56 protein-coding genes and 3 pseudogenes (2 of these 59 cut by a window edge) are annotated in these 54,935 nt (G+C 64.9%); 41 read left to right on the top strand and 18 right to left on the bottom strand.

Translation table 11 applies throughout. From position 1 onward, the window contains the following. The 9 genes from RX327_RS28345 to RX327_RS28305 all read left to right on the top strand — a co-directional run. A protein-coding gene (locus RX327_RS28345) for a tripartite tricarboxylate transporter permease (protein ID WP_317247770.1) crosses the window boundary here: on the top strand, window positions 1–1,072 show its 3' portion. 443 nt of this gene lie to the left of the window's left edge; the window shows 1,072 of its 1,515 coding nt (coding positions 444–1,515); the start codon falls outside the window, past its left edge; its stop codon occupies window positions 1,070–1,072. Between the two features lie 134 nt (window positions 1,073–1,206). Then, window positions 1,207–2,187, top strand: coding sequence for a tripartite tricarboxylate transporter substrate binding protein BugD (locus RX327_RS28340; RefSeq protein ID WP_317247769.1), 981 nt, complete (start codon window positions 1,207–1,209; stop codon window positions 2,185–2,187). A gap of 174 nt (window positions 2,188–2,361) precedes the next feature. Continuing rightward, window positions 2,362–3,156: a thymidylate synthase gene (locus tag RX327_RS28335; protein ID WP_317247768.1), complete on the top strand. Its 795-nt coding sequence runs from the start codon at window positions 2,362–2,364 to the stop codon at window positions 3,154–3,156. Between the two features lie 20 nt (window positions 3,157–3,176). Further along, window positions 3,177–3,662 carry a GNAT family N-acetyltransferase gene (locus RX327_RS28330; RefSeq protein WP_317247767.1) on the top strand — a complete coding sequence of 162 codons (486 nt, stop codon included), beginning with the start codon at window positions 3,177–3,179 and terminating at the stop codon, window positions 3,660–3,662. Beyond that, window positions 3,662–4,192, top strand: a complete 531-nt coding sequence (locus tag RX327_RS28325) for a dihydrofolate reductase (RefSeq protein WP_317247766.1) — start codon at window positions 3,662–3,664, stop codon at window positions 4,190–4,192. Before RX327_RS28330 ends, RX327_RS28325 begins: the two co-directional genes overlap by 1 nt. Window positions 4,193–4,320: 128 nt before the next feature. Then, entirely contained in the window at window positions 4,321–5,460 is a 1,140-nt protein-coding gene (gene hflK, locus RX327_RS28320) for an FtsH protease activity modulator HflK (RefSeq protein WP_317247765.1), read from the top strand. After that, complete coding sequence (locus RX327_RS28315) at window positions 5,457–6,356, top strand: protease modulator HflC (RefSeq protein WP_317247764.1); 900 nt, start codon at window positions 5,457–5,459, stop codon at window positions 6,354–6,356. Before hflK ends, RX327_RS28315 begins: the two co-directional genes overlap by 4 nt. A 94-nt stretch (window positions 6,357–6,450) precedes the next feature. Continuing rightward, window positions 6,451–6,651 (top strand): DUF2065 domain-containing protein, encoded by a 201-nt coding sequence (locus RX327_RS28310; protein WP_028332483.1) that lies wholly within the window; start codon window positions 6,451–6,453, stop codon window positions 6,649–6,651. A gap of 268 nt (window positions 6,652–6,919) precedes the next feature. Further along, window positions 6,920–8,422, top strand: coding sequence for a Do family serine endopeptidase (locus RX327_RS28305; protein ID WP_317247763.1), 1,503 nt, complete (start codon window positions 6,920–6,922; stop codon window positions 8,420–8,422). A gap of 119 nt (window positions 8,423–8,541) precedes the next feature. On the opposite strand, the gene serB is transcribed toward RX327_RS28305, so the two are convergent. After that, window positions 8,542–9,444 (bottom strand): phosphoserine phosphatase SerB, encoded by a 903-nt coding sequence (serB, locus tag RX327_RS28300; protein WP_317247762.1) that lies wholly within the window; start codon window positions 9,442–9,444, stop codon window positions 8,542–8,544. Between serB and miaA the strand changes: the two genes are divergently transcribed. The 8 genes from miaA to ilvC all read left to right on the top strand — a co-directional run bounded on the left by miaA (window position 9,443) and on the right by ilvC (window position 17,550). Then, window positions 9,443–10,372: a tRNA (adenosine(37)-N6)-dimethylallyltransferase MiaA gene (miaA, locus tag RX327_RS28295; protein WP_317251341.1), complete on the top strand. Its 930-nt coding sequence runs from the start codon at window positions 9,443–9,445 to the stop codon at window positions 10,370–10,372. The two genes, serB and miaA, sit on opposite strands and share 2 nt — an antisense overlap. A 439-nt stretch (window positions 10,373–10,811) precedes the next feature. After that, window positions 10,812–12,587, top strand: coding sequence for an acetolactate synthase 3 large subunit (locus RX327_RS28290; protein ID WP_317247761.1), 1,776 nt, complete (start codon window positions 10,812–10,814; stop codon window positions 12,585–12,587). Between the two features lie 16 nt (window positions 12,588–12,603). Continuing rightward, on the top strand, window positions 12,604–13,590 hold the full coding sequence (locus RX327_RS28285; protein ID WP_050385498.1) for a threonine dehydratase: 987 nt from the start codon (window positions 12,604–12,606) through the stop codon (window positions 13,588–13,590). 21 nt (window positions 13,591–13,611) lie between these two features. Continuing rightward, entirely contained in the window at window positions 13,612–14,154 is a 543-nt protein-coding gene (ilvN, locus tag RX327_RS28280; protein ID WP_028177127.1) for an acetolactate synthase small subunit, read from the top strand. A 3-nt stretch (window positions 14,155–14,157) separates the two neighbouring features. Continuing rightward, window positions 14,158–14,853: a class I SAM-dependent methyltransferase gene (locus RX327_RS28275; RefSeq protein ID WP_317247760.1), complete on the top strand. Its 696-nt coding sequence runs from the start codon at window positions 14,158–14,160 to the stop codon at window positions 14,851–14,853. A 35-nt stretch (window positions 14,854–14,888) separates the two neighbouring features. Continuing rightward, complete coding sequence (locus RX327_RS28270; RefSeq protein WP_317247759.1) at window positions 14,889–15,764, top strand: EamA family transporter; 876 nt, start codon at window positions 14,889–14,891, stop codon at window positions 15,762–15,764. Between the two features lie 7 nt (window positions 15,765–15,771). Beyond that, window positions 15,772–16,380: a LysE family translocator gene (locus RX327_RS28265; protein WP_050385435.1), complete on the top strand. Its 609-nt coding sequence runs from the start codon at window positions 15,772–15,774 to the stop codon at window positions 16,378–16,380. A gap of 150 nt (window positions 16,381–16,530) precedes the next feature. Beyond that, window positions 16,531–17,550 (top strand): ketol-acid reductoisomerase, encoded by a 1,020-nt coding sequence (gene ilvC, locus RX327_RS28260; RefSeq protein WP_028137983.1) that lies wholly within the window; start codon window positions 16,531–16,533, stop codon window positions 17,548–17,550. A 101-nt stretch (window positions 17,551–17,651) separates the two neighbouring features. Here the strand turns inward: ilvC and RX327_RS28255 are convergent, their stop codons facing one another. Next, window positions 17,652–18,758 carry a DUF2336 domain-containing protein gene (locus tag RX327_RS28255; protein WP_283087957.1) on the bottom strand — a complete coding sequence of 369 codons (1,107 nt, stop codon included), beginning with the start codon at window positions 18,756–18,758 and terminating at the stop codon, window positions 17,652–17,654. A gap of 193 nt (window positions 18,759–18,951) precedes the next feature. Continuing rightward, the gene (locus RX327_RS28250; protein ID WP_317247758.1) at window positions 18,952–19,971 is read right to left on the bottom strand and encodes an adenylate/guanylate cyclase domain-containing protein; all 1,020 of its coding nucleotides are present in this window, start codon (window positions 19,969–19,971) and stop codon (window positions 18,952–18,954) included. A 172-nt stretch (window positions 19,972–20,143) separates the two neighbouring features. On the opposite strand from RX327_RS28250, the gene RX327_RS28245 reads away from it, so the two are divergent. Together RX327_RS28245 and RX327_RS28240 are read left to right on the top strand one after the other, a co-directional pair. Beyond that, window positions 20,144–20,509 carry a lysozyme inhibitor LprI family protein gene (locus tag RX327_RS28245; protein WP_244482229.1) on the top strand — a complete coding sequence of 122 codons (366 nt, stop codon included), beginning with the start codon at window positions 20,144–20,146 and terminating at the stop codon, window positions 20,507–20,509. Window positions 20,510–20,537: 28 nt separating this feature from the next. Beyond that, window positions 20,538–20,771 (top strand): hypothetical protein, encoded by a 234-nt coding sequence (locus RX327_RS28240; protein ID WP_028332471.1) that lies wholly within the window; start codon window positions 20,538–20,540, stop codon window positions 20,769–20,771. 12 nt (window positions 20,772–20,783) lie between these two features. Here the strand turns inward: RX327_RS28240 and RX327_RS28235 are convergent, their stop codons facing one another. Next, entirely contained in the window at window positions 20,784–21,404 is a 621-nt protein-coding gene (locus RX327_RS28235; protein ID WP_050385438.1) for a hypothetical protein, read from the bottom strand. Window positions 21,405–21,511: 107 nt separating this feature from the next. On the opposite strand from RX327_RS28235, the gene RX327_RS28230 reads away from it, so the two are divergent. The 5 genes and pseudogenes from RX327_RS28230 to RX327_RS28210 all read left to right on the top strand — a co-directional run bounded on the left by RX327_RS28230 (window position 21,512) and on the right by RX327_RS28210 (window position 27,513). Continuing rightward, window positions 21,512–22,219: a TetR/AcrR family transcriptional regulator gene (locus RX327_RS28230; protein ID WP_050385439.1), complete on the top strand. Its 708-nt coding sequence runs from the start codon at window positions 21,512–21,514 to the stop codon at window positions 22,217–22,219. Window positions 22,220–22,390: 171 nt separating this feature from the next. Further along, a pseudogene (locus tag RX327_RS28225) lies at window positions 22,391–24,105 on the top strand (sulfatase-like hydrolase/transferase). Window positions 24,106–24,399: 294 nt separating this feature from the next. Next, complete coding sequence (locus RX327_RS28220; protein WP_050385441.1) at window positions 24,400–25,578, top strand: NEW3 domain-containing protein; 1,179 nt, start codon at window positions 24,400–24,402, stop codon at window positions 25,576–25,578. Beyond that, the gene (locus RX327_RS28215) at window positions 25,575–26,561 is read left to right on the top strand and encodes an ABC transporter ATP-binding protein (protein WP_050385442.1); all 987 of its coding nucleotides are present in this window, start codon (window positions 25,575–25,577) and stop codon (window positions 26,559–26,561) included. Before RX327_RS28220 ends, RX327_RS28215 begins: the two co-directional genes overlap by 4 nt. After that, window positions 26,551–27,513 (top strand): ABC transporter permease, encoded by a 963-nt coding sequence (locus RX327_RS28210; protein WP_050385443.1) that lies wholly within the window; start codon window positions 26,551–26,553, stop codon window positions 27,511–27,513. The genes RX327_RS28215 and RX327_RS28210 overlap by 11 nt, the downstream gene beginning before the upstream one ends. Before the next feature lie 18 nt (window positions 27,514–27,531). Here the strand turns inward: RX327_RS28210 and RX327_RS28205 are convergent, their stop codons facing one another. The 3 genes from RX327_RS28205 to RX327_RS28195 form a co-directional block, all read right to left on the bottom strand. Further along, a complete protein-coding gene (locus RX327_RS28205) occupies window positions 27,532–29,091 on the bottom strand; it encodes a glycine betaine ABC transporter substrate-binding protein (RefSeq protein WP_317247757.1) in 1,560 nt (519 codons plus the stop codon). Further along, entirely contained in the window at window positions 29,088–29,876 is a 789-nt protein-coding gene (locus RX327_RS28200) for an ATP-binding cassette domain-containing protein (RefSeq protein ID WP_317247756.1), read from the bottom strand. The genes RX327_RS28205 and RX327_RS28200 overlap by 4 nt, the downstream gene beginning before the upstream one ends. A 147-nt stretch (window positions 29,877–30,023) precedes the next feature. Next, window positions 30,024–30,239, bottom strand: a complete 216-nt coding sequence (locus RX327_RS28195; RefSeq protein WP_016844293.1) for a hypothetical protein — start codon at window positions 30,237–30,239, stop codon at window positions 30,024–30,026. Between the two features lie 230 nt (window positions 30,240–30,469). On the opposite strand from RX327_RS28195, the pseudogene RX327_RS28190 reads away from it, so the two are divergent. The 4 genes and pseudogenes from RX327_RS28190 (at window position 30,470) to RX327_RS28175 (ending at window position 32,831) form a co-directional block, all read left to right on the top strand. Next, window positions 30,470–31,308, top strand: a pseudogene (locus tag RX327_RS28190) (metal-dependent phosphohydrolase). 112 nt (window positions 31,309–31,420) lie between these two features. After that, a complete protein-coding gene (locus tag RX327_RS28185) occupies window positions 31,421–32,131 on the top strand; it encodes a hypothetical protein (protein WP_244482231.1) in 711 nt (236 codons plus the stop codon). Window positions 32,132–32,170: 39 nt separating this feature from the next. Beyond that, window positions 32,171–32,443 carry a DUF3551 domain-containing protein gene (locus RX327_RS28180; RefSeq protein WP_050385446.1) on the top strand — a complete coding sequence of 91 codons (273 nt, stop codon included), beginning with the start codon at window positions 32,171–32,173 and terminating at the stop codon, window positions 32,441–32,443. 115 nt (window positions 32,444–32,558) lie between these two features. Further along, window positions 32,559–32,831, top strand: a complete 273-nt coding sequence (locus tag RX327_RS28175; RefSeq protein WP_016844297.1) for a DUF3551 domain-containing protein — start codon at window positions 32,559–32,561, stop codon at window positions 32,829–32,831. A 24-nt stretch (window positions 32,832–32,855) separates the two neighbouring features. On the opposite strand, the gene RX327_RS28170 is transcribed toward RX327_RS28175, so the two are convergent. Genes RX327_RS28170 through RX327_RS28140 form a run of 7 tightly spaced genes read right to left on the bottom strand, consistent with a single transcriptional unit; the run spans window position 32,856 to window position 38,792 of the window. Beyond that, a complete protein-coding gene (locus RX327_RS28170) occupies window positions 32,856–34,055 on the bottom strand; it encodes an FAD-dependent monooxygenase (protein WP_317247755.1) in 1,200 nt (399 codons plus the stop codon). Window positions 34,056–34,065: 10 nt separating this feature from the next. Beyond that, the gene (locus RX327_RS28165) at window positions 34,066–34,461 is read right to left on the bottom strand and encodes a hypothetical protein (RefSeq protein ID WP_050385448.1); all 396 of its coding nucleotides are present in this window, start codon (window positions 34,459–34,461) and stop codon (window positions 34,066–34,068) included. A 23-nt stretch (window positions 34,462–34,484) separates the two neighbouring features. Further along, window positions 34,485–34,679 (bottom strand): hypothetical protein, encoded by a 195-nt coding sequence (locus tag RX327_RS28160; RefSeq protein WP_317247754.1) that lies wholly within the window; start codon window positions 34,677–34,679, stop codon window positions 34,485–34,487. Window positions 34,680–34,722: 43 nt separating this feature from the next. Continuing rightward, window positions 34,723–35,316, bottom strand: a complete 594-nt coding sequence (locus tag RX327_RS28155) for a 3-phenylpropionate/cinnamic acid dioxygenase subunit beta (RefSeq protein ID WP_317247753.1) — start codon at window positions 35,314–35,316, stop codon at window positions 34,723–34,725. Window positions 35,317–35,347: 31 nt separating this feature from the next. Then, window positions 35,348–36,154: an SDR family NAD(P)-dependent oxidoreductase gene (locus RX327_RS28150; protein WP_050385449.1), complete on the bottom strand. Its 807-nt coding sequence runs from the start codon at window positions 36,152–36,154 to the stop codon at window positions 35,348–35,350. Then, window positions 36,151–37,500: an aromatic ring-hydroxylating oxygenase subunit alpha gene (locus RX327_RS28145; protein WP_050385450.1), complete on the bottom strand. Its 1,350-nt coding sequence runs from the start codon at window positions 37,498–37,500 to the stop codon at window positions 36,151–36,153. The genes RX327_RS28150 and RX327_RS28145 overlap by 4 nt, the downstream gene beginning before the upstream one ends. 56 nt (window positions 37,501–37,556) lie before the next feature. After that, entirely contained in the window at window positions 37,557–38,792 is a 1,236-nt protein-coding gene (locus tag RX327_RS28140; RefSeq protein WP_410712090.1) for an ABC transporter substrate-binding protein, read from the bottom strand. 130 nt (window positions 38,793–38,922) lie between these two features. Here RX327_RS28140 and RX327_RS28135 point away from each other — a divergent pair, with 130 nt between their 5' ends. Beyond that, the gene (locus RX327_RS28135) at window positions 38,923–39,720 is read left to right on the top strand and encodes an IclR family transcriptional regulator (RefSeq protein WP_050385451.1); all 798 of its coding nucleotides are present in this window, start codon (window positions 38,923–38,925) and stop codon (window positions 39,718–39,720) included. Here the strand turns inward: RX327_RS28135 and RX327_RS28130 are convergent. Then, the gene (locus RX327_RS28130; protein ID WP_050385502.1) at window positions 39,696–40,619 is read right to left on the bottom strand and encodes a ketopantoate reductase family protein; all 924 of its coding nucleotides are present in this window, start codon (window positions 40,617–40,619) and stop codon (window positions 39,696–39,698) included. The two genes, RX327_RS28135 and RX327_RS28130, sit on opposite strands and share 25 nt — an antisense overlap. A gap of 198 nt (window positions 40,620–40,817) precedes the next feature. Here RX327_RS28130 and RX327_RS28125 point away from each other — a divergent pair, with 198 nt between their 5' ends. Both RX327_RS28125 and RX327_RS28120 read left to right on the top strand, forming a co-directional pair. Then, complete coding sequence (locus RX327_RS28125) at window positions 40,818–41,633, top strand: ABC transporter ATP-binding protein (RefSeq protein WP_317247751.1); 816 nt, start codon at window positions 40,818–40,820, stop codon at window positions 41,631–41,633. Further along, window positions 41,633–42,418 carry an ABC transporter permease gene (locus RX327_RS28120; protein ID WP_317247750.1) on the top strand — a complete coding sequence of 262 codons (786 nt, stop codon included), beginning with the start codon at window positions 41,633–41,635 and terminating at the stop codon, window positions 42,416–42,418. The genes RX327_RS28125 and RX327_RS28120 overlap by 1 nt, the downstream gene beginning before the upstream one ends. On the opposite strand, the gene RX327_RS28115 is transcribed toward RX327_RS28120, so the two are convergent. Continuing rightward, the gene (locus RX327_RS28115) at window positions 42,415–43,257 is read right to left on the bottom strand and encodes a helix-turn-helix transcriptional regulator (RefSeq protein WP_050385454.1); all 843 of its coding nucleotides are present in this window, start codon (window positions 43,255–43,257) and stop codon (window positions 42,415–42,417) included. The two genes, RX327_RS28120 and RX327_RS28115, sit on opposite strands and share 4 nt — an antisense overlap. Window positions 43,258–43,349: 92 nt before the next feature. Between RX327_RS28115 and RX327_RS28110 the strand changes: the two genes are divergently transcribed. Beyond that, window positions 43,350–44,234 (top strand): SDR family oxidoreductase, encoded by an 885-nt coding sequence (locus RX327_RS28110; RefSeq protein ID WP_050385455.1) that lies wholly within the window; start codon window positions 43,350–43,352, stop codon window positions 44,232–44,234. A 70-nt stretch (window positions 44,235–44,304) separates the two neighbouring features. On the opposite strand, the gene RX327_RS28105 is transcribed toward RX327_RS28110, so the two are convergent. Next, window positions 44,305–45,630, bottom strand: coding sequence for a 4Fe-4S binding protein (locus RX327_RS28105; protein WP_050385456.1), 1,326 nt, complete (start codon window positions 45,628–45,630; stop codon window positions 44,305–44,307). A 217-nt stretch (window positions 45,631–45,847) separates the two neighbouring features. Beyond that, a complete protein-coding gene (locus tag RX327_RS28100; protein WP_028332446.1) occupies window positions 45,848–46,297 on the bottom strand; it encodes a cupin domain-containing protein in 450 nt (149 codons plus the stop codon). Window positions 46,298–46,480: 183 nt separating this feature from the next. On the opposite strand from RX327_RS28100, the pseudogene RX327_RS28095 reads away from it, so the two are divergent. From RX327_RS28095 to RX327_RS28055, 9 genes and pseudogenes are all read left to right on the top strand, one after another. Further along, a pseudogene (locus RX327_RS28095) lies at window positions 46,481–47,507 on the top strand (ABC transporter substrate-binding protein). Window positions 47,508–47,519: 12 nt separating this feature from the next. Further along, window positions 47,520–48,221, top strand: coding sequence for an NUDIX hydrolase (locus tag RX327_RS28090; protein ID WP_317247749.1), 702 nt, complete (start codon window positions 47,520–47,522; stop codon window positions 48,219–48,221). 44 nt (window positions 48,222–48,265) lie between these two features. After that, a complete protein-coding gene (locus RX327_RS28085) occupies window positions 48,266–49,000 on the top strand; it encodes a substrate-binding domain-containing protein (RefSeq protein WP_244482236.1) in 735 nt (244 codons plus the stop codon). 176 nt (window positions 49,001–49,176) lie between these two features. After that, the gene (locus RX327_RS28080) at window positions 49,177–50,487 is read left to right on the top strand and encodes an ABC transporter substrate-binding protein (RefSeq protein WP_317247748.1); all 1,311 of its coding nucleotides are present in this window, start codon (window positions 49,177–49,179) and stop codon (window positions 50,485–50,487) included. A 22-nt stretch (window positions 50,488–50,509) separates the two neighbouring features. Then, on the top strand, window positions 50,510–51,283 hold the full coding sequence (locus tag RX327_RS28075; protein WP_317247747.1) for an ABC transporter ATP-binding protein: 774 nt from the start codon (window positions 50,510–50,512) through the stop codon (window positions 51,281–51,283). A 4-nt stretch (window positions 51,284–51,287) separates the two neighbouring features. Beyond that, window positions 51,288–51,992, top strand: a complete 705-nt coding sequence (locus RX327_RS28070) for an ABC transporter ATP-binding protein (protein WP_317247746.1) — start codon at window positions 51,288–51,290, stop codon at window positions 51,990–51,992. 220 nt (window positions 51,993–52,212) lie between these two features. Further along, window positions 52,213–53,094, top strand: a complete 882-nt coding sequence (locus RX327_RS28065) for a branched-chain amino acid ABC transporter permease (RefSeq protein WP_317247745.1) — start codon at window positions 52,213–52,215, stop codon at window positions 53,092–53,094. Then, window positions 53,091–54,101, top strand: coding sequence for a branched-chain amino acid ABC transporter permease (locus tag RX327_RS28060; RefSeq protein WP_317247744.1), 1,011 nt, complete (start codon window positions 53,091–53,093; stop codon window positions 54,099–54,101). Before RX327_RS28065 ends, RX327_RS28060 begins: the two co-directional genes overlap by 4 nt. Continuing rightward, window positions 54,067–54,935: the 5' portion of a polyphosphate kinase 2 family protein gene (locus tag RX327_RS28055; RefSeq protein WP_317247743.1), read on the top strand. The gene runs 76 nt beyond the window's last position; 869 of the gene's 945 nt are visible here — the first part of the coding sequence; it begins with the start codon at window positions 54,067–54,069; its stop codon lies off the right edge, out of view. Before RX327_RS28060 ends, RX327_RS28055 begins: the two co-directional genes overlap by 35 nt.

Genomic DNA, 54,935 nt, shown 5'->3' with positions numbered 1-54,935 from the left:
CTCGCTGATGGTGCTCGGCCTGATCTTTGCGGTGGTTCTGGCCAAGGGCTCGGTGCTGAAGGCGATCGCCATGATCGTGTTCGGCCTGCTGCTGTCGATGGTCGGCTCCGACATCGAGACCGGCGCCTCTCGCATGGCCTTCAACATTCCCGAGCTCGCCGACGGTCTCGGCTTTGCGACCGTGGCGATGGGCGTGTTCGGCTTTGCCGAGATCATCCGCAACCTCGACCATGGCGCCGGGATGAACCGCGACCTCGTGCAGCAGAAGATCACCGGCCTGATGCCGACCAAAAAGGATCTGCTCGACTCGGCGCCGCCGATCCTGCGCGGCACCGTGCTCGGCTCGATCCTCGGCATTCTGCCCGGCGGCGGCGCGGTGATCGCATCCTTCGCGGCCTATACGCTCGAGAAGAAGCTCGCCAAGAACCCGTCGCGGTTCGGCCGCGGCGCGATCGAGGGCGTGGCGGGGCCGGAAAGCGCCAACAACGCCGCGGCGCAGACCTCGTTCATCCCGCTGCTCACCCTTGGCATCCCGCCGAACGCGGTGATGGCGCTGATGGTGGGCGCGATGACCATTCACGGCATCGTGCCGGGTCCGCAGGTGATGCAGAAGCAGCCGGACCTCGTCTGGGGCATGATCGCCTCGATGTGGATCGGCAATCTGATGCTGATCATCATCAACCTGCCGCTGGTCGGAATCTGGGTGCGCCTCTTGCGCGTGCCGTACCGGCTGATGTTCCCCTCGATCGTGATCTTCTGCGCGATCGGCATCTATTCGGTGAACAATGCACCGGTCGACGTCATCCTGGCCGGTATCTTCGGTCTCGTCGGCTACTGGCTGATCAAGCACGATTTCGAGCCGGCGCCGTTGCTGCTCGGCATGGTGCTGGGACCGCTGATGGAAGAGAATCTTCGCCGCGCGCTGCTGATCTCGCGCGGCGACTGGAGCGTGTTCGTCACGCGTCCGTTGTCGGCGGTGTTGCTGGCGGTTGCGGCGGGTCTCCTGGTGCTGGCCGTGCTGCCGACCTTGCGTGCCAAGCGCGACGAAGTGTTCGTGGAGTCCGAGGGCTGAGCGAGCTGCCGGCCCCGCGTCGCCGCGCCGCAGGCGGAAGTCGAATCGACACTCGATGTCGTCCCGTGAAATGAAAATGCCGGCCGATTTGGCCGGCATTTTTATTGGTCAAACGTTCCCGGGAGGAAATTGAGATGATGTCCATTCGCTCGCTTGCGGGCGCATGCCTTTCGGCATTTGTCGCGCTCGGCGCATTCGCCGTACCGGCGTCTGCGCAAAATTACCCGACGCGCAGCATCACCATGATCGTGCCGTTCGCGGCCGGCGGGCCGACCGATGTCGTCGCGCGCATCGTCACCTCGCACATGGCGCAGACGCTGGGACAAAGCATCATCATCGAGAACGTCGTCGGTGCCGGCGGCACCACCGCGACCACGCGCGCCGCGCGCGCGGCCAATGACGGCTATACGCTGATCACCGGTCATATGGGCACGCATGCCGCATCTGTGCCGCTCTATCCGAAGCTGGCCTACCATCCCGAGAAGGACTTTGAGCCGATCGCGCTGCTCGCGGGCACGCCGATCCTGATCCTTGCGCGCAAGGACTTTCCGCCGAAGGACCTCAATGAGTTCGTCACCTATGTAAAGGCGAACGCCGAGAAGGTGAACGCCGCGCATGCCGGCGTCGGCTCGGTCTCGCATGTCTCCTGCGAATTGCTGCACTCGATCCTCGACATCAAGCCGGTCGGCGTGCCCTTCAACGGCACGGGACCTGCGATGAACGCGCTGGTGGCGGGCCAGGTCGATTACATGTGCGACCAGATCGTCAACGCCGTGCCGCAGATCAACGCCGGCACCATCAAGGCCTATGCAATCGCAACGCCGGAGCGCAATCCGTCGCTGCCGAACGTGCCGACGACGGCAGAAGCGGGCCTGCCGAAGTTCCAGGCCCAGGCCTGGAACGCGATATTCGCGCCCAAGGGAACCTCGCCCGCGATCGTCGCCAGCCTGAACGCTGCGGCCGTCAAGGCGCTCGATGACGCGACCGTGCGCAAGCGCCTGCTCGAGCTCGGCAGCGTCATCCCGGGCCCCGCCGAACGGACGCCGGAATCGCTGGCCGCCCTCGTCAAGAACGAGATCGCGAAGTGGACCCCGGTGCTCAAGCCGGCAACTTAATCCAGTACAATCAAGTGGATAGGATAGGGGCGGGACGCGAGTTCCGCCCCTTGTCGTTTGGCGCGGAGTGCTCATTTTTCAGGGTATAATCGGTACGTTCAGCCGAATCAGCGTGCCGACCGGCGGCCTTGGCCGCTACATTGGTCGTTCTCTCGAAAGCCCGAAACAGACGCCATGCACCAGTATCAGGACCTGCTCGAGCGGATTCTTTCAGACGGCGCCGAGAAGACCGACCGGACCGGTACCGGCACGCTTTCCGTGTTCGGCCACCAGATGCGGTTCAATCTGTCCGCCGGCTTCCCGATGCTGACCACCAAGCGGCTGCCGCTGAAGGCGATCGTGCACGAGCTGTTGTGGTTCCTGAAGGGCGACACCAACATCAAATATCTGCGCGACAACGGCGTCACCATCTGGGACGAATGGGCGGACGCCAATGGTGATCTCGGCCCGGTGTACGGCCATCAATGGCGCTCCTGGCCCACGGCCGACGGGCACAGCATCGACCAGATCGCTGGCGTGGTCGAGATGATCAAGCGCACTCCCGATTCCCGCCGGCTGATCGTCACCGCCTGGAATCCGGCCGACGTCGAGAAGATGGCGCTGCCGCCCTGCCACCTGCTGTTCCAGTTCTATGTCGCGAACGGCAGACTGTCGTGCCAGCTCTATCAGCGCTCGGCCGACGTCTTCCTCGGCGTGCCTTTCAACATCGCCTCCTATGCGCTACTCACCATGATGGTGGCGCAGGTTACGGGGCTGAAGCCCGGCGACTTCGTGCACTCGCTCGGCGACGCGCACCTCTACTCGAACCATCTCGAGCAGGCGCGCCTGCAGTTGACGCGGCCGACGCGACCGCTGCCGACGATGGCGATCAATCCGGACGTGAAGGATATCTTCGCGTTCCGCTACGAGGACTTCAAACTCGAAGGTTACGACCCGCATCCGCACATCAAGGCCGAGGTCGCGGTATGAGTTGCGGTCCGAGGGATTGAATGTCGCTGACGATTCGCCGCGCGCGGCCCGATGAGGCCGGACTGGTGTTCTCGCTGGTCCGCGAACTCGCCGAATACGAAAAGCTTCTGCATGAGGTTCACGCCAGCGAGGCCGACATCGCTGACGCGCTGTTCGGCGCCAATCCGCGGCTTTATTGCGACATCGCGGAATGGAACGGCGAGCCTGCCGGCTTCGCGGTCTGGTTCGTCAACTTCTCGACCTTTGCCGGCCGTCACGGCATCTATCTCGAAGACCTCTTCGTGCGTCCGGCGCTGCGCGGCAAGGGCATCGGCAAGGCGCTTTTGATGCATCTGGCGAAGCAATGCCTCGCCAATGGCTGGTCGCGCCTGCAATGGGCGGTGCTCGACTGGAACGCGCCGTCGATCGCGTTCTACAAGTCGCTGGGCGCCGTCATGATGGACGACTGGACGCTGTGCCGCGTCACCGGCGAGGCGCTGTCGGCTCTCGCGGAAGGGGCGCGCTGATGGAGATCGTGCTCGTCGTTGCGGTCGCCGAGAACGGCGTGATCGGGAGCGACAACGCCATTCCGTGGCGGCTGAAATCCGACCAGCAGCGTTTCAAGGCGATTACGCTGAACAAGCCCGTCGTCATGGGTCGCAAGACCTTCGAATCCCTGCGCCGGCCGCTGCCGGGCCGCACCAACATCGTGATCACGCGCGATGCGAACTACCGCGCGCGCGGCGCCATCGTCACGACGTCGTTTGAAAACGCCCGCGCCATTGCGCTTGGCGACGCGCTGCGGCGTTTCGCCACTGAGATTGCCGTCATCGGTGGCGCGGAAATCTACGCGCAATGGATGGGCACCGCCGATCGCCTTGAGATCACCGAGGTCCATGCCCGGCCGGACGGCGACACGCGGTTCGACAAAATCGATGCGCAGCAGTGGGACGAGGTGGCGCGCGTGCGAAATCCGGCAGGTCCCGACGACAGCGCCGACTTCTCCTATGTGACATATCGTCGGCGGGCGGCCGGGGTTAACCAATGTTTGCATTGACAATTATGCCCCGGCGCATAGCTCGTCCGGCCAGGAAGCTTGCGTTGTAAGGGCCCTAGCGGTCCCCTATAACCGGGCCGGACATTCGAGGCCGGGCGTCCCGTCCGGACTTGCCGAGGAGATGTTTGATGCCGTGGAAGAATCAGGGCGGTGGCCCATGGGGCTCGGGTCCAAAGGGACCATGGGGCTCAGGCCCGCAACCGGTCGGGCCGAGGCCGCCGGATCTGGAAGACCTTCTGCGGCGCGGCCAGGACCGCCTCCAGCAGTGGCTGCCCGGCGGGCATTTCAGCGGCATGGGCGTCGCGCTGGTGCTGGTCGCCGCGCTGGCGATCTGGTTCGCGACGGGCTTCTTCCGCGTGCAGTCCGAAGAGCTCGGCGTCGTGCTGCGCTTCGGCAAGCATGTCCGCACCGTGCAGCCGGGCCTGAACTATCATCTGCCTTATCCGATCGAGACCGTGCTGCTGCCGAAGGCGCTGCGCGTCAACACCACCTCCATCGGCATGACGCTGATCGAAGATCCGGCGCGGCGCGGCCGTTCCATTCGCGACGTGCCTGAAGAGAGCCTGATGCTGACCGGCGACGAGAACATCGTCGACGTCGACTTTACCGTGCTCTGGCGCATCAAGCCGGACGGCGTCGGCGACTTCCTCTTCAACATCCAGAATCCCGAAGGTACCGTGAAGGCGGTCGCCGAGAGCGCGATGCGCGAGGTGATCGGCCGCTCGCAGATCCAGCCGATCCTGACCGGCGCGCGGAACGTCACCGAGCAGAACGTGCACGAACTGATCCAGAGGACTCTGGACAGCTACGGCGCGGGTATCCAGATCAGCCAGGTGCAGATGCAGAAGGTGGATCCGCCGGCGCAGGTGATCGATGCCTTCCGCGACGTCCAGGCAGCGCGCGCCAATCTCGAGCAGCTGCAGAACGAAGCGCAGACTTACGCCAACCAAGTGATCCCGCAGGCGCGCGGCCGTGCCGCGCAGATCCTGCAGGCTGCCGAGGGCTACAAGGAGCAGGCGGTCGCCGAGGCCAAGGGCCAGAGCGCGCGCTTCCTGAAGGTCTACGACGAGTACAAGAAGGCGCCCGACGTGACGCGCGAACGGATCTATCTGGAAACCATGGAAAAAGTGCTCGGCGGCTCCGAGAAGCTGGTTTACGACGGCGGCCCGGGCCAGAACATCGTGCCCTACCTTCCGCTCGGCGAACTGACGCCGCGGCGGCCGGCGGCACCGGCCACGACCGGCCAGCAGCAGGGAGCCACCCGATGAGGTCTCCCGTCACCGGCATTGTATCCCTGATCATCCTCTTCATTGTGCTCGCCGTCGGCTACAGCTCGCTGTTTACGGTGCAGCAGACCGAGCAGACGATCGTGCTCCAGTTCGGCAGGCCCGTCGACGTCGTCACCGCGCCCGGCCTGCATTTCAAGGCGCCGTGGAATTCGGTGATCAAGATCGACAAGCGGATCCTCGACCTGGAGAATCCGTCGCAGGAAGCGATCGCGTCCGACCAGAAACGGCTCGTGGTCGACGCCTTCGCGCGCTACCGCATCAAGGATGCGTTGCGCTTCTATCAGAGCATCGGCTCGATCCAGGCTGCCAACGTCCAGCTCACCACGCTCCTGAACGCGGCGCTGCGCCGCGTGCTCGGCGAGGTCACCTTCATCAACGTGGTGCGCGACGACCGCGAGAAGCTGATGCAGCGCATTCGCGACCAGCTCGATCGCGAGGCCGACGGCTACGGCATCGAGGTCGTCGACGTCCGGATCCGCCGTGCCGACCTGCCGGAGCAGAACAGCCAGGCGGTCTACCAGCGCATGAAGACCGAGCGCGAGCGCGAGGCCGCCGAGTTCCGCGCACAGGGCGGTCAGAAGGCGCAGGAGATCAAGTCAAAGGCCGACCGCGAGGCCACCGTGATCGTCGCCGAGGCCAACTCGGCCGCGGACCAGACCCGCGGTGCGGGTGACGCCGAGCGCAACCGCCTGTTCGCCGAGGCTTACGGCAAGGACCCCGACTTCTTCGCCTTCTATCGGTCGATGACGGCCTATGAGAACGGGCTCCGTTCGAACGACACCCGCTTCCTGCTGCGACCGGATTCGGATTTCTTCCGATTCTTCGGCGGTGCAAACGGCAAGTTGCCCGAGGCGGCCGCCGCGCCGAAACAGTAGCGTCACGACTTGAACACCAGGACTTGGCGGCGATGCGGATGACGCTTCGCCGCCGACCAAAAACAACAAGTATCGAGCGGGAGGCTGCCATCCGATGAAGTCCATAGCGTTCGGCGACTTCCTCATCGGGTTGGGAATCCTGTTCGTGCTCGAAGGCATCCTGTTCGCGGCAAGCCCCGCCTGGATGCGCCGGGCGATGAAGAGCGCGCTGGCGACACCCGACAACATCCTGCGCATCGTCGGTATCGGCTCGGCGGTCGCCGGGCTTGTCCTGATCTGGGTGGTGCGGAGATAGTCGCCGTTCCGGAGCATGCGAAGCATGACCGCCAATGCGCGATCGCGCATCGGGGAACCTCGAGATTTCTCAAAGGCGCGCAATTGCGACCCCGGGGTTCAGCCCGTCGGGCTGCCGCGGGAATGACAAGCAAGACTGAACATAATCGTGAGCCTCTCGCAGCCGGTTTTTCGCCGAAATGCCCGGCTGAGATGCTTGCGCCGTGTGCCCGTTCGGGCGCACTCTGTAACTAGCTCATTTGGACCCGTTTGCCTGGAGAAACTCCGACATGACCGCTGCCAGACCAGCCCTGAGCCGTCGCTTCCGCATGATGGGAGCCGCGATCTCGATCGGTGCTGCAAGCATGCTGAGCTCCGTGCCGGCATTCGCACGCGGTCCGGATGGCATCGCCGACGTCGCCGAGAAGGTGATCGACGCGGTCGTCAACATCTCGACTTCCCAGACGGTCGAGGCCAAGGGCGGCGGCGGCAGCAACACCATGCCGCAACTGCCGCCCGGCTCGCCGTTCGAAGAGTTCTTCGACGACTTCTTCAAGAACCGCCGGGGTCCCGGTGGCGGCAGCAAGGGCGGCGACAACCCGCCGCGCAAGACCAACTCGCTCGGTTCCGGCTTCATCATCGACGCATCAGGCGTCGTCGTCACCAACAACCACGTCATTGCGGACGCCGACGAGATCCACGTCATCCTCAACGACGGCACCAAGATCAAGGCCGAGCTGGTCGGCGTCGACAAGAAGACCGATCTCGCCGTGCTCAAGATCAAGCCGCCGAAGCCGCTGGTCGCGGTCAAGTTCGGCGACTCCGACAAGCTGCGCCTGGGCGACTGGGTGGTCGCGATCGGCAACCCCTTCAGCCTGGGAGGCACGGTGACCGCCGGCATCGTCTCGGCCAAGAACCGCGACATCTCATCAGGACCATACGACAGCTACATCCAGACCGACGCCTCCATCAATCGCGGCAATTCCGGCGGTCCGCTGTTCAACCTCGACGGCGACGTCATCGGCGTCAACACGCTGATCATCTCCCCATCCGGCGGCTCGATCGGCATCGGCTTCGCCGTGCCGTCGAAGACGGTGGTGGGCGTCGTCGATCAGCTCCGCCAGTTCGGCGAGCTGCGCCGCGGCTGGCTTGGGGTGCGCATCCAAAGCGTCACTGACGAGATCGCCGAGAGTCTCAACATCAAGCCGGCGCGCGGTGCGCTGGTCGCCGGCGTCGACGACAAGGGCCCGGCCAAGCCCGCCGGCATCGAGCCCGGCGACGTCGTCGTCAAGTTCGACGGCAAGGACGTCAAGGATCCGAAGGACCTGTCCCGCGTCGTCGCCGACACGGCGGTCGGCAAGGAGGTCGACGTCGTCATCATCCGCAAGGGGCAGGAAGAGACCAAGAAGGTCACGCTCGGCCGGCTCGAGGACAACGAGAAGGTTCAGCAGGTCAACGCCAGGTCGAAGGACGACACCGCCGAGAAGCCGGTGACGCAGAAGGCGCTTGGCCTCGATCTCGCGACGCTGAGCAAGGATCTGCGCACGCGCTACAAGATCAAGGACAGCGTCAAGGGTGTGGTCGTCACCAATGTCGACGCCAATTCGGACGCGGCCGAGAAGCGCCTGTCCGCCGGCGACGTCATCGTCGAGGTGGCGCAGGAGGCCGTTTCCAGCGGTGCCGACATCCAGAAACGGGTCGATCAGCTCAAGAAGGACGGCAAGAAATCGGTGCTGCTGCTGGTCTCCAACGGCGACGGCGAGCTGCGTTTCGTGGCGCTGAGCGTGCAGTAACTTCATCCGTCATTCCGGGGCGATGCGAAGCATCGAACCCCGGGGGCGCAGTTGCGCCCTGGGAACCTCGAGATTCCGGGTTCGGTCCTCCGGACCGCTCCGGAATGACTTCCCGTCACCTATCCGACGAACTCCTCCCGCCGATATCCCTGCGCATAGAGCAGCGCGGTGAGATCGCCGTGATCGATCCGCGCGGCTGCGGCCGCCGCCACCGCGGGCTTGGCGTGATATGCCACGCCGAGCCCCGCGGCCTGGATCATCGCAAGATCATTGGCGCCGTCGCCGACCACGACGGAGTCGATGTCGTCGAGATCGAAGGACTCGGTGAGCTCGATCAAGGTGGCGAGCTTGGTGGCGCGGCCGAGGATCGGCTCGACCACCTCACCGGTCAGCTTGCCGTCCGCGACCTGCAGCTGGTTGGCGCGGTTCTCCTGAAAGCCGACCTTCGCCGCAACCACCTTGGTGAACAGCGTGAATCCGCCGGAGACGAGGCAGGTATAGGCGCCGTTCGCGCGCATGGTCGCGACCAGTGTTCTGCCGCCCGGCGTCAGCGTGATGCGCCTGGCCAGCACCTCGTCGACCACGCTTGCGGGCAGGTCCTTGAGCAGCGCGACGCGCTCGCGCAGCGCCGGCTCGAACTCGATCTCGCCGCGCATCGCGCGCTCGGTGATGGCGGCGACATGCGCCTTCACCCCGACGAAATCGGCGAGCTCGTCGATGCATTCCTGGCCGATCATGGTGGAATCCATGTCGGCGAGAAAAAGCTTCTTGCGCCGGGCGCCGACTGGCTGCACGACGATGTCGATGGGCAGGTCGCCGCGGGCCTGGCGAAGGCGTTCCTCGATCGCCTTGATACCGTCCCTGCTGCTATCCTCGCTTTCGAACGGAATGTCGGCAGCGACTTCGTTGAATAGCCACTGCGCCGGGCCGGGTGAGGGCAGCACGGCGCGGGCGCCATCGACGATGGTCGAGTCGAGCGCGGGATTGTCGGGGTTGCAGATCAGCGTGGCAACGAGGGACATGCAGGCGCATTCGGGATTGTTGAACAAGGCCGTGCTTATCGCAGGCCCGACCGCCAGCGGCAAGTCGGCGCTGGCGCTCGAGCTTGCGCTCGCCGCCGGCGGCGTCGTCATCAATGCCGATTCCATGCAGGTCTACCGCGACCTCCGCATCATCACGGCGCGGCCGACGGCAGGCGAAGAGGCGCTGGTTCCGCACCGGCTCTATGGCCATGTCGACGCCGGCGTGAATTTCTCCGCTGGCGCTTGGGTGGCCGATGCGGCGAAGGGACTTAGTGAGGCGCGTGAGCAGGGACGGCTGCCGATCTTCATCGGCGGCTCGGGCCTCTATTTCAAGGCGTTGACGCGCGGCTTGTCGGCGGTGCCGCCGATCCCGGCTGATGTGCGCGATGGTGTGCGCGCACGGCTCGAGCAGCACGGCGTCGAGGCACTGCATGCCGAGCTTGCAGCGCGCGACCCGGTGTCGGCCGAGCGGCTGAAGCCGCGCGACCGCACCCGCATCGCGCGCGCGCTCGAGGTGGTCGAGGCCACCGGCCGCCCGCTGCCGGACTGGCATCGCGAGGGCCTGCCGCCACTGCTGCCGCCGGGCGATTTTCATGCGCTGTTTCTCGCGCCGGCGCGCGAGACGCTCTATGCACGGATCGACGCCCGGTTCGGTGTCATGCTCGATACCGGCGCGCTCGACGAGGTCGCGGCGCTGGCGGCGCGTGGCCTCGATCCGCTGCTGCCGGCGATGAAGGCCCATGGCGTGCCGGCCTTGATCCGGCATCTGAGGGGAGAGATCCGCCGCGAGCAGGCGGCTGAGATCGGCCGGGCCGACACCCGCCATTATGCGAAGCGCCAGTTCACCTGGTTTCGCCATCAGCTCCCGGAATTCGAATGGGTGGCGCCGGACGCGGCGAAGGCGTGGCTACAGGAGCGGATCCCGTAGCCCGGATGGAGCGCAGCGAAATCCGGGGCCTTTCCCCGGGGGGCATCGGCCCCGGATTTCGCTTCGCTCCATCCGGGCTACGGCTTACCGGCCGCACGCCCGTCTGCCATGCGCGTTTCGTCACGCAAAAACGCTCGCCGAACGAGCGGAACCCCGGTAGAGTACGGAAATCGCGAAAATGCTTGCCTTGCCTTGACATCCGGGCTTTGGCCGCTATGTTTCGCGCAACCTTTGGGAAGCCGATCGCCTGCCATGCGTAACATTATTACCAAACTCCTTATCGCCGTCGTACCCAGGCACACCGCCGGGGATGGCTAGCTGCCATCCACAAGACAGGCGGTGTGCATGGGCCCTCTTCGGGGCCTTTTTTATTTCCCGAACCCGAACTGACGAGAACTGACAAAAGCCGCGCAAAAACAAGCGCATCCGGAGCAAGCCAATGAGCGACAAGAGCCACGATCCGAACCAGATGACCGGCGCCGCGATGATCGTCCGCGCGCTCATCGATCACGGCGTGACCGACATTTTCGGCTATCCCGGCGGCGCGGTGCTTCCGATCTATGACGAGATCTTCCAGCAGAGCGAGGTCCAGCACATCCTGGTCCGACACGAGCAGGGCGCGGGCCATGCCGCCGAGGGCTATGCGCGTTCGACCGGCAAGCCGGGCGTTGCGCTGGTGACCTCCGGTCCCGGCGCCACCAACATGGTGACGCCGCTCACCGACGCGCTGATGGACTCGATCCCGCTGGTCTGCATCTCCGGCCAGGTGCCGACGCATCTGATCGGCAACGACGCGTTCCAGGAATGCGACACTGTCGGCATCACGCGCCCCTGCACCAAGCACAATTGGCTGGTGCGCGACGTCAACGATCTCGCCAAGGTGCTGCACGAAGCCTTCTATGTCGCGACCTCCGGCCGGCCCGGCCCGGTGCTGGTCGACGTGCCCAAGGACGTGCAGTTCGCGACCGGCACCTATCATCCGCCGCGCAAGTCCGACGTGCACCGCTCCTATGCGCCGCGCGTGAAGGGCGATGCGACGCAGATCCGCAAGGCCGTGGCGCTGCTGGCCAATGCCAAGCGCCCCGTGATCTACAGCGGCGGCGGCGTGATCAATTCGGGTCCCGAGGCCTCGAGACTGCTGCGCCAGCTGGTCGAGGTCACCGGCTTCCCGATCACCTCCACGCTGATGGGTTTGGGGGCGTACCCGGCCTCGGGCAAGAACTGGCTCGGCATGCTCGGCATGCACGGCACCTACGAGGCCAACATGACCATGCATGATTGCGACGTCATGCTGTGCGTCGGCGCGCGCTTCGACGACCGCATCACCGGCCGCGTCGATGCGTTCTCCCCGGGCTCGAAAAAGATCCACATCGACATCGACCCGTCCTCGATCAACAAGAACATCCGCGTCGACGTGCCGATCATCGGCGATTGCGGCAACATCCTCGGCGACATCCTCCAGGTGTTCAAGGCGGAGGCGAAGAAGCCCGACATCAAGAGCTGGTGGCAGCAGATCGCGCAGTGGCGCGCCCGCAACTCGCTCTATTACAAGAAGAGCAACGACGTCATCCTGCCGCAGCATGCGATCCAGAGCCTGTTCGAGGCCACGCGCGGCAAGGACACCTACATCACGACCGAGGTCGGCCAGCACCAGATGTGGGCGGCGCAGTTCTACGGTTTCGAGGAGCCGCATCGCTGGATGACGTCGGGCGGTCTCGGCACCATGGGCTACGGCCTGCCGGCCGCTGTCGGCGTGCAGGTGGCCCATCCCGACAGTCTCGTCATCGACATCGCAGGCGATGCCTCGGTGCAGATGACGATGCAGGAGATGTCGACGGCGGTGCAGTACGAGCTGCCGATCAAGATCTTCATCCTGAACAACCAGTACATGGGCATGGTGCGGCAGTGGCAGCAGCTGCTGCACGGCAACCGGCTGTCGCATTCCTATTCGGAGGCGCTGCCGGATTTCGTCAAGCTCGCCGAAGCCTATGGCGCCGTCGGCCTCCAGGTGCACAAGCCCGGCGATCTCGACGGCGCCATCCAGGAGATGATCTCGGTCAAGCGCCCCGTGCTGTTCGACTGCCGCGTCGCGGCGCTCGAAAACTGCTTCCCAATGATTCCGTCCGGCAAGGCGCATAACGAGATGCTGCTGCCGGAAGAGGCGACCGATGAGGCCACCGCGAAGGCCTTCTCCGGTGGCAAGGCGCTGGTGTGAGGTGAGGGCGGCTTCCATGTTTGACCTCAACGAGCTCGAGCGCGCGCACCGGATCGTCGGCACCGCAGTGCCGGCGACGCCGGCGCACGCCTGGCCGCTGCTGGCCGAGCGGCTCGGCACCGAGGTCGTGGTCAAGCATGAGAACCACACGCCGACCGGCGCCTTCAAGGTGCGCGGCGGCCTGGTCTATCTCGCGCGGCTGAAGCGCGAGCGCGCCGATGTGCCCGGCATCATTTCGGCGACGCGCGGCAATCACGGCCAGAGCCTGGCGTTCGCGGCAGGGCGTCACGGTGTGCCGGCGACAATCTACGTGCCGCGCGGCAACTCGGTCGAGAAGAACCGCGCCATGCACGCGTTCGGGGCCGAGCTCGTCGAGCACGGCGACGACTTCCAGGCCGCGCGGGAAGAGGCCGAGCGCCGCGCCCAATTCGCCGGCCTGCACATGGTGCCGTCGTTCCACCCGGACCTCGTGCTGGGTGTCGCGACCTACGCGCTCGAGCTGTTCCGTACCGCGCCCGAACTCGACATTCTCTATGTGCCGATCGGGCAGGGCTCCGGCATCTGCGGCTGCATCATGGCGCGCGACCTGCTTGGGCTGAAGACCGAGATCGTCGGCGTACAGTCGACCGAGGCGCCGTCCTACGCGCTGTCGTTTGCGGCCGGAAAGATCGTCACCACCGGGACCAGCAACACCCTTGCCGACGGCATGGCGACGCGGATTCCGGACGCGGATGCGTTCGCACTGATCCAGAAGGGCGCCTCCCGCATCGTGCAGGTCAGCGACGACGAGGTCGGGCAGGCGATCCGCGCCTACTGGACCGACACCCACAATCTCGCCGAGGGCGCGGGCGCTGCGGCGCTCGCGGCCGCGCTGCAGGAAAAGAACAGGCTCGCCGGCAAGCGGGTCGGCCTGATCCTGAGCGGCGGCAATATCGATTTCGATCTGTTCCGGACCTGGATCGGAACGGATGCTGCGCCGGCCGCCGAGCGGGCGGTGGCGTGAACAGAATGTGAGGGGACGACAATGAACCAGCCCGCATCCGCCTATTTCATCGAGGACCGCCACGATCCCAACGAGACGCACACGCTTGCGGTGCTCGTGCAGAACGAGCCGGGCGTGCTCGCGCGCGTCATCGGCCTGTTCTCGGGTCGCGGCTACAACATCGAGAGCCTCACGGTCTCGGAGACCGAGGCCCAGAAGCATCTGTCGCGAATCACCATCGTCACGACGGGTACGCCGATGGTGATCGAGCAGATCAAGCACCAGCTCGATCGCATGATCCCGGTCTACCGCGTCGTCGACATGACCCTGACCAGGCGTTCGATCGAGCGCGAGCTGGCAATGGTCAAGGTGCGCGGGCAGGGCGAGCACCGGGTCGAGGCGCTCAGGCTGGCGGATGCATTCCGCGCCCGCGTGATCGACGCCACCACCGAGAGCTTTGTGTTCGAGATCACAGGCAATACGGACAAGATCAACCAGTTCATCGACCTGATGCGCCCGCTCGGCCTTGTCGAGGTGTCGCGCACCGGCGTCGCCGCGATCGGCCGCGGACCTGAAGGGATGTGAGCCATGTTGGCGCGCGACTGGTACTACACGCAACGGCGGCAGGTCGGTCTCGATACCGCGGTGGCCTCGATCTATGACGTCAGCGAGGACAGCGATGTCCGTGCCCGCCAGGCGCTGACCATGCTCGGCGTCAAGCCGGGCTGGCGTATCGCCGATATCGGCTGCGGCAACGGCGTGCTCGCCACCGAAGCCGCGCTGATGGGCGCAGAGGTCGACGCCATCGACATCTCGCCGGCGATGCTGGCGCTCGCCGAGATCTACGCCCGCGACCGCAAGGCGAAGATCCGGACCCAGCCGGCCGGCCTGCTGTCGTTCGCCTACCAGCCGAACTCCTATGACCTGATCGTCAGCGAGTTCACGCTGCACCATCTGCCGGATTTCTGGAAGGCGGTGGCGATGTCGCGGATCTTCAACGCGTTGAAGCCCGGCGCGAACTTCTATCTGCGCGACATGGTGTTCGTCGGCATGCCCGACGGTGTCGATCGCGATGTCGAAGGTTGGGCCGACTTTCAGATCAAGAACCACGATTTCGTGCGGGAGAGCGTGGTGACGCATATGCGCGACGAATATTCCACCTTCGGCTGGGTGATGGAGCGGATGCTGACCGACGTCGGCTTCACGCTGGTCTCGGCCGACTACCATGCACCCATGCACGGCACGTATCTGCTGCGCAAACCGAAGCCCGACGAACAGATCTAGATCCCGACCGAAACGGAAGCAAAAGAAGAACAACAATGAAGCCGGCCGATGTTGGCATCGCCGTCATGGTCGCGGTGATCTGGGGGCTTGCGTTCGTCGCAAGCCGGATCGCGCTCGATGAGTTTTCGCCGGAGCTGATGACGACGCTGCGCTTCGCCATCGCCGCGCTGCCGTGCCTGTTCCTGCGCAAGCCCGGCGTTTCCTGGCCGCTTCTGATCGCGATCAGCGCCACGCTGTTCCTCGGCCAGTTCCTCGCACAGGCCTTTGCGATCGCGCATGGCGTTCCGGTCGGGCTTTCCAGCGTGATCGTGCAGAGCCAGGCGCTGTTCACAATTGCCTTCGCCGCCGTGGCCTTCGGGGAAATCCCGACGCGGACCCAGGCGATCGGCATCGCGATCGCCGCGCTCGGCCTGCTGATGATCTGCGGGACGGTCGGCTACGACTTCAGCGTCGCCGCATTTGCGATCATCATGATCTGCCCGATCAGCTTCGCGATCGGCAATCTTCTGCTGCGGCAGGCGAACGGCGCGCCGATGCTCGATCTGTTCGCCTGGCTGTGCCTATCCGCCGCGGTGCCGCTTGCGGTGCTGACCTTGATCACGAACGGCCCTCAGCCGACCTGGCATGCGCTGACCCATATGTCGCTGACCGGGCTCGTCTGCATGCTCTGCCTCGGCGGCATCTCCACCAGCATCGCCTATTGGCTGTGGGGCCGCCTGTTGCGCGACTATCCCGCCGCGCAAGTGGTGCCGTTCGCGCTGCTCGTGCCGTTCGTCGGCTCGGCCGCCTCCAGCATCGTGTTCGGCGAGCGGTTCGGACCGTTGCGCCTCGCCGGCATGCTGACCGTGATCGGCGGCATCGCCGTGATGGTGCTGGCGAAGCGGCCAAAAGCTCTGCCGAAAGTCGCGTGAGGGCGCCATGTCGAATTCGCTGCTGTTTGCCTTTGTCGTGTTCGCCGTCGTGATGTTCTTCACGCCGGGCCCCAACAACATCATGCTGCTGTCGTCGGGGCTGACCTACGGCTTCCGCCGTACGGTGCCCCATATGGCCGGCATCACGGTCGGCTTCGCCTTCATGGTCGGCGCGGTCGGCGTCGGGCTGGGGACCGTCTTCATCGCCTATCCGGCGCTGCAGACGATTCTGAAATATGGCGGCGTCGCCTACCTGATCTATCTCGCAGCCGTCATCGCCATGGCCGAGCCGCCCTCGGCGGACAAGGACGACAGGGGCGGCCGCGGCCCGATGACATTCTGGGGCGCCGCCATGTTCCAGTGGATCAATGCCAAGGGCTGGGTGATGGTGATCGGCACCATCACGGCCTATGCGGCGATTGCCGCTTTTCCCTGGAACATCGCGATCCAGGTCGGCCTGAGCCTTGTCCTGGGCACGGTGTCCTGCGTCGTCTGGGCGCTGTTCGGGACCGCCTTGCGGCCGATCCTGACCTCGCCCCGGGCGATCCGCGCCTTCAATGTGGTGATGGCCATCCTGCTGCTGGCCTCGCTCTACCCGGTCTTCATGGACGCATGATGCCGCACCGCGCCATGCGAGATGAGGGTTTCCCCTGAGGGGGAAAATGCTCTAGACAACGCCGGAAATTCGCGGGCGCCCGGCGGTTCTGACCTTCCGAAAGCCTGATTCATCGGCCGATTTTGGCCCCCTTCAAACGAGGAAACGACCATGCGTGTTTACTACGATCGCGACGCCGACCTGAACCTGATCAAGGGTAAGAAGGTCGCCATCGTCGGCTATGGCAGCCAGGGCCACGCCCATGCGCTCAACCTGAAGGATTCCGGCGTCAAGGAAGTCGCCATTGCGCTGCGCAAGGGTTCGGCCTCGGCCAAGAAGGCGGAGAACGCCGGCTTCAAGGTGATGGAAGTCGCCGAAGCCGCCAAATGGGCCGACCTCGTCATGATGCTGACGCCGGACGAACTCCAGGGCGACATCTACCGCGAGCACCTGCACGACAACATGAAGAAGGGCGCCGCCCTGGTGTTCGCGCACGGCCTCAACGTCCACTTCAACCTGCTCGATCCGCGCGCCGACCTCGACGTGCTGATGATCGCGCCGAAGGGCCCCGGCCACACCGTGCGCTCGGAGTACCAGCGCGGCGGCGGCGTGCCCTGCCTGATCGCGATCGCCAAGGACGTCTCGGGCAACGCCCATGACCTCGGCCTGTCCTATGCTTCCGCCATCGGCGGTGGCCGCGCCGGCATCATCGAGACCACCTTCAAGGAAGAGTGCGAGACCGACCTGTTCGGCGAGCAGGTCGTGCTCTGCGGCGGCCTGGTCGAGCTGATCAAGGGCGGCTACGAGACCCTGGTCGAAGCCGGCTACGCGCCGGAGATGGCCTATTTCGAATGCTTGCACGAAGTGAAGCTGATCGTCGACCTGATCTATGAAGGCGGCATCGCCAACATGAACTACTCGATCTCCAACACCGCCGAATACGGCGAGTACGTCACCGGCCCGCGCATCATCACCGACGAGACCAAGAAGGAGATGCGCAAGGTTCTGGCCGACATCCAGGGCGGCAAGTTCGCCCGCGACTGGATGCTGGAAAACAAGGTCAACCAGACCTCGTTCAAGGCGACCCGCGCCAAGCTCGCCGAGCATCCGATCGAGGAAGTCGGCGCCAAGCTGCGCGACATGATGCCCTGGATCAAGAAGGGCGCCCTAGTCGACAAGAGCAAGAACTGAGAGATTGCAGGGCGAGAGCGGTTCGCTTGCCCTGCACGCCAAAAGTAAAAAGGGTGGGCGCGTTGCCCACCCTTTTCTTTTTCACAATGGCGCAGCGGCCGCTAGCCGGCCGCCATCGGCTGCTTCTCGATCCTGTTGTGCAGCTGCCAGAACCGCACCGTGCGCTGCGCGGTTTCAAGCGAGAGCCGGCGGTAATCGCGCTGCGCGATCTCGAGCGTCGCATTGTCGAGCGGCAGCGGCAGCGGCCGCTTGCGCAGGATGCTTTCGACCGTCGGCCAGTTGAGCCGCGCCGAGCGGCACGGGATCAGGATCAGGTCGGAGCGAAGGCCGAGCATCAGGCGTTCGATCATCGCGATCGGCATGTCGTTGAGCACGGCGAGCGCGACCGTGACCTCGTCGAGCTTGCCCTCTTCGGCGAACTTGTAGACGGCCGCATCGTCGAGCTCGTTCAGCTGCTTCATCAGCTTGACCAGCTCTTCGGCGATGCCGTAGTTGCGGCGCGGCGCCGCGGCCTCTTCCTGGGCGATGTCGTTCAGCACCTGGCTGATCTCTTCGCGCGCCCTGGGCGACGCGATCGAGAGCAGGCGGGCGCGCACCGTATCCTTGGCGCGCTGCAGCAGGTCGCGCAGCAGCTTGGCCGGAATGTCGATGCGCAGCCCGAGGATCTCGACCAGCTCGTCGTCGCCTTCGGCGCGGGCGACGATGCTGGAATAGCCGTTGTCGGAGAACTGCGCGCCGGCGTTCTTGGCGAGACGCCGGATCACCTTGTCCTCGCCGCGGTCGATGATCACGTCGGTGACGGAAGGCGGCAGGTTTTCCCGCGCGGAGATCGCGAACAGGTGGTCCTGGCCCTTGCTGCTCGCGATCTCGCGCAGCGCCTCGTTCGTGAGGCGGCTGGAGTGGGTCAGCACGTCGCCGGCGACGCTGATGTCGTCGTCCCAGGCGAGGTGCTGAATCACCTCGAACGGCGCATAGTCGAGCGGTGCGAGCCGCTTGCTGAGCTCGGCCCGCGCACGCGTCTCGACGCGCGCGACCAAGAGGCAGAGCACGTCGTCGAACACCTTGACCTGTTCATCGTTGAGGCGGTCGCCGTCGTTCAGGAACAGATCGGTGACCTGCCGCAGCGTCTGCACGCGCTTGGCTGATGTCCCGTCCCGGACCGCATCCTCGAGTTCGGCAATAATCGATTGTGACGCCTGTTGCGCCATCGATGGGCAACCTTGTTTTTGTTGAATGACACCTGTTTGGGCACCATGCGGGGCGCGGTCTTACACCCGCGTTAAGGTGGAACCCGGTGCAAATACGGTGTGCGTCGCATCCTTAACAGGCTGCGACCGGACTCAATTCAATGCGCGCTTTCGGCTCGGCGGAAGCTGATGCCGATACATTTTAAGAGATTGTTCAGGACGATACGCGCCGCGCGACGGAAAAGATGTCGATCGACGCAGCACGTCCGCGCAATTGCGTCGAGCCGAGCGGCTCGACGACTAAATCCCGGTCCGGCGGCAGCAGGCGGAGCAGGTTGCCCGATACCAGCACGGGACGGCCGGCCTCCTTGCAATGCGCCTGCAGCCGCGCCGTGACGTTCACGGTGTCGCCGAAATAGGCGATCTGCCGCCGCGAGTCCCCGCATTCCGCGATGACGACCGGACCGGCATGCATCCCGGCCCGAAACGCGGGCACCACGCCGAACTCCTTGCGATATTGATCGGCGCGCTTGGCGAGGCGATCCTCGATCGCGAACACGCAATCCAGATACTGCCGCGATCGTCCGTCGGCATTGACCGGCCATGTCACAATCACTTCGTCGCCGACATAGGCGTGGACTTCGCCGCCGTGCGACACGATCGGCTCGTCGATGTCGAAGAAGAATCGCGTCAGCAATTCCTGCACGCGCAGCTCGCCCATCGATTCCGCTAGCGTCGTCGAGCCGATCAGGTCGAGGAACAGCAGCACGCGCTCCTCGCGCACCGGCTGCCGATAGCGTCCGAGCACGATGCTGAGCAGCGTATGCCCGCCGATCATCCGGACCAACTCGTAGATCGTCGTGATCGGGATCGACAGCAGCAGGCCGACGCCAATGATCTTCAGGAAGGTTTCGCGCATCCACTTGGCTTCGAGCCCATGCCCGTAAAGCACGACTTCCAGCATGATCGCGGCGGCCGCAACGATGACGGCGAGGATCACAGAGCGGCCGATCAGCTCGACGATGAGTGATTGCCGTCGCAGCCAGCCACCACGTGCGGCCAGATAGAGATGCGTCGCCCAGACGATCACCGTGAGGGCTGCGCCGTCGAGGGCGCTGCGCACATAATTCGAGACGGAGGCCTCGTCGGACTCATCGAAAGCATAGCGAAACAGCCCACCGACGAGCAGGCCGAACACCGCCAAGACGATCACAGGCGTCACGGCGCGCCGCATGGTCCCCTCCATGCATATGAAATATCCTGCGCGGACCGGGAAGGCCAGCCGCGGCGCGGCCGGCGGTGGACGGGATGCATGGCGGCGGCACTCACGTATGCTGCGACGACAGGAACGATCGAACAGGGAAAGTGGCATGACATCGGCTGTCACGACAGGCGCGTGCAGGCTCATGGCCGTTCTGACGGCCGTCTCCATCGCCTTCACCGCGCCGGTTGCCCGCGCCGGCGATCAGAGCGTTGGCGAGCCATCCTGCGACGGCGGCACCTACCAGATGGTCGAATGCCTCAAGGCCAAGACCGCGCAGTGGGACAAGCGGATGAACGTCGCCTACCAGAAGGCGTTGAAGGATGTCGCCGACGACAAGCAGCGCGAACAGCTGCGCACCGCGCAGCGGCTATGGATCCAGTATCGTGATGCCAACTGCCTGTATTACGACCTCGGCGAGGGCACTATCGCCCGGCTCGATGCCGGCGAATGCATGCGCAGCATGACCGAAGCCCGCGCTAAGGAACTGGAAAATCTTGGCCATCAGTGAGCCATCTTCCGGAGTCAGGACCGAGGTCATGACTGATGGAAAAAGCCAGGACGAATTGACCCAGCTTGCCGAGGAGGCGCTGCGCGCCCAACCCGGCTGCGAAACCGCGCGCGTGCCGGCGATCGCCGCGTTGCCCGATGCGCAGATCGGACGCAACTGGGAGATTCCGAACGTCGTGCTCGGCGACAGCCTGATCAGCGACGTCGATCGTGCGGTGCTGTCGGTTCATCGCCAGCTTGGCCGCAAGTTTCACCTGGTGTGAGGCGGCTTGATCTCAGCTCGCCTGTGCCTGACGTGGCGCAGGCCGGCCGGCCATGCTGATCATCCTGAGCGCGAACACCGCAGCGAGCGGCACGAGGAATAGCGCGTAAAGCGGCATCTCGGGAATCCGCTTGCCGAACGAGACCATGAACTGCAGCAGCAGATAGTAGCCGCCGATCAGATGCAGCCTGCGCCAGGCGCGCGGGCCGAGCAGTGCAGCCGTGCGATCGAACGAAGTCGCGGTCAGCGCGATGATGGCGAGATAGCCGATACCGCCGAAGACGTAGGAGACGATCGAGGTCACGGCCGCAAAGCCGGGTGGATCGAGCATCGCGAAGGCTGCGATCGCGACCGCATGGATGGCGTGCGAGGCCGCGAAGGTGACGCCCAAATAACGGCGGTTGCGGCGCTGCCAGTGCGTCCAGGCGTTCGGCCACAGCCGCGCCAGCGCCGCCGTCGAGAAGGCGAGGCAGAAGAACAAAAGCGAGGTCCGCGCCGTGAAACGGATCACCATCCGAACGCCCTCGACCTCGAACTGCCGCATCGCGGCGATCCAGATCGAAAGCCCGATCAGGGTGAGCGTGAGCAGGCCAAACAGCCGCCAGCCCTCGAACCAGTTGCGATGCGTCGCCATATCCCGCCTCCCATTTATGTAATCACCAGTTACATTTCGTGCCCGCGCGCAGTCAATCTGTGTAATCATCGCTTACATTCACAAGCGGGTGATGCTAGAGGATCGCCATGCGCCGCCCCGCCAAAAGCCCGCCCACCCTCCGCCGGCCCGCCAAGCCGCGTCCGGTCGCGACGCGGGCGCAGGCGGCCAGGCCGTACCACCACGGCGACCTCCGCCGGGTCCTGATCGATGCCGCCATGCAACTGGTCGGCGAGGGCGGGCCGGAGGCGGTCAGCGTGCGCGAGGCCGCGCGCCGCGCTGGGGTCTCGCCGGGCGCGCCGTTCCGGCATTTCCCGAGCCGGGACGCCCTGATGAATGCGGTGGCGGAGGAGGCGCAACGCCGCTTTCGCGCCGAGATCGAGGCGGCGATGGCCGAGGCGCCGTCAGGCGATCCGCTCGGCCGCTTCCGCTATCTCGGGATCGCCTATCTGCGCTGGGCGATGAAGAACCCGGCCCATTTCGAGATCATCTCCAGCCGCCGCTTTTTCGACCACGACCGCTCGGCCGCCGTCTCCAGCGACAATGCCGAGTTGATCGGCCTGACCGAGCGCACGCTGGCGGAGGCATTTTCAGACGGCCAACTCGGGACGCGCGATCTCAGGCAGGTCCAGATCGCCGGCCGCGCGCTGGTCTATGGCTTCGCGCGGATGCACATCGACGGCCATTTGCCGCGCTGGGGTGTCGGCGATGCGGAGGTCGAGCAGATGGCTGCCGACATCGTCGATCTGTTCATCGCCGGTATCGCGAGCCACGCCGCGCCGGCCGCCAAGGTTTAACGCACGCGCGCTGCTTGCCGCGGCCAGGCCTGGGCGGGCAAATTCATTGCGCGTTCATGACGATTCAATTACGGTTTTGTGACGCGGCCCAGACACCGGCTGTGCCGCATGCCTCCTGGCCGTTGCCAGTCAAGGCGGTGGCATTGCGCCGGGTTGTACTGCGTCCCGCCCATGGCGCCCGCGCCTCAGCAAAACTCCTCCGTTGCCGCACTGGCCGGCGGTCTTGCCGCGCTTGGCATCTGGCGGTTGATGGCGGTCGCGGCACCGCATTTCGGCGCGCTGATCCTGATGCTGCGCACCGAGACCGATTTCGGCTCGCGGCTTTGCTTCCTGCTCACTTGGGGAATCCTGAACTTCCTGTTCATCGCGCTGCTGCGCCGGCCGGCGCTGTCGGGCGCTCTGTCGCTGACGCTGGTCGTGGTCTTGGTGCTGCTGTCGCGGTTCAAGCACGACGTGGTGCAGATGACCGCGAACTTCGTCGACCTGATGGTGATCGACCGCGACACCGCGGCGTTCCTGCTGACGATCTTCCCGAGCCTGCGCTGGTCGATCATCGGCGCCGGCCTCGTCACGCTGCCCCTGATGTACGCGCTGTGGTGGCTCGATCCGTTCCGCATCCGCCGCCTGCCGGCTGCGGCGGCCTGCCTCGCCTGCACCGCAGCGCTCTCGGGCTATGCCTTCGCCTGGCCGGACGAGGCCTGGCGCGGCTATTACGACGACGGTTACCTCTCGAAGTTCGCGCGCTCCGGCGTGACCGCGGTATCCGATTTCGTCGCCTATGGCTTCATGGAGTCGGATCCGACCGCGAGCGATCGGCTCAACATGCCGCTGGTCGATGCCTGCCATCCCGCCGGCCGCCGGCCGAACATCGTCATGATCCATGATGAATCGAGCTTCGACATCCGCGCGGCGCAGGGCATCAAGGTGCCGCAGGGCTATGGCAGCCACTTCACGTCCTGGGACGGCAAGCAGCGCACGTTCCTCGCCGAGAGCAATGGCGGACCGAGCTGGTTCACCGAATACAACGTGCTCGCGGGGCTTTCCTCGCGCTCGTTCGGACGCTTCGCCTATTTCGTCACACGCATTGCCTCGAGCCGGGTTGAGCGCGGCCTGCCGCTGGCGCTGCGCCGTTGCGGCTACGAGACGCTGTCGCTCTATCCCGCCAACGGCGGCTTCATGGGCGCGCGCAGCTTCCAGATGACGACCGGCATCGAGCGCTTTCTCGATTCGAAAGACCTCGGCATGCGAAGGACGTCGAACCCGACAGCTTCTTCTACGACAAGGCGCTCCAGCTGATGGGCCAGCAGAAGACGTCAGGCACGCCGCTGTTCACCTTCATCTATCTCGGCGCCAATCATTTCCCCTGGGAGACCAAATTCCATCCCGAGTTGCTGCCGTCGTGGAAGCGGCCGGGCAACAAGCCCGCGGTCGACGAATATCTACGCCGGCAGGCGATGAGCGCCAACGACTATGCCGACTTCGTCGCGGCGCTGAAGAAGAAGTTTCCGGCGCAGCCTTTCCTGATCGTGCGCTACGGCGATCACCAGCCGGAATTCGCACCGCAGATCCTCGAGCCCGGGCTCGACGAGGGCGCTCTCGGCAAGAAGCTGGACAATTACGATCCGCGCCTCTACGCGACCTATTATGCGATCGACGCCGTCAATTTCGAGCCGCTGAAGAGCGCGGCGGTGATGGACACGATCGACGGTCCCTATCTGCCGCTGGTGATCCAGGAAGCTGCCGGCATCCCGCTCGACCCGTCCTTCGCCGAGCAGAAGGAGATCATGCTCCGCTGCAACGGCGCATTCTATTCCTGCAAGGACGGCGCAGAAGCGCGCCGCTTCAACCGCCTGTTGATCGACGCGGGGATCATCAAGGGACTTTGAGCATGCTTCGCGGCCTTCGGGCTAAGGCGGAAGCAATCCATTGTCGCCAATCGCAACTGCGCTGCGAGCTCCCTGCGACGACCGCTCCGCACATCACAGAGATCGCATCGTGAACTAGACTAACGTCGGTAGACGAAGGTCGTCACGCGAAACCGCGCGCATTACTCATTTGTAATTACGCCGCCGAGATTTCGTCACGATTGTTGCGATGATCTGTCGCGCCGCTGCCACGGTGTTCATCAGCGCGCAGCGTCAAGTCAGTCAATCCCGCCCTTCTTGCAGGAGTGTTTGCCCATGCGAGCGCTCGATGTTGCGCGCCTTGTCGCCGCCTTCGGACTTGCTATTCCCCTTGCCATTCCCTCAGCCTACGCCGCGGAGCCGCCCCACGACATCAAGGGGCTCTACATGATGACGGACTATCCGGCCGTCACCATCAGGCCCGGCACCACCTCCAACATCTCGCTGCGTCTGCAGAATTACGATCTCGGCCCGCAGCGCTACAAGCTATCGGTCGAGGGCGTGCCGAGCGGCTGGACCGCGACGCTGCTCGGCGGCGGCCAGCCGGTCGCGGCCGCGATGCCGGCGCCCGACTCCAGCGTGCCGCTGCAACTCCGGCTCGACGTGCCCGCCAACGCTTCGCTCGCCGAGCAGACCTTGACGGTGAAGGCCGAAGGGCAGGGCAGCGAGGCGACGTTGCCGATCGTGGTCGCGCTCGCCAAGGAGCTGCCGGCAAAGCTGACGGTGACGTCGAAACTTCCCGAATTGCGCGGCAGCCCAAAATCGAATTTCGAATACACGCTGACCATCAAGAACGACAGCGGCCGCAACCTGGTCGCAAGCTTCGCCGCGGCTGCGCCGCAGAACTTCGAGACCTCGTTTACCGAGGCCTATGGCACACAGGAATTGTCGTCGATCCCGATCGAGGCCGGACAGTCCAAGGACATCAAGCTCAAGGTGCGGCCGCCGAGCGCGATTGATGCCGGGCATTTCCCGGTCAAGGTCACCGTCAACGCCGAGGATGCCTCGGCGCAGACCGAGGTGGCGCTCGATGTCGCGGGCCAGCCGCAGCTTCAGCTCTCCGGCCGCGACGGGCTGCTGAGCGCGCGTGCGGTCGCCGCCGAGCAGAGCACGATTCCGGTCGTCGTCACCAACAGCGGCACCGCGCCGGCCGACAACATCGAGCTCGCCGCGACGGCGCCGAGCGGCTGGAAGGTCACGTTCCAGCCCACCAGGATCGAGCGGCTGGTGCCCGGCAAGGACACTGAGGTTCAGGCGCTGGTGACGCCGAGCGACAAGTCGCTCGCCGGCGACTACCAGCTCGCGATGCGCGCTACCTCGCGCGGCGAGACGGCGTCGAGCCAGTTCCGCGTCACGGTGAGCACTTCTACCGTCTGGGGCATGGCCGGTGCCGGCGTGATTGGCGTCGCGCTGCTGTTGATGCTGGGTGCGGTTGCGAGGTTCGGACGGCGATGAGCGAGCAGCAGAACAACAGTGCTGCAACACGGCCCGAAACCGTCATCGCGGCACGCGATCTCACCAAGCGCTACGGCAAGACCAGCGTCGTCGACGCCATCAATTTCGACATCGCCAAGGGCGAGGTGTTCGGGTTGCTCGGCCCGAACGGCGCCGGAAAGACCACGACCATCCTGATGATGCTCGGGCTCACCGAAATCTCGGCCGGCCGGGTCAGCGTGCTCGGCTTCGACCCGGCGCGGCAGCCGTTGCAGGTCAAGCGGCGGGTCGGCTATCTGCCAGATGCCGTCGGTTTCTACGATCACCTGACCGCGGTGGAGAACCTCGCTTACGTCGCCAAGCTGATAGGCCTCCCGATGGCCGAACGCTCGCGGCGGATCGCGGCGGCGCTCACCCGCGTGCGTCTGCTCGACGTCGCCGACAAGCGCGTCGCAACGTTTTCGCGCGGCATGCGGCAGCGGCTCGGGCTTGCCGAGATCATCGTCAAGCGGGCCGAGATCGCCATCCTCGACGAGCCGACTTCGGGTCTCGACCCGCAGGCGACGATTGAATTCCTCGACCTGATCAGGGAGTTGAAGGCCGAGGGCGTTACCGTGCTGCTGTCGTCGCACATGCTCGACCAGGTGCAGCGGGTCTGCGATCGCGTGGCGCTGTTCCGGGCCGGGAAGATCGCGCTGATGGGTTCGGTGGCCGAGCTCTCGGTTCAGGTGCTGGGCGCGGGCTTCGTCGTCGAGGTCGAAGCCGACGGCGCGGGCATTGCGCGGCGGCTCGCCGCGATCCCGGGCGTCGGCAATGTCGAGACGCTCGCCGATGACCGCTTCCGCATGACCGCCGACCGCGACGTCCGGGCCGATGCCGCGCGCGCGGTAGTCGCGTCCAACGGCGCGCTGCGACGGCTCTCGGTCGACGAGCCGAGCCTCGAGGCGATCTACGCTCGCACCTTCCAGGCCACCCCGTCAGGAGGCGTGCGCGATGCGGCGTGAGGGTTCAGCATTCCAAGGCGTCGGTGCCGTCTTCGTCAAAGAGCTGTCGGACAACATCTCGAGCGTCCGCATGCTGATGCTCCAGCTTCTGATCGTGCTGACCGCGATGGCGGCGCTCTATGAGGCGATCGCCGCGCTCCGCCAGAATACCGCGGAGGATCCATTCCTGCTGTTGCGGCTGTTCACGGTGAGTCAGGTGCCGCTGCCGTCCTTTGTCGCCATCCTCGGCTTCCTGATCCCGCTGATGGCGATCGGGCTCGGCTTCGACCTGATCAACAGCGAGCACAACCGGCGCACGCTGTCGCGGATCCTGGCGCAGCCGATCTATCGCGACGCGCTGCTGCTCGGCAAATATCTCGCCGGGCTCGCGACGATCGCGATCAGCCTCACCGCGCTGTGGCTGCTGGTGATCGGCCTCGGCCTGATCTTCCTCGGCGTGCCGCCGGGCGGCGACGAGATCGCCCGCTCGCTGGCCTTCCTGGTGATTGCGATCTTCTATGCCGGGGTCTGGCTGTCGCTCGCAATGCTGCTCTCGATCGTATTCCGCTCGCCAGCGACCGCGGCACTGGTGGCGCTCGGCCTCTGGTTGTTCCTGACCGTGTTGTGGCCGATGCTGGCGCCGGCGATCGCGCAGGCCATCGTGCCGCCCGATCCACGTTTTGCAGCGCTCGGCCTCGATACGCCGGGCACGGCGATCTGGACCCAGCTGCTGCAGCGGTTCTCGCCCAATGACCTGTTTGGCGAGGCGATGCTGGCGGTGCTGTCGCCGACCACGCGCACGCTCGGCCCGGTGTTCCTCGATCAGATCCGCGGCGCCGTGATGGGTGCCCCGTTGCCGTTCGGCCAGAGCGTGATGATCGCCTGGCCGCAGACGGTCGGCCTGATCGCCTGCACCATCGTGCTGTTCGTCGCCGGCTACGTTCTGTTCCAGCGCCAGGAGGTCAGGGCCTGAGGCGGAGAGCGCGGCGGTTCAGTGCGGCCCAATCTTGTCCCACAGCCAGCGCGCCACCGCGTCGGGCGACGATGATGCGTCGTTGCCCGACGCGCGCAAATTGGCTTCGCGCATAGTGGCGATGTCGATCTTGCCGAGCAGCGGCCTCAGCGCCGCCTTGAGGGCCTCGTCGTCGCGCCGCTTTGGCGACAGCAGGACGATCGCGTCGTAGGGCGGGATGGCGTGCCTGATATCGTCCAGCGCGACGAGATCGTACTTCGCGATCAGACCGTCGCTGGTGTAGCCGGCGATCACGTCGACCTCGCCGCTGGCGGCGGCCGCATACATGAAATCCGGCTGCATCTGGCGTTGGGCGCGGAACGAAAGGCCGTAAGCCTTTTGCAGGGCCGCCCATTCGGGCCGCGAGAAGAATTCGTAGTCGCCGGCAATCGACATCGTCGATGCGTATGCGGCGAGATCGGCGATGGTGCGGATGCCGAGCGCCTCGGCGCGCTTCCTCGGCATCACCAGCGCATAGGCGTTCTCGAAGCCGAGGTCGCCGAGCAGGGTGATGTCTTGCTTTGCCAGCGTCATCTGCAACTCGCCCAACAGCTCGGCGCGGGGCTTGATGTCGGTGTGGTGGAGCTGGTTGGCCCAAAGCGTGCCGGAATAGTCGACATAGAGATCGATGTCGCCGGCCTTGAGCGCGTCGTAGATCACGTTGGAGCCGAGGCCGGCGCGGGTCGTGGCCGGAAGGCCCGCCGCTTGCAGCCGCTGCGCGATCAACGCCGACAGCACATATTGCTCGGTAAACGTCTTGGCGCCGACCACGATGCCCGCATGCGGACGCGCGATCGCGGGCAGCAGAGTCGCCGCGATCAGGGCAGTAATACCGAGCCCGCCGAGTGCCGTCCGGATGCGGCTGCGATTGCGCAGGCCGTTCTCGATCAGCGCCAGCAATTGGTCAACCACAAGCGCGAGCACGGCCGCAGCGAAGCAGCCGAACAGCACGAACACCCAGTTCTGGGTCTGGAGCCCGGCAAAGATGTAATTGCCGAGGCTGGTCTGCCCGATCGGGGTCGACAGCGTCGCGGTGCCGATCACCCAGACTGCGGCGGTGCGGATGCCCGCCATCATCACCGGCAGTGCCAGCGGCAGCTCGACCATGGTGAGCGATTGCCGCGGCGTCATGCCGACGCCCTGGGCGGCTTCCAGCACCGCCGGATCGACCCCCGACAGGCCGGTGATGGTGTTGCGCAGCACCGGCAGCATCGAATAGAGCGCCAGCGCCAGCATCGCCGGCAGGAAGCCGAACGCGGAGAAGGTGAAGCCGAGCCACGCCGCCGTCAACGCGGCGAGCGCCAGCAGCAGCGGATAGAACAACGCGAGCAGCGCGAGACCGGGCACGGTCTGCACGATGCCGGCAAGCCCGAGCAACGTCGTGCGCAGCACCGGCCGGTTACGAGAGATGATCGCAAGCGGCAGGCTGATCAGGAGACCGAGCGCCAGTGCGGCAAGGCTGACCTGCACATGGTTGCCGAGATAGTCGGGCAGATGCGCCAGCGCCTCGCCCCAGCGTGGATCGGCTGATAGAGTCATGCCGTGTCGCCCCGCGGCAGCAAGGCGCCCAGGCGTTCCGCCTGCCGGCGCGGCGTGCGCATCAGTTCACCGACATAGCCATCGGTGCTGGCCGAGAGTTCCGCCGGCGTGCCCTGGGCCAGCAGCCTGCCGCCGCGCATCACCGCGACACGATCGGCGAGCAGAATCGCCTCCGTCATGTCATGGGTGATCATCACTGTGGTCAGCCCCAGCTTGCGATGCAGCGAGCGATAATCGTCACCGAGCGCATCGCGGGTGAGGGGATCGAGCGCGCCGAACGGCTCGTCCATCAGCACGATGCGAGGCCTTGCCGCGAGCGCCCGCGCCACGCCGACGCGCTGGCGCTGGCCGCCGGAGAGTTCGTGCGGCATACGCTCGCGATATTGTGAGCGGTCGAGCCGCACAAGGTCGAGCAATTCATCGACCCGCGCCGAGATCTCCGCCTGCGTCCAGCCGAGCAGATGTGGCGTGATGCCGATGTTGCCGGCGACGGACAGATGCGGAAACAGCCCACCGCTCTGGAAGACATAGCCGATGCGGCGCCGCAGCAGGATCGGGTCGATGCGGCTGACATCCTCACCCTCGACCGCGATCCGGCCTTGGTCGGCTTCGATCAGGCGATTGGCGAGCCTCAGCAGCGTCGTCTTGCCGGAGCCCGAGCCGCCGACAATCGCCAGGAATTCACCCTCGGCTACGTCAAGCGAGACGTCGTCGACCGCCACCACGCGACCACTGTCAAAACTCTTGCCGACATGCGCATAGGCAATCAGCGGCGTTGCGGGCATTCCAGGGCGACCTCATGTCTCACCGTCGTTAACGACAGTGATAGCCCATAAATTGGACTTTGACTCGAGGCGCGGGCGCCTGCGCGGTGGTTTCGCAGGCTGTTCCGGTCGAAGCGGATCAGCCCCGTCCGGGGCTGTGAGCACACATCACACTTCGTTCTTGGGTACGTACTTGCCCATGATGCATTTATAGCTCTGCAGGTGCCATTCGTGATACGGCCCCTTGGCGAGCCAATCGGCGATGCCGATCTGCGCATTCACTGCGCAGGCGCCCATGGTGATGCCGGATTGGTCACTCGTGGTGACGACCTTTTCCATGCAGAGTTGAGCATTGCAGAGGATGGCGACGAGCGTAACGAGCATGACGGCCTTTATCAGTGGGGTTAACCCGGTCTGACCCGAATCATGCAGGGTTCATGCCACTATCAGCAGCTTTGGTGTCGCAGCCGACAAGACTGGGAAAGTACGGCCGGAGCGAATCGTCACGCCCGTCAGCGCGTAGCCGCACGCCCGTAGATACGCTATAGTCGCTGCCCAACTACGGCGTGAGATCGGGGCGAGCGAGGAACGTTGCGCGGTCGGGGGCTGCATCGATGATGACGTTACCTGAGTTGGCGGCAGGTGCTTTGGAGAAGTTTCTCGCCACGCATGTCAGCCGCACCTTCGGCGCTTCGCAGGCGCGCTTCGGCGAACTCCTGCCAGCCGCCGCGCGCATCGCGTTGGAATGCATCGGCAACAGCGACGCGCTCTACCACAATGTCGAGCACACGATGCTGGTCACGCTCGCCGGGCATGACATCATCCGCGGCCGCGCGCTGCACACCCACGTTACCGCCGAGGATTACACCCACACCATCATCGCCTGCCTGACTCACGACATCGGCTATGTGCGCGGTCTTTTGAAGGGCGATGGACCTGATGGTTACGTCATTGATGCCTCCGGCAACAAGGTGGTGCTGCCGCGTGGCTCGTCGGATGCCGGCCTGATGCCGTATCATGTCGACCGCTCGAAGCTGTATGTGCTCGACAGGCTCGAGGCCGTCCTTCCACTTGATCGCGAGCGCGTCGCGCGCAACATCGAGGGCACGCGGTTTCCGGCGCCCGTGAAGGCCAGGAATATGACGAGGAGGCCTCGATCCTGCGTGCGGCCGACTTCATCGGCCAGCTCGGCGATCCCAACTATCTGCGCAAGGCCAACGCGCTGTATTACGAGTTCGAGGAGGTCGGCATCAACCGTCAGCTCGGCTACGATTCGCCTGCCGACATCGTGAATCGCTACCCGCAATTCTATTGGAACATGGTTGCGCCGCACATTCAGGGCGCCATCAACTGCCTGAACATGACGGCAAGCGGCCGCCAGTGGATCGCGAACCTCTATAGCAACGTGTTCCGCGCCGAGCGCGAGGTGACGCTGTCCGGCCCGCAAATCTGACGCCGCGGCCTTTCAGCACGGATTGTGCTGCGTTCCCCAGCCGTTCGCGTGGTGTCCACATTTAGGCCTGCTTCGTCGTTGCACAGTCCGTGGAAATCAGCGACCTTGCGCCATGGACCCCTCCAGCGACCGTGTTTTCGACCGCTTCAGCATGATATCCCGTTTCGCTCAATTGATTGCGGCTGCCGTCCTCTGCTGGCCGGCGCTGGCCGTTGCCGCCGGTCCGGTCTACGACGTCGATCTGTACGCGTTGATGTCCGGCACTTGCCGCAATGTCTCCGTCGCAGGCCGCAGCTACACCTGCAAGGCAGTCGCCTATTTCCACACCCTGCGCGGCCGCTCCGAATTCACCGTGGTGCTCGACGATCCCGCCGACAAGAGCCACATCATCTCGTTCTCCGGCGAGAGCACCGAGCGCACCCAGGACAATCTGTTCGAGCTCGCGGTCGACCGCATGTTGCTGAAGTCCAGCGACCGCCCGCGAGTGGATGGTCTGCCGGTGCCGCTGGTCGAGATGTCGACGGGCTCGTGCCGCCAGGTCGGAAGCTTCATCACGCGGCAGGTGTCCACCATCACCTGCGCCGCAACCGACCAGAACGGCAAGAAATACGAGCTGAGCTTCGAATCGGACGGTTCGCCGATGACGTTGCGCCGGTTGCGGCAATCGACGCTGCCGTCCGAACGGCAGCGGGCGCGCCAGATCGCGCAGCTCGAATGCCGTCTCAAGGCGCGCGCTGCGCAAGTGCTGCCGCGGGACACGACGGCCTTCATGATCCGCTGCCTCGGTGAGGGCGACGGCAAGCCGGCCGACGAGCAACGATAGCCGTGCCCTGCGTTCCGGACGAGGCTTGAGGAGAATTCGATGCGTTTGAAACTCACCATCATCGCAGCCGTCGGAGTTTGCATCGCCGGGCCGGCCGCCGCACAGATGTACGATCCGAACTATCCGGTGTGCCTGGAAGTCTATGGCGGGAGGCTGACGCCCGAGTATATCGATTGCAGCTACACGTCGCTTCCGCAGTGTCAGGCGACGGCCTCGGGGCGCTCCGCGACGTGCTCGGTCAATCCGTTCTACAAAGGTCCGAAAAAGCCGCCAAAGCAACGGGGGCAGCGACAACGCCAGTCCACCAACTAGCGCGCTCAGGCTTCCCGCCTGCCGTCGCTCAAGACTGTATGGCCGTCGTGTCTCCAGTGCGGTTGACTAACCCCGGCAGTTGTGAGGAAACGGTCCGAGCAATAAGGAGAATCCGATGCGCCTGAAACTTTTCGCGATCGCTGCGTTCGCGGTCGCGCTGGCCCGACCTGCCGCCGGACAGGCCTATGATCCGAACTATCCGGTCTGTTTGCATCTCTATAACGGGCCGATGGCCGGAGACCACATCGATTGCAGCTACACCTCGATCCCGCAGTGTCAGGCGACGGCATCGGGTCTCTCTGCGATGTGCATCGTCAATCCCTTCTTCGCTCCTCCGCCACCACCGCCGGAACGTCCGGTGCGCCGCGGACGCCATCCCGTTCAGTGAGGCGGGCCCGCGAAACTCGTCTCGTCAAAGCGGCACACGCAAGGCATCGTAGGTGAACAGCCAGTCATAGCGCTCGCGCACCCGGTCCGGCTGCCATTCGCGCGAGACGTAGGCATCGGCGCCTTCGACGTCGGCGAGCGCGGGATTGTGGAAGCGCCTGGCATTCTCGGCCGACTTCACCACTATCGCGTTCGTCCGCGTCAGCCGCGCGGTCTGGTAGCGCTGCAGCGCTTCCTCGGGCGGGAAGCCTTCAAGACAGCGCGCCAGCACCATGCCGTCCTCGATCGCCATGTTGGCGCCCTGGGCCAGGAACGGCAGCGTCGGATGCGCGGCGTCGCCGATCAGGCAGGCGCGCCCGACGACGAAGCGATCGAGCGGGTCGCGGCCGAGCAGCGCCCATTTGTAGGGAATATCGAGGCTCGCGATGATGGTGTGAATCTCTGGATTCCATCCGGCAAAGGCTCCGCTACAGGCCTCGCGCGTACCGCGTTCGGTCCATGACTCGATTGACCAGCTCTCACCCTCGAAGATGCCGACGAAGTTCAACAGCTCGCCGCGGCGAACCGGATAGGTGATGACGTGGCCGCCCGGGCCGATCCAGTTGGTGCCGACGTCGCGCCTGAGGGGTGGCGGTAGCCGTTCCATCGGCACCAGGCCGCGCCAGGCGGCCACGCCCGAGAAGAACGGCTTGGTGTCGCCGCCGATCTGCCGGCGAATTTCGGAGTGCACGCCGTCGGCACCGACCACGACGTCGCCGCGCCGACGCTCGCCATTGGCAAGGTGCAGCCAGATGCCGTCGCCGTCCTGGTCAAATCCGGTGCAGCGGCTGCCAAGATGCAGCCGCCCCGGCGCCCGAACCTTGAATGCGTCGACCAGCACGCGGTGAAAGTCGCCGCGATGCACCATCCAGTAGGGCGCGCCATAGATCGCGCGCGAGGAGGCGCCGAGGTCGAACAGTTTCCAGGTCCGCCCGGTGCTGAACAGCCTGATCTCCTTGCCCGAGGGCTCGCAGGCGATGGCCTGCATCTCCTCCTCGAGCCCGAGCGCGATGAGGACGCTGGTGCCGTTGGCGCTGAGCTGGACACCGGCGCCGAGCTCGCGCAGCTCGGACGCCTGCTCGAAGATCTCGACTTCGATGCCACGCTGCAGCAGCGACAATCCGGCGACGAGACCGCCGATCCCGGCGCCGGCAATCAGGACCTTTGGCTTGCGGTGTGTACTCACGCGAACATCGCTATCTGTGCGTGATCAGGAAGTCGTCGGTGAATTCGCCGCGCGACAGCTTGACCGGGATCTCGCCGTCACTGCCGATCTCGACGATCTCCGAGCCGGACTTGCTATCCTCAGGGGTTAACAGCTCGATGCGCTCGGCGATCCGCTCCGCCTGCCAATCGGTCAGCTTCCAGGCAAACCGGCCGCCGAGATCGCGCATGCCGAATTCGTCGTCGGCGGGCGCCAGCACCAGCGCGTCGCGCGAGACGGCGCCGGGAATCCGCTCCGCCACGGCAATGGTCTGCGGGTCCTCGGCAAAGCGCCGCAGCAGCATTGCCAGCGCGGCGAGATCGGCGGCTTCGCCGAGGAACAGGAACAGCGGATGAAAATCGCTCGGCATGTATTCAAATCGCAGCATGATCGTCGGTCCGTTGACTGGGACTACTCGCTGAGCACCTTGACGACGTCCTGGGCGTGGCACAGCTCCACCGTGCCAACGTCGGCGGGCCGGGCAGGGCACTCCAGATAGCGTACCTGCAGCCACTGGCCATCGTCCATGTTCTCCACCACTTCGGCGACGACGCCGGCCTCCAGTTTCAGCCGCGTCCCCACCTTGATCGCCATCACGTCAATCATCGCTACCCTTGCTGATCTTGACCTTGCTCAGATCTGGCCCCGCTTAGAAGAACGTGGTGAGATTCTTGGCCAGCAGGATATTCTGTTCAAGCAATATCTCGCGCCGCGCGATCTTCCAGCCATCGTCGGTCAGGCGCAGCGTGTTGTTGCGGCGGCCGACGAAGATGTAGGTCTCATACTCGACGCGGTTCTGGTAGACGAGGAAGCGGCTGGTGACGTCCAGCTCGCGCGCAGCCTCGATATCCGGCCGCGCGCCCTTGATCTGCACATTGCTGACCATATGCGTGATGCGCGACAGCGGCTCCTCGGCATAGTGCACGCCGGTCAGGATCTGCTCGACCCGCTTGGTCAATGTCCATTTGTCTTCGTCGAACCAGCTGATGCCTTCACCGCGTTTGGTGTTCTCGCGCGCGGCCTGCTGGCCGAACTTCACATTGCGGCGGATCGGCATGAAATAGCCGATGTCGTCGGTGAGTAGCTCGAGCCAGTCGCGGAAGCGCCGGTCGTCGAGCAAATCGGCCTCGTGGTAGTAGAAATCCTCGACATCGGCCTTCAGCCGGTAGTAGGTCGCCGCTCGCTCGATCGCAGCGTTCCCGGCGTGTTGTTGTTTGTCCTGATCCTGAACGGTCGTCGTCATCGCTATCTCCTCATCAGGCATCGCAGGGTTGTCAGAGCGCCGGCTTGGGCGGGATCGGTCCGCCCTGCTGGGCGAAGCAGCCGACATCGATCACGGTGCCGGACAGCGTTTCCGCTTCCGGTGACAGCAGGAAGGCGACCACATTGGCGATGTCGTCACCGGCGGCGACGCGGCCCGCGGCGGTGCCCGGCGCGCCCTTGCCGAAACGCGCCGCATCGCCGCCGACACGGCCGAGGCTCATGCCGCTGACGATGCCGCCACCACCAGGGATCACGGTGTTGACGCGGATGCGCTGGTGGAAGAAGTCGTAGGCCATCGCTGCGCTGAGCGCGATAACGCCGCCCTTGCTCGCGCTGTAGACCGCCATGTTCGGCTTGCCCCAGCCGGCGCCGGATCCGATGTTGACGATCGAGCCGCCGCCTTGCGCGATCATGTGCGGGATCGCGGCGCGGCTGGTCAGATACGGTCCCTTCAGATTGACGGCGATGATCCGGTCGAACAGCACCTCGTCGGTGTCGAGCACGGTGCCGAGCGGGCCGATCGCGGCGTTGTTCACGACGCCGTCGATGCGCCCGAACCGCGCCATCGCGTGGGCGACCACCTTGGCAACATCGCCGGCCTGCGACACATCGGCTTCCATCAATTCGGCGGTGAGCCCTTCGCGATCGAGTTCCTCGCGCAGGGCGGGAATGGCGTTCTGCGCGGTACTCGAGACCTGCGGCGCCTCGAGACCGAAGGCCGCCACCGCGTGGCCGCGCCTGGCGAGGCCGAGCGTGATCGCGCGGCCGATCCCGAAGGTGCCCCCGCTGACGAGGACGGTTTTTGCGGGCGCGGTCATTCTGCGGCCTGCCGGCTGCCAGCGGGTGATCCGAGCAGCTCGTGCCAGTCGCCGCCCTGCATGTAGGTGGTCCAGCGGCGATAGAAGCCGCGCGCGATCTGCTCGGTGACTTGCGTGGAGACATCGCCGCCGAGCGGATGATCGGTGACGTAGGCGCCCATCGACTGCTGATAGTTGAAGGGATAGCGCCGCGCCACCGTGCCGGTGCTCGCCGCGGTGGCATAGAGCCAGTTCTCCATGTCGTCCTGTTCGGTCATCCCGGCCGGGCCGGAGTAGCGCATGTAGTAGCGGCGCAGATATTCCTTGGCTTCCTTCGGCGCGTCCTTGTCGACCAGGAAGAAGCGCCAGCCTTCGGTTGAGGTCGGGCTGTGCGGATGCCAGGCGCACAGTCCACGCGGCTGACGGCCATGATAGGAGGTGTTGGGGAAGATCGTGCCGACGAACGGCAGCAGCCGCGCCCCTTCGCCGAGCCGCCGCTTGCGCTCCTCGAAACAGTGCCGGAAGTATTTTTCGAGGATCGGGTTGTCGAGGAAGGACTCGATGTATTCGTTGGCCTCCGGCTGGATCGCGCTGTGCACGCCATGGCCTTCCGGAAAGCTGATCCAGACGTGCTGCGCTTTCTCCAGCTCATCGTCGCGGCGGCCCTTCTTGCCGGCGGCAGCGCTCGGCCCGATGCCGATCAGGTCGACCGAGCGATGGCTCGGGTTGTGATAGGTGTCGCCGAGGAAATTCTCGGCCGCGAATTTCCAGTTGGCGGGGAACACCCATTTGTGGACGCCGATCACCTCGGAGCCGCCTTCGCGGCCGTCGCGGCAGTCGAGCGCCTGGTCGAGATGGATCTTGGCATCGCCGAGATAGGTGATGAAGTCGGGCGCGTCCTTGTCCCAGGTCGCCCAGATCGAGCCCTTGTAGTTGCAAAGCTTCGCCACCGAGACTAGCGAGTTGGCCTCGCGGTCGAGCACCCCGTCATACAGCGTCCGGTGCAGTGGAACGCCCTGCAGCTTGCCGTCGGTGGTGTAGGTCCAGCTGTGATAGGGACAGGTGAACAGCGACGTGTTGCCCTGTTCGTAGCGGCACACCTTCATGCCGCGGTGCCGGCACGAATTGAGGAAGACGTGAATCTCGCCCTTCTTGTCGCGGCAGAGGATCACGGATTCCTCGCCCATCCGCGAGGTGTAGAAATCGCCGGGATTGGGCACCAGGCTTTCGTGCCCGACCAGCAGCCACGCACGGGTGAAGACCTTGTCGAGCTCCTGCCGATAGATATCGGCATCGACGAAGATCTCGCGGCTGATGAAGCCACCCTTGACGTCTACAAGCTGATCGAAATCGTTGCGAAGCGGCATCGGCTCCTCCTTGATCTTGCATGCGCGACCGTGCGTCGCGGCGATAATGGTGCGTCCTACTTGTCGAGCTTGCAGCCGCCCGTTCCCTCGGGGCGGAACGCCTTGTCGCCGGGGATGGCCGCGATCTTCTGGTAGTAGTCCCAGGGATATTTGCTCTCGTCCGGCTTCTTCACGCGGTAGAGCGAGAGGTCGTAGACGACGCGGCCGTCTTTGCGGATGTGCGCGGGGCGGCCGAAGAAATCGACCGGCAGCTTGCGCATCTCGGCATTGACCGCCTTCGCCTCGTCGCTGCCGCCGGCCTCGATCGCCTTCAGATAATGGCGCACGGCGGCGTAGGTCGCGGCCTGCAACTTTGTCGGTTCGCGCTTCTCGATCTCGATGAAGCGCTTGGCGAAGGCGCGGGTGCCGTCGTCGTCATCCCAGTAATATTGGGACGCGATGTACATGCCCTGCGCGTCGCGCAGGCCGATCGAATGGACGTCGGAGATGAAGGTCAGCATGCCGACGATGGTCTGCCCGCCTTGTTGCAGGCCGAATTCGTGGGTCTGCTTCACCGCGTTGACGGTGTCGGCGCCGGTGCCGGCCAGTGCCACCACCTTGGCACCGGAGCTCTGCGCGGCCAGCAAAAAGGATGAGAAGTCGGTGGTGTTGAAGGGATAGCGAACCGCGCCGATGACCTTGCCGCCCGTATCGGTCACCGCGCGTGAGGCATCCTTCACCATCGCGCTACCGAACGAATAGTCGACCGCGACAAAGAACCATTCCTTGCCGACGCGGCGGCTCAGCTCGCCGACCAGGCCGGCCGACAGCGCGTAGGTGTCGTCGGCCCAATGCGTGACGACGGGCGAGCATTTGTCGCCGGTCAAATCGGACGTCGCGGCGCCCGAGACCAGCGCGGTGCGGTTGCTCTGCGTTGCAAGCCCGGCGACGGCGAGCCCGACCGAGCTCACCGCGAGATCGGTCACCGCGTCGACATGCTCGACGTCGAACCATTGCCGCGCGATCCCGACCGCGACGTCGGGCTTGTTCTGGTGATCCGCCGAGATGATCTCGATCGGCTTGCCCAGCACCTTGTTATGAAAATCCTCAGCGGCAAGCTTGGCGGCGGTCACCGAGCCCGGCCCGCCGAGATCGCGGCCGCTGCCGTAGTCACCCAGCAGCGCAATCCGCACCACGCCGTCCGAGATGCCTGAGCCGTCGGGTGCGGCGTACGCCAGCGGCGTTGAGAGCATCAGCGTGGCGATCGCGGCAGCGGCCCATCTGCGCGAGGCGTTTGTCTCCAGCAATTCCAATCCTCCCGTCGATTTTTCATATGTCCATCTAGTGGACATTATTCTCATAATTTGCGATACTATTCGCGCGGGCCGATTGGTCAAGCGCGCTGGATGCAGCGCGCCCTGCCGAATTTGCGGATGTGGACGGATGGCAAAGAAACCGAAGGCGGAAGTTCAGGACGCGGAGCAGGGGGCGTCAGGCGTGCGGGCGGTCGACCGCGCCATCGCGATCCTGGAAAGCTTCACGCCGGATCAGCCGGCGATGAGCGTGATCGAGATCCAGAAGCGGGTCGGGCTGAGCCGGCCGACGCTCTATCGCCTGCTGCAGACGCTGGCGCAGCGCGACCTGATCCAGGCCGAAGGCGACCCGCAGCGTTTCAGGCTGTCGCACGGCGTGATGAAGCTGGCCCATGTCTGGCTGAAGGGTCTCGAGGTGGTCGCGATCGCGCGCCCGGTCGTCGAAGGCCTGCGCGAGGCGACCGGCGAGACCGCAGCGTTGTTCCGCGAGCAGGACGATCGCGGCATCTGCATCCTCGAATGCGAGAGCCGTCACGTGCTCTCGATCAGCCGCGGAGTTGGCCACAGTTTGAGCCTGATCCAGGGATCGACCGGCAAGGCGATGCTGGCCTTCATGGACCCGAAGCGGCAGGCCGCGCTTCTTGCCAGCATTGCAAAGAGCGCGGATCGCGCGCGGCTCGAGGACGCGCTGACCTTTGCGCGGCGCAACGGCTATGCGACCAGCCATGGCGAGATCTTCGCCGGCGCGGTCGCCGTCTCCGCGCCGTGTTTCGATCACCGCGGCGAGGTGGTCGGTTCGGTCGGCCTCTACGGACCGAGCGCGCGCATCGACGAGCGGAAGCTATTGGAATATTCAAAGCTGGTGCGCCAGGCCGGCCGGCAGATTTCGGTCCTGCTGGGCTATCAGGACGGCGCGCCCATCGCATAGGGCTTCAACACCGCATAGAGCATGTCGTGTGTCGGCGTCGGGACGCCGAGCTTGCGGCCGAGCTCCACCACCTTGCCGTTCAGCCACGGCAGTTCGAGCCGGTTGCCACGCTCGAGATCGAGCGCCATCGAGGCCTTCATCGCAGGTGGCGCGTGTCCGATGAAGTCGAGCACTTTCGTCAGCGCATCCGGCGGCAGCTTGATGCCGTTGGCGTGCGCGATGGCGATGATCTCCTCGCAGGCCGATACGAAGAGCGGGCGCAAATCGGGATCGTCGCGCAGCTTGCCGATCGGCAGCCTGGTGACCGCGGTCAAGCCGGCATTGGTGGCGAGGCCGACGAACTTCATCCAGAGCTCGGTGTTGATCTGCTCGCTCAAGGTCGCGTCGAAGCCGGCCTTCAGGCAGAGATCGAGCAGCGCCTTGCCGCGCGGCGTGATGCGGCCGTCGAGCTCACCGAAGATCATGCGCATGAAGGTGCCGACCTGGTTGATGACGCCAGGCTTGATGATCGAGGCCGAGATCTGCGCCACGCCGCCCATCACGGCGTTGCGTCCCAGAATCGGGACCAGCCTGTCAGGCGCGTCGATGCCGTTCTGCAGCGGGATCACCGCGGTGTCGGGGCCGACCATCGGCCTGATGTATTGGCCGGCGCTCTCGACGTCCCACAGCTTGACGCAGAACAGCACGATATCGACCGGGCCGACGCTTGCCGGATCGTCGGTCGCCTGGGTCGGCACCAGATGGGTTTCGCCGCGGCCGCCCTTAACCTTCAGCCCCTCGCTGCGCATGGCGGCCAAATGAGCGCCGCGCGCGATAAAGGTGACGTCGGCGCCGGCATGCGCGAGCGCCGCACCAAAGCCGCCCCCGACACCTCCGGCGCCCACCACTGCGATCCGCATGATTGTCTCCTTGTCCGTCGCTTTGGGTCGCAGCCTCGACGATGTCGGCGCAATGCGCAACCCGGTTGCGCGATTGCGCAACCCGGCCTGTCTGAAAATCGCGTGACCACAGCCTTGTTTGCTACGCCATCTTCCTGCGTTGACTTGCCCGCCCGAACCGCTAAGCCATCTCGGAAAGTTCGGGAGGGATGCGTGGCGATGACGGAGCCGACGGCGGTCGCGCTTGACAGTGCGACGGTGGCGTTTCGGTTGGCGGATGGACGCGTCTATACCGCGGTCGAACAGGCCAATCTTTCGGTTGATCATGGCGAGTTCGTCGCCATTGTCGGCCCGACCGGCTGTGGGAAATCGACGCTGCTCAACGTTGCGGCCGGGCTGCTGAAGCCCGCGGCCGGCAGCGTCCAGATCTTCGACCGGCCGCTGGCGGGGCTGAACCGGGATGCCGGCTACCTGTTCCAGGCCGACGCGCTGTTCCCGTGGAAGACCGCGCTCGACAATGTCGCGATCGGGCTCGAGATCAAGGGCACGCCGCGCGCCGAAGCGCTGCCGCGGGCGCAAAAATGGCTGACGTCCGTCGGCCTCGGCGCCTTTGCGGGCCGCTATCCGCACATGCTCTCCGGCGGACAGCGCAAGCGCGTGGCGCTGGCGCAGGTCCTGATCCGCGATCCGAAGATCCTCCTGATGGACGAGCCGTTCGGGCCGCTCGATGCGCAGACCCGTCAGGTCATGGGCAACCTGCTGCTCGACTTGTGGAACGCCGACCGCAAGGCCGTGCTGTTCGTCACCCACGATCTCGAGGAGGCGATCGCGCTCGCCGATCGCGTCGTGATCATGTCGGCCGGGCCGTCCTCGCGCATCATCGGCGATTGGCGCGTGAGCCTGCCGCGCCCGCGCGACATCTTCGAGGTGCGGCTCGACAAGGAATTCCATGCGCTGCATCGCGAGATCTGGAGCGTGCTCAAGGACGAGGTGATGAAGGGCTATGTCCAGTCGACGCAGGCCGGAGCTGCCTGATGTCGCGCGTCACGCTGTTGTCCTTGCAGGTTCTGGTCGCCGTCGTCACGCTCGCGCTCTGGCAGCTCTTCTCCACCGTTCCCGTGTTCGGCAAGATCCTGCTGCCGCCGTTCTTCTTCTCCAATCCGTTCGACGTGTTCAGCCAGATCGTGAAATGGTTCTCGTCCGGCGTGATCTGGAAGCATCTCGGCATCACATTGACGGAATCGATCCTCGCCTTCGTGATCGGTTCGCTCGGCGGCGTGCTGATCGGCTTCTGGTTCGCGCGCCAGCCGCTGGTCGCCGCCGTGTTCGACCCCTACGTGAAGATGGTCAACGCACTGCCGCGCGTCGTGCTGGCGCCGATCTTCGCGCTATGGCTCGGCCTCGGCATCTGGTCCAAGGTTGCGCTCGGCGTCACCTTGGTGTTCTTCATCGTGTTCTTCAACGTCTATCAAGGTGTGAAAGAAGTCAGCCGCACCGTGCTCGACAACGGCCGCATGCTCGGCATGAGCGAGCGGCAGTTGATGCAGCACGTGTATTGGCCGTCGGCGCTGTCCTGGATGTTCTCCTCGCTGCACACTTCGGTCGGCTTCGCGGTGGTCGGCGCGGTCGTCGGCGAATATCTGGGATCGGCGGCGGGGCTCGGCTATCTCATCCAGCAGGCCGAGGGCGTGTTCGACGTTGCCGGTGTGTTCGCCGGCATGTTCGTGCTTTCGGCCTTCGTCATCCTGATCGACTTCGGCGTCACGCTGGTCGAGAATCGGCTGCTGGTGTGGCGGCCGACGCCGGTGACGCGGGATTAGGGCACTGCCGGCGCGGCCTCGATCAACCCGCGGATATTGTTCGTCACCTCCGGGTCGATCGGATTGTAGACGATCATGCTGAGGTCGGGCCGTCCGTCGACCGCGAACGCCGAATATTCGAACTTGACCGGGCCCAGGATCGGATGCCGGAGCTGCTTGACGCCTTCGCCGTGCGTTCGCACGTCGTTGTCGCGCCACAGCGCCGCGAATTCCGGGCTGAGCCGGCAGAGCTCGTCGACAAAGGGTTGCACCTCGGCTGCGGCACCGGCGCGCGCGGCGTCCACCCTGAAGGCGCCGACCACGAAGCGCGCCACGCTGGCCCAGTCATGTTGTGCCGCGCGGACGCGCGGATCGAGGAACATGAAGCGGAGCACGTTGCGCTCGCGCGGCGGCAGCGATCCGTAGTCCGTCAGCATCACGGTCGCGGCCCGGTTCCAGGCGACGATATCCCAGGTGGCGGTGCGTATCACGGCGGGGCGCGGCTCCAGCGCGTCGAGCACGCGCTGCAGCCGGGGGGTGACGCCTTCGCTTCGTTGGTAACGCACCTCGGGCGTGCGGCCGAGGCCGAGCAGGAACAGATGCTCGCGCTCGACATCGGTCAGCATCAGCGCACGCGCGATGCGGTCGAGCACATCGGCCGAGGGCGCGCCGCCGCGGCCCTGTTCGAGCCAGGTGTACCAGGTCGCGCTGATGTTGGCGCGCTGCGCCACCTCTTCGCGGCGCAGGCCCGGCGTGCGCCGCCGCTCCGGCGGAAAGCCGAACACGGCCGGATCGAGCTTGCTGCGGCGGTCCTTCAGGTAGGCGCCGAGCAGGTTCTCTTGCGCGAGCGGTTCGCTCATCCTGTTAGCTGCTATACCATGATAAGGTCACTACTTTAACAGGATAGCGCGCAGGGCCAGATTTGTCTCCAACGAAACCTGGAGACTTCCTCATGCGCGTGTTCGTCACTGGTGCCACCGGATTCATCGGCACTCCCGTCGTCAAGGACCTGATCGCCGCCGGACATCAGGTTCTTGGCATGGCCCGTTCGGACGAGGGGGCGAACGCGATCTCTGCCGTTGGTGCGGAGGCTCTTCGCGGCTCGCTCGAGGACCTTGATAGCTTGCGCAAGGGGGCAAGCGCTTCGGATGCTGTCATTCACCTGGGCTTCGTTCACGACTGGTCCAACTTCGCGAAGAGTTGCGAGATCGACCGCTGCGCCATCGAAGCGCTGGGTTCTGTTCTGTCTGGATCGGACAGGCCGCTGATCGTGACCGGGGGCTTGGCGGGATTGGCCGCGCCCGGCCAGATCGCGACTGAGGACCAAACGATATCGCCGGATTTCCCATTCCCTCGCGTGTCGGAACAGACGGCCCTGTCGCTGAACGGCGTCCGCGCGTCGGCCATGCGTCTTCCGCAGGTTCACGATTCTGTCAGGCAGGGTCTCATCACCCCCTTGATCGCAGTGTACCGCGAAAAGGGCGCGTGCGCCTATCTCGGCGACGGGCAAAATCGCTGGCCGGCGGCGCATGTTCTCGACGTCGCGCGTCTCTACCGGCTGGCCATCGAAAAGGCTGAGCCGAACGCAAGGTATCACGCCGTCGCGGAAGAGGGGGTCTCGATGCGCGATATTGCCGAAACGATCGGCCGGCGGCTGAAGCTGCCGGTCAAATCCATCGCCCCGCAAGAGGCGCAGGCCTTCTTTGGCTGGCTCGGCACGTTCGCGGCATACGACATGGCGGCCTCCAGCGAGCAGACGCGCAGGAAGCTTGGATGGCAGCCGACCGGGCCGGGGTTGATTGCCGATCTCGAACAGCTGGTCCATTCCGCCCAGTAAGAAGCAGCGCAGTAGGACGCGGAGGTGGTAAGCCGAAGGCGTAACCCACCCTACGCAACTACGCTGCGGCTCAGAGCGGGAAGCACCGCATGTAGGCGGCGAACAATGCTTCATCGTTATGGCTCACCAGCTTTGCGTCAATCGCGTCGGCAAGTTCGAGGTCGCGGTTCTGCACGCGCAGCCATGCCTGGGCGTCAGCGGTGATGGTCAGAGCGGCCTCTCCGACATGCCGTCCCGGCACCACTTGCAGATCCTTGCCCTTGATCGCAACGGTCATATCCAGCGGGCTCGCCCCGGTGAAGCGCAGATGCGTCACGAAATCCAGGCCCCGAGCTCTGCCGCGCTGGAATCCGAGCGAGAGCGAAAAGATATAAGCCTGCAGGCTGCCGATATGGCGGCCCGAGGTGACATGCTGGACCTTCTTGTGCGGAAAGCGCCGCGTCACGGTGTCCTCGGCGTCGGTATCCGGGATCACGTAGACGTACTCGTCCTTGTCGATCAGTGGCTGCACCACGTCGGCGAAATGCCCGTCGCGATCGTGCAGGAAGGGGCCAATCACGTCTTCGCCGGCCGGGCAGGCCGAGATGCAATAGGCCGCCTTGTAGCCCGGCTTGAACGACAGCGATTGCCAGATGTTCAGCGTCTCGGTGCGGGGGACGCGGGCGCGATAATCCCTGGCGTCCTTTGCATCCGCGACCTTCTCCACCCACTGCGAGAAGTTGCCGAGAAAGTCGTGATAGTTGTGAGTGTGGCAGGACAGGAAGTCGAAGCCGCCGTCCGGCTTGATGGCGCCGACCGGGCAGGCAGCGACGCACAATTTGCACTCCAGGCAGGGATTGTAGTCGATCGGATGGTCATGGGCGTCGACCTCGCATCCGAGCAGGATGGTGCCGAGCAGGACGAAACTGCCGAATTTCGGGTGGATGATGCTGCGATGGATTCCCATGCGGCCGAGACCGGCTTCCACCGCGATCGGCTTGTGCTGAACCATCATGATCCTTGGCAGATCCATCTCCATCGGGAACGCGGCAACCGAGTTGCAGGCCGGGATGCCGTGCTCGTCGAGCGCGCGAACGATGGCGCGCGCGGTTTCGTTGACGTGATCGTAGGTGCTGTGGAATTCCTCGTTGGCAACCGAGCGCGAGGGCGAGCGCACCGGCTCACGGTTCATGTGGCAGACGATCGCGAGCAGGGAGCGCGTCCGGCCATAGACCTTGCCAATGAAGTCGCGCTGCGGCGCGATGGCGGCCCGTTCGAACTCGATGATGCCGACATCATCGGCTCCGCATCTGCGCGCGATATCCTTTATCAGTTCCGATGAAACCGGGACGTCGCGGACCGGTTCGCTGCTGCGCGCGCGCACAGCCCTGACCGTGGGGTGATCGTCCAGGCTCATGGGTCTTGCTCTCTATAAAATGACGATCGTCATATTATGAAGCGAGCAAACTTGAGGCAAGTGAATTATCTGTCAAGTGTCATGTCATGGAACCGGCGCGGGCGCGCGCGACTTTCGTCATTGCGAGGACCGAAGCGACGAAGCAATCCATGGGTCCGCCCATCCAGAGAGATGGATTGCTTCGCTTCGCTCGCAATGACGCTGAGAGAGGCAGCCGTCAATCCAGCAGCTTGGTGTCATCCGGCGCCTGCGGGGGCGTCTTGATCGCGATCGCCTTGATGGCGCGGCCGTTCGGCTTGGTGCCGCCATGCGGCGTGCCCTTCGGGATCACGATCAGGTCGCCGGGCTTCACCGTCACTTCCTTGTCACCGAGCCAGACCGTGCCGGTGCCTTCGAGGACGAACTGCATCTCGTTGGTGTTGGGATGCATGTGCTTCGGCACGTTGCCGTCCTGGATCGAGACGGTGGCGCCGTCGGCGGAGACGAACATCTTGGAACGGAAGCCGACCTTGTTGGCGTCGCCGAGCTTGTCGCCCTCCATCTCGCCGGTATGGATGACCTGCGCCGTGATGTTCTCGGCGGCGAGCGCCGGCCGCAGCAAATGGGTGACGCCACAGCCCGCGGCAAAGGCGGCAGCGATCGACAGCGCAGTTGCAATACGATTCATGAAGGCCTCCCTTGATGTTTCCCTTGAAGTATTCTTGGTGCTTCCAGTTTTTGCGCTTCTTCGGCGTTTTCTGAATAGCTGCGATGCTATGCCGCCGCCGCAGGCTTGACCAGCTGTCGGAAAGTCGCCTTCTCAAGGCCTTCCAGCTCCTCTATCTTGCCGACCAATCGAACGGAGGACGTCATGAACAAACTGCTTGGCAAGCTTGCCGGAATGCTGCTGGCGCTGACCCTGTCCACGGGCCTTGCCGCGGCGCAAAGCAAGGTGACCATCGCGGTCGGCGGCGGCTCCTGTCTGTGCTACCTGCCCACGGTGCTGGCCAAGCAGCTCGGCGAATACGAGAAGGCCGGCCTCAATGTCGAACTGGTGGATCTCAAGGGCGGTTCGGATGCGCTGAAAGCCGTGCTCGGCGGCAGTGCCGACGTGGTCTCCGGCTATTTCGACCATTGCGTCAATCTCGCGGCCAAGAAGCAGGAGCTCCAGTCCTTCGTGGTCTATGACCGCTATCCTGGCCTCGTGCTGGTGGTCGCACCCTCGCGCACCAACGACATCAAATCGGTCAAGGATCTCGCGGGCAAGAAGGTCGGCGTCAGCGCGCCAGGCTCCTCCACCGACTTCTTCCTCAAATACATGCTCAAGAAGAACGGCGTCGATCCCGCCGATACCGCCGTGATCGGTGTCGGTCTCGGCGCCACCGCGGTCGCCGCCATGCAGCAGGGCCAGATCGACGCGGCCGTGATGCTCGATCCTTCGGTGACCGTGCTTCAGGGCGGCTACAAGGACCTCAAGATTTCTCAGTGACACCCGCACCCAGAAGGACACGCTGGAGACCTTCGGCGGCGAATATCCGGGCGGCGCGCTGTATTCGACCGCGGCCTGGATCAACGGCCATGAGAAGGAGACGCAGGCGCTCACCAATGCGATCCTCGCCACGCTCGCCTGGATCCACTCCCACAGCGCCGAAGATATCATGGCCAAGATGCCCGACGAGATCGTCGGTAAGGACAAGGCGCAGTATCTCGCCGCGCTGAAGAACACGATCCCGATGTTCTCGGAAACCGGCAAGATGGATCCGAAGGGCGCGGATGCCGTGCTCGCGGTGTTCAGCGTCGGCTCGCCCGAGGTCGCGAACGCCAAGATCGACGTCAGCAAGACCTTCACCAACAAATTCGTCGACCAGGCCAAGAAGACCACCGGAAACGCGAAGTAAACACGTTCGGATATGCAGTCTCCGCTCATTTGTCGTGTCACCGCGCTCGACCTTGCCTTGCAGCGGCGTCCCTGGCCGTTCGCGGACCAGCGGCGCGCCGAGATCGACGCGCATTTCGCCGAGCAGCAGCGGCTGAACCCGAACCTGTGGAATGGCCGCGTGCTGCTCGGGCGCGATCCGGTCTTCGCCGGCGAGCGGCTCAGCGCGACCTATTTCGAGACCGACTTCGCCAGCTTCCTCGCCTGGCGCGACTGGGGCTTTCCCGATGCGGCCGTGTTCAACGGTTTCGGCATGGGCGCACTGCGCACCTCCGACGGCGCCTTCTTGTGCGGGGTGATGGGCGAGCAGACCGCGAATGCCGGACGCATCTATTTCCCGTCAGGGACACCCGACCTCGACGATATCAGGGGCGACACGGTCGATATCGCCGGCAGCGTGATGCGCGAACTCGAGGAGGAGACGGGATTGTTGCCGTCGGATTGCCGCGGCGACGCCGACTGGCACTGCATCTACACCGGGCCTGCGCTTGCAATGATGCAGATCCTGCGCGCCGATATGCCTGGTGACGCGCTGCGGGCGCGGATCGAGGCCAATCTCGCGCGGCAGGCAAATCCCGAGCTTGCCGGCATCCATCTGGTGCGCAGCCGAGCCGATCTCACGCCCGCAATGCCGCGCTTCGTCACCGCGTTCATCGAGACGCAGCTGCCGGCCTAGGCAAAGGACTACGCAATGACCGAGCAAGCCACCGCTGCCGCTGCATGACACCGGCAATCGCCGATGGCCCCAAAACGATCAGGGTCATCATTTCGGGTGGATTCGCCGCGGTCTACCGAGAAGTGCTGCCTGAATTCGAGCGAAGCACGGGCATCAGGGTGGAGACTGGATCCGGCGCGTCGGAGGGCACCGGTCCGAAGACGATCAGGCACCAGCTCGCGAACGGCACCGAAGCGGACGTGGTTATCCTTTCGCGTGAGGGACTTCACAAGCTCAACGAAGACGGCCAGATTCGTGCGGGATCGGAGGCCGGACTGGCGACAGCTCCGTTGGCCGCGGCGATTCGAGCAGGCTCTCGCAAGCCGGACATCGGCAATGATGCCGCGCTCAGGAAAGCCTTGATCGAGGCCGGCCAGGTGGTGGCGCCGAGCAGCACGAGCGGACAGTATGTCCGCGACAAGGTTTTCCCCAGGCTGAACTTGCCGGACACGGTCAGGCTCACCCTCGAGGCGCGCGGAACCGAGGCGGCCGAAGCGCTGAGAGCAGGCAAGGCAAATCTCTCGATCGGTCCGACCAGCGAACTGGTTCAGGAGAGCGGCATCGAAGTTGTCGGTCTGCTGCCGCCGGATCTCCAGCTGGTCCAGACCTTCACGGCCGCGATCGTCAGCGATGCGCAAGCGCCGGAAGCAGCCAAGCGCCTGATCGATTTTCTTGTCTCGGACAGCGATATTTTGCTCACGGCAATCAAACGGGCCGGCATGGAACGGCCCCGCGGATAAATTGCTGCCGCCAAGCGCACGCCGGAGCGCTGCGCGTCGGCACCGCTCCGCCGAAACTTTGCGCAAGCCTGCGCGGTGCGGACGTAGCCATCGCGCTTGACATCATCGGCCGCTCCCCCTGTGATAGGGCGGCACGACAACAAAAAATGCAGTGCACAATCTCTGGGGAGGGATTCATGCCGGTCAGGAGGGCTGCCCGCTGGCTTGCGGGTCTATCTGTCGCGCTTGCGGCGCTTGCTGTGGCCAATGCAGCGCATGCGCAGGATAAGAAGATCAAGATCGGCGTAATCTTCGATTTGACCGGCCCGCTGGCCGGCGGCGGCTCCGAGCTGCAATACACCGGCGTCAAGATCATGCTCGACCATTACGCCAAGACCGGCGTCGAGGGTTACAAGGTCGAGGCCGTATATGCCGACGCGCAGAGCAAGCCCGACATCGCTATCAACGAGGCCGTCCGGCTGCTCGAGCAGGAAAAGGTCGACATGCTGCTCGGCTTCTTTTCCTCGGCGCAGTGCGTGCCGGTGGCAGCGCGCGTCGAGCAGCTGAAGAAGTTCATGTGGATCACGACCTGCATTTCGTCCGCGGTGCTGGAGAACAAGAACTACAAATACGTGTTTCGGCCGCAGGCCTCCGGCGATCAGTTCGGTATGATGACGATGGACTTCATCGCGCAGAACACGAAGGAAAAGTTGGGCAAGGATCCGAAGGACCTGCGGGTCGCTATCATCCATGAGGACGGCGCCTACGGCGTCGACGTTGCCAAGGGCAATGAAGCCGGTGCCAAGAAGGCCGGTTTCAACATCGTGCTCAGGGAAGGCTATTCGGCCACGGCCCCGGATTTGTCTGCGCTGGTCACCAAGCTGAAGCGGGCCAAGCCGGATGTGATCTTCCACACCGGCTACAATCCCGACATCACCCTGCTGCTCCGGCAAGCCCGCGAGCAGGGATTGAGGTTCGGCGCCATCGTCGGCCATGGCGCGGGCTACGGCGTCTACGAGAAGCTGAAGGAAGGGCTCGGCACCGACGCCAACTATCTCTTCAACACCGACCCGATCTCGATCTGGCTTGCCAACCAGAAGAACATGGATCCCAAGCTGCCGCCGGTCATCAAGATGGTCGGCGAGGAGTTTGACCGGCTGAAGCCCGGCGTGCCGATCCGTTCCGCCCATGTCGGCATTGGCGCGGCCAACGCCTATGTCTTCCTCGACGACGTGCTGCCGCGAGCGATCAAGAAATATGGCGGCATAGATCCTGACTCCCTGCGCAAGGCAGCACTCGACACCGACATACCCGAAGGCGGCACCATGCTCGGCTTCGGCGTGAAGTTCTACGGCGAGGGAGAGCAGTATGCCGGGCAGAACGCGCGCTCGTTCCCGGTGGTGCTGCAATATATCGACGACAAGTCCTATGTGGTGTGGCCGAAGAGCCAGATGCAGCGCGAGACCGAGCTGCCGCTGCCGGCCGGCACCACCTACAGCTACAAATAGCTCGCTCGCGAAGGGAACTGCCGTGCTCGCCGTCGAAGGCCTGGTCAAGCGGTTTGGCGGCTTCACCGCCGTGAACAACGTGTCGTTCAAGGTCGACGAGGGCGAGATCCTCGGCCTGATCGGCCCGAACGGTTCGGGCAAGAGCACGATCTTCAACATGCTCTCCGGCACGTTGGCGCCGACATCAGGTTCGATACTTTTCGCCGGCCACGAGATCGCGGGCCTCGCGCCGCACTGGATCATCAACAGCGGCATCGGCCGCACCTTCCAGATTCCGCGCCCCTTCCGCCGCCTGACCATTTTCGAGAACGTCGCGCTCGCCGGTTTCTACGGCCAGGGCCGCCACAGCCGCGCCAGGGCGGAAGAGGCGGCCGAGCGCTCGCTCGCCATGGTCGGCCTGCCCACCGATCGCCATGCTAGCGTCGATGGCCTCGGGGCTGCCGGCCTGAAGAAGCTCGAGCTCGCCAAGGCGCTCGCCACCGCGCCGAAGCTGCTGCTCGCCGACGAGAGCCTCGGCGGTCTCGACGAGGCCGAGATGGATCAGGCGGCCGACATGCTGCGCAACATCCGCGACGAGCTCGGCATCACCATCATCTGGGTCGAGCACATCATGGGCGTGCTGATGCGGGTCGTCGATCGCGTCATGGTGCTCGATCACGGCGAGAAGATCTCGGAAGGCCTGCCGAGTGCGGTCGCCGGCGATCCGCGGGTGATCGAGGTCTATCTCGGCACCGATGCCGATGCGAGCCTCGCGGCCGCGGCCGCAGCCCAGGCGCGGCGCCGGATCGGGGCGTGAGCGCATGCTGGAATTGAAATCGATCGACGCGGGCTATGGCAGCTTCCAGGCGCTGTTCGACGTCAGCCTCGACGTCAAGGCGGGCGAGGCGGTCGGTGTGATCGGCCCGAACGGCGCCGGCAAGACCACCCTGATGCGGGTGATCTCCGGGTTGATCCGACCGATCCGGGGCACGATCGCGATGGAAGGCACCGACGTCATCGCGACGCCCCCGCATCGGATCGTCAGCCTCGGCATCGCGCATGTGCCGGAGAACCGGCGGCTGTTTCCGCAGCTCACGGTGGACGACAATCTCAAGATGGGCGCCTTCATGAAGGAGGCGCGCGGGCACTATGCCGAGCGGCTCGACGTCGTGTTCGAGCTGTTCCCGCGCCTGAAGGAGCGCCGCCACCAGATGGCGGGCACCATGTCCGGCGGCGAGCAGCAGATGTGCGCGATCGGCCGCGCGATGATGTCCAATCCGAAGCTGCTGCTGCTCGACGAGCCCTCGGCGGGGCTTGCGCCGGTCGTGGTGCAGCAGGTGTTCGAGCTGGTGAAGCGGATTCGCGCCAGCGGGCTGACCGTGCTGATCGTCGAGCAGAACGTGCAGCAGGTGCTGAAAGTGGTCGACCGGGCCTACCTGCTGGAAGCCGGCAGCATCCGCGCCGCCGGGTCAGCGGCGGAGCTCGCGGCCAGCGACACCATCAAGCAGGCGTATCTCGGGGTGTAGGGGATGATGACAACAGATCGGGCAGACGCGCTCACACACTTCCCCGTCATCCCCGGACGAACGCGTTTGCGTTCGCTCGGGACGTGCGAGCGTAGCGAGCCTCGAAGGATGAATCGGCCACAGACGGGCCGTGCATCCTTCGAGGCGCGCAAGGGCGCGCACCTCAGGATGACGGTCGAGCTAGTTCAGCTAGACCACGTCACGCTCTAAGGCAGCAGCCATGCAATCGTTCCTGGACATTTTCGACATCTACCTGCTGGAGGCCGTGATCAACGGCATCCTGCTCGGGGGGGTGCTGGCGCTGCTCGCGCTCGGCCTCAATCTGATCTTTGGCGTCATCGACGTCACGTGGATCTGCTATGCCGAGCTCGTGATGATCGGCATGTACGGCATGTACTATCTCGTGCAGTATTACGGCCTGCCGTACTGGGCCGCTGCGCCGCTCGTGATCCTGCTCGTCGCGCTGCTCGGTGGCGCGCTGCACTACCTCGTGATCGCGCCGCTGCTGACCGCGCCGCCGATCAACCAGCTGCTCGCGACCGGCGGCGTGCTGTTCGTGCTCCAGAGCTTTGCCACCGTCGCCTTCGGCATCGACTTCCGCAATCTCGGCATCCGCCTGCCGGTGCTTGCCTTCGGCGACATGAACTTCAGCTATGCACGGCTGCTATCGTTCCTGGCGGCGCTGGTTGGCATGGTCGCCGTCTATCTGTTCATGACGCGAACCTTTACCGGCACCGCGATCCGCGCCATTTCGCAGGACCGCCAGATCATGGCCTTGATGGGCGTCGACACCAGACGGATCTATCTGATCACCTCGGCGCTGGGCGGCGCGCTGGCCGGCCTCGCCGCCTGCCTCCTGGTGTTGCAATACGACGTGCATCCCTTCGTCGGCCTGTCCTTCGGGCCGATCACCTTCCTGATCTGCGTGCTCGGGGGCCTCGGCAACTTCATCGGCGGCTTCATCGCCGCCTTCGTGTTCGCCGAGATCATCTCGCTCGGCGGCCTGTTCTCCGATCTCGAATGGGGTTATGTGCTCGCCTTCGCCTTCTTCATCGTCATGATGTTCATCCGGCCCGCGGGCCTGCTTGCGAGGCGCTCGTGAACAGGCAAGCCGCCGGCTGGATCATCGCGCTGATCGCGCTGATCGCGCTGCCCTTCGTCTATCGCGATCCCTATCATCTGCACATTCTGGTGCTGATCCTGATCTGGTCGTTCGCCTACACCTCCTGGTCGATGATGGGGCGGTTCGGCCTGGTCTCGCTCGGCCATGGCGGCTTCATGGGGATCGGCGCCTATGTCACGGCGCTGCTCTGGAATCATCTCGGCCTGTCGCCCTGGATCGGCATCCCCATCAGCATGGTCGCGGCCGGCGCGCTGGCACTGATCGTCGGCTATCCCTGCTTCCGCTTCCGCATCACCGGCCACTATTTCGTGCTGGTGACGCTGGCGCTCTCCGGCATCGTGCTTCAGGTCATCACCGCAACACGCGACTACACCGGCGGCTCGCTGGGCTACACGCCGAACCGGACCTCGGGCAACAAGGGGCTGCTGGCGCTGCAATTCGACGACAAGACGACCTGGTACCTGATCGCGCTCGGGATCTGGCTCGCGGGCCTCGTGATCTGGCGCGCGATCGATCGCAGCATGATCCGCCACGCCCTGGAGGCGATCTCGGAGGACGAGGACGCCGCTGCCGCCGCCGGCGTCGATGTCACGGCGGAGAAGCTGAAGATCACGCTGCTCAGCGCGCTGATGACGGCGCTCGCCGGCGCGATCTACTGCCAGTACCAGATGTTCATCACGCCTGACACGGTCAGCGGCATCGCGGTGTCGCTCCAGATGGTGTTCGCTGCCATCGTCGGCGGCCTGTTCGTCTCGCTCGGCCCGACCGTCGGCGCCATCATCACCATTCTGCTGGCCGAAGTGCTGCGCATCTCTTTCGGCACCAAGGCGGTCGGCTGGGACAATCTGGTCTATGGCGTGCTGCTGGTACTGTTCATCATCTTCCTGCCCAAGGGCATTCTTGGTAGCGTGATCGACCGGATCAAATCGCCACGCAAGCCGTCGAGAAGCCATGAGCAACAAACCGTCCCCATCGCTCACCGATGAACTGAAGCCTTTCGTCGCGCCGTTCCGCTTCGACGGGTCGGGCGAATTTCACCTCAAATCCTATCCGACCGCCGAGAAGGGCGGCATCGACAAGGACGCCGGCGGCAAGATCATCGAGGCCAACCGCAAGCGGCTTAACGATTTCCAGGAGAAACTCTACGCCCAGGACCGCTGGTCGCTGCTGCTGATCTTCCAGGGCATGGATGCCGCCGGCAAGGATTCCGCGATCAAGAGCGTGTTCGAGGGCGTCAATCCGCAGGGTTGCGAGGTCTCTTCCTTCAAGCAGCCGTCGACCCGGGAACTCGACCACGACTTCATGTGGCGCGCGATGATCGCGCTGCCCGAGCGCGGGCGTATCGGCATCTTCAACCGCTCCCACTACGAGGAATGCCTGGTGGTGCGGGTGCATCCCGAGGTGCTCGGCAAGCAGAAGATCCCGAAGCGCCTCGTCACCAAGAATATCTGGCGCGAGCGGTTCGAGGACATCTCCGCCTTCGAGCGCTATCTCTGCCGCAACGGCACCGTGGTGCTGAAATTCTTCCTCAACGTGTCAAAGGAGGAGCAGCGCCAGCGCTTCCTCGAGCGGCTGGAGGATCCGGCCAAGCAGTGGAAGTTCTCCATGGACGACGTCGCCGAGCGCAAGCTGTGGGCCAAATATCAGGCCGCCTATCAGGACATGATCCACCACACCGCAACCAAAGAGGCGCCATGGTACGTCGTGCCTGCCGACCACAAATGGTTCGCCCGCGTCGTGATCGGCTCGGCCATCGTCAATGCGCTCGACGGGCTCGACTTGAAATTCCCCGAAGTCGACAAGGCCGACTTGAGCGAATT

Source organism: Bradyrhizobium sp. BEA-2-5, assembly GCF_032918025.1.
GTDB classification, from domain to species: domain Bacteria; phylum Pseudomonadota; class Alphaproteobacteria; order Rhizobiales; family Xanthobacteraceae; genus Bradyrhizobium; species Bradyrhizobium pachyrhizi.
The sequence above is the reverse complement of the archived record's forward strand: the minus strand, read 5'-3'. Positions and strand labels throughout refer to the sequence as shown.

What these genes read in the sequence shown, in the direction of transcription:
- RX327_RS28150 (WP_050385449.1), bottom strand. Translation starts at nt 36,154, where the DNA reads ATGACCGCGCCCGCAAAAACCGTCCTCGTCAGCGGGGGCACCTTCGGG.
- hflK (WP_317247765.1), top strand. Translation starts at nt 4,321, where the DNA reads ATGCCGTGGAAGAATCAGGGCGGTGGCCCATGGGGCTCGGGTCCAAAG.
- RX327_RS28125 (WP_317247751.1), top strand. Translation starts at nt 40,818, where the DNA reads ATGACGGAGCCGACGGCGGTCGCGCTTGACAGTGCGACGGTGGCGTTT.
- ilvC (WP_028137983.1), top strand. Translation starts at nt 16,531, where the DNA reads ATGCGTGTTTACTACGATCGCGACGCCGACCTGAACCTGATCAAGGGT.
- RX327_RS28185 (WP_244482231.1), top strand. Translation starts at nt 31,421, where the DNA reads ATGGACCCCTCCAGCGACCGTGTTTTCGACCGCTTCAGCATGATATCC.
- RX327_RS28270 (WP_317247759.1), top strand. Translation starts at nt 14,889, where the DNA reads ATGAAGCCGGCCGATGTTGGCATCGCCGTCATGGTCGCGGTGATCTGG.
- RX327_RS28165 (WP_050385448.1), bottom strand. Translation starts at nt 34,461, where the DNA reads ATGCTGCGATTTGAATACATGCCGAGCGATTTTCATCCGCTGTTCCTG.
- RX327_RS28315 (WP_317247764.1), top strand. Translation starts at nt 5,457, where the DNA reads ATGAGGTCTCCCGTCACCGGCATTGTATCCCTGATCATCCTCTTCATT.
- RX327_RS28085 (WP_244482236.1), top strand. Translation starts at nt 48,266, where the DNA reads ATGACACCGGCAATCGCCGATGGCCCCAAAACGATCAGGGTCATCATT.
- RX327_RS28200 (WP_317247756.1), bottom strand. Translation starts at nt 29,876, where the DNA reads ATGCCCGCAACGCCGCTGATTGCCTATGCGCATGTCGGCAAGAGTTTT.
- ilvN (WP_028177127.1), top strand. Translation starts at nt 13,612, where the DNA reads ATGAACCAGCCCGCATCCGCCTATTTCATCGAGGACCGCCACGATCCC.
- RX327_RS28120 (WP_317247750.1), top strand. Translation starts at nt 41,633, where the DNA reads ATGTCGCGCGTCACGCTGTTGTCCTTGCAGGTTCTGGTCGCCGTCGTC.
- RX327_RS28340 (WP_317247769.1), top strand. Translation starts at nt 1,207, where the DNA reads ATGATGTCCATTCGCTCGCTTGCGGGCGCATGCCTTTCGGCATTTGTC.
- RX327_RS28325 (WP_317247766.1), top strand. Translation starts at nt 3,662, where the DNA reads ATGGAGATCGTGCTCGTCGTTGCGGTCGCCGAGAACGGCGTGATCGGG.
- RX327_RS28130 (WP_050385502.1), bottom strand. Translation starts at nt 40,619, where the DNA reads ATGCGGATCGCAGTGGTGGGCGCCGGAGGTGTCGGGGGCGGCTTTGGT.
- RX327_RS28230 (WP_050385439.1), top strand. Translation starts at nt 21,512, where the DNA reads ATGCGCCGCCCCGCCAAAAGCCCGCCCACCCTCCGCCGGCCCGCCAAG.
- RX327_RS28215 (WP_050385442.1), top strand. Translation starts at nt 25,575, where the DNA reads ATGAGCGAGCAGCAGAACAACAGTGCTGCAACACGGCCCGAAACCGTC.
- RX327_RS28160 (WP_317247754.1), bottom strand. Translation starts at nt 34,679, where the DNA reads ATGATTGACGTGATGGCGATCAAGGTGGGGACGCGGCTGAAACTGGAG.
- RX327_RS28220 (WP_050385441.1), top strand. Translation starts at nt 24,400, where the DNA reads ATGCGAGCGCTCGATGTTGCGCGCCTTGTCGCCGCCTTCGGACTTGCT.
- RX327_RS28245 (WP_244482229.1), top strand. Translation starts at nt 20,144, where the DNA reads ATGGCCGTTCTGACGGCCGTCTCCATCGCCTTCACCGCGCCGGTTGCC.
- RX327_RS28090 (WP_317247749.1), top strand. Translation starts at nt 47,520, where the DNA reads ATGCAGTCTCCGCTCATTTGTCGTGTCACCGCGCTCGACCTTGCCTTG.
- RX327_RS28205 (WP_317247757.1), bottom strand. Translation starts at nt 29,091, where the DNA reads ATGACTCTATCAGCCGATCCACGCTGGGGCGAGGCGCTGGCGCATCTG.
- RX327_RS28305 (WP_317247763.1), top strand. Translation starts at nt 6,920, where the DNA reads ATGACCGCTGCCAGACCAGCCCTGAGCCGTCGCTTCCGCATGATGGGA.
- RX327_RS28070 (WP_317247746.1), top strand. Translation starts at nt 51,288, where the DNA reads ATGCTGGAATTGAAATCGATCGACGCGGGCTATGGCAGCTTCCAGGCG.
- RX327_RS28240 (WP_028332471.1), top strand. Translation starts at nt 20,538, where the DNA reads ATGACTGATGGAAAAAGCCAGGACGAATTGACCCAGCTTGCCGAGGAG.
- RX327_RS28195 (WP_016844293.1), bottom strand. Translation starts at nt 30,239, where the DNA reads ATGCTCGTTACGCTCGTCGCCATCCTCTGCAATGCTCAACTCTGCATG.
- RX327_RS28145 (WP_050385450.1), bottom strand. Translation starts at nt 37,500, where the DNA reads ATGCCGCTTCGCAACGATTTCGATCAGCTTGTAGACGTCAAGGGTGGC.
- RX327_RS28080 (WP_317247748.1), top strand. Translation starts at nt 49,177, where the DNA reads ATGCCGGTCAGGAGGGCTGCCCGCTGGCTTGCGGGTCTATCTGTCGCG.
- RX327_RS28310 (WP_028332483.1), top strand. Translation starts at nt 6,451, where the DNA reads ATGAAGTCCATAGCGTTCGGCGACTTCCTCATCGGGTTGGGAATCCTG.
- RX327_RS28265 (WP_050385435.1), top strand. Translation starts at nt 15,772, where the DNA reads ATGTCGAATTCGCTGCTGTTTGCCTTTGTCGTGTTCGCCGTCGTGATG.
- RX327_RS28210 (WP_050385443.1), top strand. Translation starts at nt 26,551, where the DNA reads ATGCGGCGTGAGGGTTCAGCATTCCAAGGCGTCGGTGCCGTCTTCGTC.
- RX327_RS28250 (WP_317247758.1), bottom strand. Translation starts at nt 19,971, where the DNA reads ATGCGGCGCGCCGTGACGCCTGTGATCGTCTTGGCGGTGTTCGGCCTG.
- RX327_RS28155 (WP_317247753.1), bottom strand. Translation starts at nt 35,316, where the DNA reads ATGACGACGACCGTTCAGGATCAGGACAAACAACAACACGCCGGGAAC.
- RX327_RS28175 (WP_016844297.1), top strand. Translation starts at nt 32,559, where the DNA reads ATGCGCCTGAAACTTTTCGCGATCGCTGCGTTCGCGGTCGCGCTGGCC.
- RX327_RS28330 (WP_317247767.1), top strand. Translation starts at nt 3,177, where the DNA reads ATGTCGCTGACGATTCGCCGCGCGCGGCCCGATGAGGCCGGACTGGTG.
- RX327_RS28235 (WP_050385438.1), bottom strand. Translation starts at nt 21,404, where the DNA reads ATGGCGACGCATCGCAACTGGTTCGAGGGCTGGCGGCTGTTTGGCCTG.
- RX327_RS28100 (WP_028332446.1), bottom strand. Translation starts at nt 46,297, where the DNA reads ATGAATCGTATTGCAACTGCGCTGTCGATCGCTGCCGCCTTTGCCGCG.
- RX327_RS28255 (WP_283087957.1), bottom strand. Translation starts at nt 18,758, where the DNA reads ATGGCGCAACAGGCGTCACAATCGATTATTGCCGAACTCGAGGATGCG.
- miaA (WP_317251341.1), top strand. Translation starts at nt 9,443, where the DNA reads ATGCAGGCGCATTCGGGATTGTTGAACAAGGCCGTGCTTATCGCAGGC.
- serB (WP_317247762.1), bottom strand. Translation starts at nt 9,444, where the DNA reads ATGTCCCTCGTTGCCACGCTGATCTGCAACCCCGACAATCCCGCGCTC.
- RX327_RS28065 (WP_317247745.1), top strand. Translation starts at nt 52,213, where the DNA reads ATGCAATCGTTCCTGGACATTTTCGACATCTACCTGCTGGAGGCCGTG.
- RX327_RS28180 (WP_050385446.1), top strand. Translation starts at nt 32,171, where the DNA reads ATGCGTTTGAAACTCACCATCATCGCAGCCGTCGGAGTTTGCATCGCC.
- RX327_RS28285 (WP_050385498.1), top strand. Translation starts at nt 12,604, where the DNA reads ATGTTTGACCTCAACGAGCTCGAGCGCGCGCACCGGATCGTCGGCACC.
- RX327_RS28335 (WP_317247768.1), top strand. Translation starts at nt 2,362, where the DNA reads ATGCACCAGTATCAGGACCTGCTCGAGCGGATTCTTTCAGACGGCGCC.
- RX327_RS28290 (WP_317247761.1), top strand. Translation starts at nt 10,812, where the DNA reads ATGAGCGACAAGAGCCACGATCCGAACCAGATGACCGGCGCCGCGATG.
- RX327_RS28275 (WP_317247760.1), top strand. Translation starts at nt 14,158, where the DNA reads ATGTTGGCGCGCGACTGGTACTACACGCAACGGCGGCAGGTCGGTCTC.
- RX327_RS28105 (WP_050385456.1), bottom strand. Translation starts at nt 45,630, where the DNA reads ATGAGCCTGGACGATCACCCCACGGTCAGGGCTGTGCGCGCGCGCAGC.
- RX327_RS28110 (WP_050385455.1), top strand. Translation starts at nt 43,350, where the DNA reads ATGCGCGTGTTCGTCACTGGTGCCACCGGATTCATCGGCACTCCCGTC.
- RX327_RS28135 (WP_050385451.1), top strand. Translation starts at nt 38,923, where the DNA reads ATGGCAAAGAAACCGAAGGCGGAAGTTCAGGACGCGGAGCAGGGGGCG.
- RX327_RS28115 (WP_050385454.1), bottom strand. Translation starts at nt 43,257, where the DNA reads ATGAGCGAACCGCTCGCGCAAGAGAACCTGCTCGGCGCCTACCTGAAG.